Origin of the sequence: Bradyrhizobium sp. Leaf396 (assembly GCF_001424605.1) — a bacterium.
GTDB lineage: Bacteria > Pseudomonadota > Alphaproteobacteria > Rhizobiales > Xanthobacteraceae > Bradyrhizobium > Bradyrhizobium japonicum_C.
This window is the reverse complement of sequence record NZ_LMQJ01000001.1, coordinates 389650-447320: the sequence shown is the minus strand read 5'-3', so window position 1 is coordinate 447320 and position 57671 is coordinate 389650. Positions and strand designations below refer to the sequence as shown.

Here is a 57671-nt window from a genome sequence, read left to right as displayed (position 1 = left end):
TGGTCGTCCATGTCACTTTGACGGCGACCAGGTGAGACAGGATGATCGACAGGACCGTGTCGAACGGGACCTGATACCGTCCCGATGCGACCGACCACAGCAAGACGAGGACCAAGCTCGCAACGAGCCCAACGCAGAGCAGGCCGTAGGATCGTTCACCTGACGATTGGGCCCGTGTCGCCGATCGTGAGACAGCGCTGTCCATCAATGAGCCCGATATGCTTCGTAGCCGGCCGAGCCCGCGTTTTCCTGCAGAAATAGGATGCGGTCCAACTCCTCGTCCGTCGGATCGTAGGCATAGAGAAAGCCAAACCAGTCCCTCACCGACCTACGAATGTCCACCTGCCCACGCTCAGGATGCAGCAGACCCGCCAACCAGAGCCAGCCAAGGGCCGACTCGTGACTTGGCGGATCCCAGCGGTAACCGCCCAGCGGAACGCGATAGACGCGACGAGCCCGAACCGCATCGACGCCCTGCCAGCGCGGGTCGCTGTAGAGATCGGACGGCATCGCTGAATCGAAGTTTCCGAGCAGGATGACCTGCGGATTCCACGCCAGGATCTGTTCGATGGTCACGGTGCTGATTGAAGGCGTGCTACCGATCGCGTTCTGTCCGCCGGCCAATTGGATGGCGAGATCCTGCGCCGTGCCTTGGCCGCTGACGCGCAGCATGTTGGTCGCGCGATTGAAGTAGAGTACGCGTGGCCGCTGGGTCGATGATAGATCGGCAAAGCGCGATGCCAGGGACTGACGTATCTCTTCCTGCTTGCCGAGAAGTTCGGCGGCCCTTTCTTCCCTGCCCGCGATCTTCCCCATCAGCCTCACGTACGCGACGTAATTCTCGAACGAGCCCACACGCATTCCGACGACGGGTATTCCGGTTCGATCCAATGGCCCGATGACTTCGTTGCTGTTGGCCCATTGGAAAATGGCATCCGGTCGCAATGCGAGGATCGCCTCCACATTTGGAGCGAAATTCGAGGCGTCTCCCCCGGTCGTCACGCCCGTTTGAATTTGCTTGAAGCCTGGAAACAGCTTTCCGGAAATGCCCTCCTGCATCGCGCGTGCGGCGTATTCGTTCATGCCGACGATCTTCCTCTCGCTGCCATCGATCGCCATGAAGGTCGAGGGCGCCGGAATCGGGATGATGACCAGACGTTCCGGCAGTCGGCTGAATGAGATACTGCGATTGCGCTGGTCAGTCAGATCAATCGCATGAGCCGAGCTGAATGCGCCGAGCGCAATCACGAAGCTCCCCCCCAAGCCCAGCAATGATCTTCCCCAGCGCAACGACGGCAGCATGAAATTCGAGAACCTCGGGGGGCGCCAGCGAGGATCTGCGCGGCGCCGCGACATGGCTACATAGTGCCATGAGAGGAAAACGCAAAACCAAAATGTTCGTCCCGCGCTGCAAGTGGCGATCTGCAGAACTGGAATTATTCAAAAGAACGAGTAGGCGCCGCTCGACCACGACGATGCGTGATCGAATTGCGTGCATCGACCGCTTGCGCGATGAGCATCGCAGACGCCGCAATTTGAATAACTCGAAACTCGTCTGCGGACCATGGCTCACGCGCCTGCAACACGATAAGGACCCCGAGGCTGAGGGAATGCTGAGGGATATCGCTGATGTTGTTGAGGACCGCGCTTGATTGCAAAAGGAGCTGGATCTTTTCGTCGACCTGCAAACTGAGCTTCGGATTTGCCTGTGTCGTGACCGCGGCATCGAGCGTGATCGCCGAAGCCCAGACCGCGAGCGGCTCATCTCAGCAATCCGTGCTGCCGGCCGTGACAGTCGAGGCTGGAAAGCCGGCGACGCCGCGCCGCACGAGACGGCAGAGCACGGCGCGTGCGACGCGGCAAACTCAATCACCCGCCGTTCAGCCGGCGCAAGGCCGGCAAGCCACGGCAGCGGCTCCCGAAGGCACGAACAGCGATTCCCTGAAGCCGATGGGCGGCAGGCTGCCGCAACCGGGCATTCCTCATCCGCCGACGCAGAGCATTTCGGTTGTCGACCGAGCGCAGATCGAGGCGACGTCGCCAACTGGTCTGCTCGATGTGCTTGCCTCTGTCCCGGGGATATCGATCGCCCGCTCCGGTGGCATCGGCGGCCAGATCTACTTGCGAGGGTTCTCGTCAAACAACTTCCGCTCACCCCTGTTCATCGACGGCGATCGCTTCCGCGGCCGCAATACGCTGCAGCTCAACTATCTTGCCCCTGATGAAGTCGAGCGCGTGGAGGTCATCCGCGGTCCAGGCTCCGTCGTCTACGGCAGCGAGGCGCTGACCGGGCTGGTCAACGTCGTGACCCGATCGTACAGCGGCGACACGTCGGGGCCGTTCCGGTTCACGGGCGGCGGCTGGTCAGCTGGTTACGGCAGCGTCGCCAACTCGTTCAGCACCTATGATTGGGTCAAGGGCGCCGGACAGGGTTTCGATTTCATCGGCGGTTTTGCCGGCCGCTGGGGTAGCGACTATCAGACTGCGCTCGGAACGGTGCCGAACAGCGACTATCAGAGTGTCGGCGGCAACATCAAGCTCGGCTACACGCCCGATATCGGCCAGAGGCTCGAGCTTTCGTTGCGCTCCTACAGCGAGGTGGACGGGCGCGCCGGCGGTGTCGGCGGAGCGCCGGGCGCGCCATACCTGCAGGTCCGACAGGATCCCAATCAGGTGCATTCGGCGCGCATCGCCTATACCGGCGAGCTCGACGGCCTGGTGAAGCACGTCGAGACATCCTTCTACGTCAACTATTTCGATACGAAGCTGTCGACGATCAACAATACGATCAACGCCGCGGGCATCGCCACGAAGACTGTCAGGTCCACCAGCCATGTCATCGGTCCGCTGGTGATCGGCGGGCGCTCACTGGCTGAAATTCCCTGGCTCGGTCCTTGGGGCGCAACAAAGACGACGCTCGGCCTCGATGGCTTCCGGGAAGCACGGCCGGGCAGCGAGTCGACGTCCGAGACCATCACCCGCAACGGAACGACGGGGGTCGTGACAAGCGACGTGATTTCTCCTTACACCAAGCAAGGCCCCGACACGACGCAATCCAACGTCGGCGCGTTCGTCCTGCATGAATGGAAGCCGATTCAGCCGCTGACGCTTTCGGCAGGCGGCCGTTTCGACTGGTTCAACACGACAACTGATACCTCGCCGCTCGCCTCGACCATTCCTGCAAATGTCAGAGCGGTATACGCAAGCAAGACCAACGTGGATCAAACGGCTCCGACCGGCAGCCTCGGATTCGTCTACGCCGTCCTGCCAAACGTCGACCTGCTCGGCAACGTGGCGACCTCGTTCCGCCAGCCGACGAATTCCGAGCTGTTTGCGGTGACGGCCACCCAGCTCCCCAATCCGAACCTGAAGCCGGAGAGCGGCGTGACGTATGAAGGAGGCGCACGCTTTCATACGACCAATGCGGAGCTCAAGGTCACTGCGTTCGATACGCACTACGAGAACTTTCTTCAAACGGTCGCAGTAACGCTCAACGGCGTCGGCGGATACACCCAGTCACAGAACGTCGGCAAGGCCGAGGTGACCGGCGTCGAGGTGGAAGCGCGCTGGCAAGTGACGCCGGCCGTCAACCTGTTCACGAATTTTGCCCAGCTGCGCGGCACCAACACGGTGACGGACAAGCCGCTGCCCTTTCTCGCCCCGTATCGCGGGCGGGTCGGGATACAATACGCGGACCCGAGCGGCGCCTACTCGATCCTTGGCGTGATCGATTGGGCCGCCAGCAAGACCCGGATCGATCCGGCGCAGGAATATACGACCTCGGGCTACGCCATTCCCAAGCTCTATGCGACGCTTCAACTGGGCAAGCTGGTATCCCCTCAACTCGGCGATACCAAGCTGATCCTCGGCGTGGAGAACATCTTCAATACGGCTTATGTCGACGCATCGACGTTCGTGAATCGCTCCTATCCGCGGAGCTTCACAAACCCTTTGGTGGAGACCGGCCGCAACATCTCAGTGAAAGTGCAGCACACCTTCTAGCGGGCATCATCTGCCCGCCACAAACTCCCGCCATCCCTTCGCCCGCAGGCTGCACGCCGGGCACTCCCCGCAGCCATAGCCCCAGTCGTGCTGCGCGCCGCGTTCGCCGAGATAGCAGGTGTGGGAGTGCTCGCGGATGAGATCGACGAGGCCGTCGCCGCCAAGATCCTGCGCGAGCTGCCAAGTCGCGGCCTTGTCGATCCACATTAACGGCGTATGCAGCTCGAAGTTGCGCGCCATGCCGAGCGAGAGCGCGACCTGCATGGCGCGGATGGTCTCATCGCGGCAGTCGGGATAACCGGAATAATCGGTCTCGCACATGCCGCCGACGATGTGCGTGATGCCGCGCCGGTAGGCCAGCGCTGCCGCAAACGTCAGGAACACAAGGTTGCGGCCGGGCACGAAAGTGTTGGGTAGGCCGTCCGCGCCCATTGCGATCGCGACGTCGCGGGTCAGCGCCGTGTCGGACACGGCCGCCAGCGTCGGAATCGACAGCGTGTGGCTCTCGCCCAGCTTTGCGGCCCAATCGGCCCGCAGCCCCTTGATGCCGTCGAACAGCCGGTCACGGCAGGCAAGCTCGATAGCGTGGCGCTGGCCGTACTCGAACCCCAGCGTCTCGACCCCCGCAAAGCGGCTCAAGGCCCAGGCGAGGCAGGTGGTGGAATCCTGGCCGCCGGAGAACAGCACCAGCGCGGTTTCGGAGGAAAATGCGTCACTCATGCCCGCGCTTTAGCATTGCGCGACTTGCCCGCCAATCCGTGGAAATCGGCCCGTTCCGCGCGCCTGCGCTGGGAACGGCGGCCCGCTTTTGGCATAAGGCTCTGGACCCAGGAGACCACCCCGCAATGACCCCTTCCCGCGACATTTCCCGCCTGATCGAGATCATGGCGGCGCTGCGCACGCCGGTGACCGGCTGCCCCTGGGACCTCGAGCAGGATTTTGCGACCATCGCACCCTACACGATCGAGGAAGCCTATGAGGTGGTGGACGCCATCACCCGCGGCGATCTCGACGATCTCAGAGAGGAGCTCGGCGACCTCCTGCTCCAGGTCGTGTTTCACGCCCAGATGGCGTCCGAGCAGAACGCATTTGCTTTTGGAGACGTCGTCGAGGCCATCACACGCAAGATGATCCGGCGTCATCCCCACGTCTTCGCCGACAAGGACGGCAATCTCGCGCCCTCCCACGTCAAGGAAGTCTGGGACCGCATCAAGGCCGAAGAGAAGGCCGAGCGCGCTGCGCGCCGACCGCCGGAAGACGCGGCCGGGCATAAATCGCTGCTGTCGGGCGTGAAGGCCGGCCAGCCGGCACTCACCCGCGCAATGGAGCTGCAGCGCAAAGCCTCCACCGTCGGCTTCGACTGGAACGATCCGCGTGCGGTGCTGCAAAAGATCCGCGAGGAGGCAAACGAGATCGAAGCGGCGCTGGATCGCAACGACAAGCAGGAGCTGGCAGAGGAAACTGGCGACCTCATGTTCGCCCTGGTCAACCTCGCCCGCCATGTCGATGCCGATCCGGAAGCTGCGCTGCGTGCCACTAACGCAAAATTCGAGCGGCGCTTTGCCTATATCGAACGCGCGCTTGAGGCGCAGGGCCGGACGCTCGAGCAGGCGTCGCTTGAGGAGATGGACGCGCTGTGGAATGCGGCGAAGGGTGAGGAGACAGCGTCAGAGGAGCGCAATCGGGCCCGCCGCTAACGGCACGGCGTCTGCGCCAAGCGCGCCTCAGTCGCGCGCAGGACCCGGCAGGACAGCACCGTTCAGCAGCAGTGCGCAGCTCGCGGCGGGACCTATGTCGCGTGCGGCACGGCGTCGAACCGCGACACGACGATGTCCCGCTTGGTCTCATCCACCCGCACCGTCATGTCGAAGCGGCCGTCGTGCAGCTCCTTCGACAGCACCTCGGCATTGCGATGCAGCCAGCTGATGCCGGCGCCGTCGGTGGCATCGATGGACAGATCGAGCGTCGTACGCTTGGCCGCGAGGCGTTGCTCGATCGCGGCGAGCAGCGCGTCGATGCCCTCGCCCGACACGGCCGAAACCAGCATCGCCGGATGATCCTCCGGCCTGCGCGCGGCGATATTGAGCAATTCTTCGCGCTGCTCAGGGGCGAAACGGTCGATCTTGTTCCAGACCTCGATGATGCGGCCGGAATCGTCGGGGTTGATGCCGAGCTGGCGCAGCACGGCATCGACGTCGCTCTGCTGGGCTTCGGCATCTTCATGAGAGATGTCGCGCACATGCAGGATGACGTCGGCTTCGAGCACCTCTTCCAGTGTGGCACGGAAAGCGGCGACGAGCTGGGTCGGCAGGTTGGAGATGAAGCCCACAGTATCCGACAGCATCGCCTTGCCGCCATGCGGCAGGTTGAGCGCACGCAAGGTCGGATCGAGCGTCGCGAACAGCATGTCGGCGGCCTGAACGTCGGCGCGGGTCAGACGGTTGAACAGCGTCGACTTGCCGGCATTGGTGTAGCCAACCAGCGCGACCACGCGATACGGCACGCGTTGGCGGCCGGCGCGATGCAGACGCCGCGTCGCCTGCACCTTCTTCAGTTCGCTCTCGAGCTTGGAGATGCGCTCCTGGATCAGGCGGCGGTCCGCTTCGATCTGCGTCTCGCCGGGGCCGCCCATGAAGCCGAACCCGCCGCGTTGGCGTTCGAGATGGGTCCACGAGCGCACCAGGCGCGAGCGCTGATAGTTGAGGTGCGCAAGCTCCACCTGGAGCGAGCCTTCTCTGGTCTTGGCGCGGCGGCCGAAGATTTCCAGAATGAGCCCGGTACGGTCGAGCACCTTGGCTTGCCATTCCTTCTCGAGGTTGCGCTGCTGGATCGGCGACAGTGCGCAATCCATCACCACGAGCTCGACCTCCAGCGTCTTGATCAGCCCGGCGATTTCCTCGACCTTGCCCTTGCCGATATAGGTCGCGGGCCGGATCTGGCCGACCGGCGCTATGATGGCATCTGCAACGACAAGATCGATCGCGCGGGCGAGGCCCGCAGCCTCGTCAAGCCGCGCCTCCACATCGCGCATCGCATGGCTTTCCGATTGCGCGTCGGCACCACCCCCACGCACTCTCAGGTAGGGGCCGATGACAAGCACCCGTCCCGTATGAGCCCCTGCCGACCGCGGCCGGTCGGCATCCCCGCCGAAATTCCGGGGTTCCAATCAGATCACTCTCAAGCCGGCTGATCCTCACCGCCTTCGAACAACTGGATCGGAGCGCCCGGCATGATGGTCGAGATCGCATGCTTGTAGACGAGCTGCGAGTGACCGTCGCGCCGAAGCAGCAAGCAGAAATTGTCGAACCAGGTCACGATGCCCTGGAGCTTCACTCCGTTGACCAGAAAGATCGTCAGTGGCGTCTTGGTTTTGCGAACGTGATTAAGGAAGGTGTCCTGTAGGTTTTGTGCGCGGTCTGCCGCCATTGTTTTTTTCTCGCTTTGAGTTTCTTTTTATTGCGCCGGTTGCTGCCCTCTTGTGACGTCGGGGCCTCTCCCGGTGCCGCTCCCTCATGAGATCCCCCTCGGAAGGAACAGCGTTTCGATTAGAGGACAGGTCGGGATATTAGGCAAGCTGCTTCACGCGGCAGGCCACCCCTATTGTCCCGGAAAACTACGGAAATCGACGGTTCTCCTCGCTCATCCCTGACGCGCGGCAGCAGGGTCGCGCGCTAGGCCATTGTTTTACCGCGCCTTCTTCGACGGGGACCGGCCTCCACTCCGGCGGGAATAACGCCTAGCCCACACCGAGGGCCTTCAATTTCCGGTGGAGCGCCGACCGTTCCATGCCAACGAACTCAGCCGTACGAGAAATATTTCCTGAGAAACGGCTGATCTGGGCGATCAGATAGTCGCGCTCGAACACTTCGCGGGCCTCGCGCAGCGGCAAGCCCATGATGTGCTCGCCGTTGTTGCTGGTCGGCATTGCCGGCACCATGGAGCCGACATCCTGCGGCAACATGTCGGCCGTGATGATCACCTCAGGTCCGCCAGCCGCCAAAATCATGACTCTCTCGACGTTGTTGCGGAGCTGACGCACGTTGCCGGGCCAGACATGGGATTGCAGCACCGCCATCGCATCCTGCCCAATCTGACGCTTGGGCAGGCCGCTGCCGGCGGAGATCTGCTCCATGAAGTAGTCGATCAGTTCCGGAATGTCCTCGCGTCGCTCCGACAGCGCGGGCACGCGGATCGGCACCACCGAGAGCCGGTGGTAGAGATCTTCGCGGAAACGGCCGGCCGAGATCTCCTCTTCGAGATTGCGCGCGGTCGAGGAGATGATGCGCACATCGACCTGCACCTTGGCGGTGCCGCCGACGCGCTGGAATGATTGCTCGACCAGCACGCGCAGGATCTTGTTCTGGGTCTCGCGCGGCATGTCTGCGATTTCGTCGATGAACAACGTGCCGCCATGGGCTTCCTCGAGCGCGCCCGGCTTGCGCGGCTGCTCGCCGTTGGACTGCTCGATGCCGAACAGCTCGTGCTCCATCCGCTCTGGCGTGATTGCGGCGGCGTTGATGACGACGAAAGGACCGTCGGCGCGACCCGAGGCCGCATGCAGCGTACGCGCCGTCAATTCCTTGCCGGCGCCGGCAGGGCCGACGATCAGGATGCGGCTGTTCGCCTTGGCCGCGCGCTCGATGGTCTGGCGCAGCTGGTTCATGCTCGGCGAACGGCCGACGAGCTGGCTGGCGCTCGGTGCGAGCTGCTTGAGCTCCTTGACCTCGCGCTTGAGCCGGGAGTTTTCCAGCGCTCTGGTCGCGACCAGGATCAGCCGATCGGCCTTGAACGGCTTCTCGATGAAGTCGTAAGCGCCGCGCTTGATCGCGGCAACCGCGGTCTCGATGTTGCCATGCCCGGAGATCATCACGACGGGCAGATCGGCGTTGTCCTTCTTGACCTGCTCCAGGAGCTGCAGGCCGTCGAGCTTGGAGCCCTGCAGCCATATGTCGAGGAACACCAGATGCGGCCGACGATTGGCGATCTCGGCCAGCGCCGTGTCGCTGTCGCGCGCGGTCCTCGTGACGAACCCCTCGTCTTCGAGAATGCCCGCAACGAGATCCCGAATATCGGCCTCATCATCGACAATCAGAATTTCACTTGCCATGGATCGCGCCTGTCTTGTCAGCTGCCTGTTGAGGCTTCGATTTTGGTTGAATCATTGGTCTTTTCAGCCGGCTCTTTGGTTCCGGCGGCCGGCTCTTTTGTTTCCAAATCCCTGTTGGACTCCTTGATGAATTCCGCGGCCGTCTCCTTGCCTTCCGGCTTGGTTGCTTGCCCGGCGGGCGCCGCTGGCTCGGATCCCCCGGATTTTGCCGGTTGCCCGGAGACCGCAAAGCGCATCCGCATCCAGGCGCCGCGCTGCCCTTCGCGGAAGTCGGAGGCGTCCTTCAGTTCGATGCGCCCGCCATGGTCTTCCAGCACGCGACCGACGATCGCAAGGCCAAGGCCGGTGCCTTTGGCGCGCGTCGTGACATACGGCTCGAGCAGGCGCGAACGCGCGACCTTGGGCAGGCCTATGCCATTGTCGATCACGTCGATCAGCACGTCGTCGCCCTCTCGTGACACCACGACGTCGATGCGGCCTTTGCCGAGTTCCTCCGCTGGGACCTGCTCAATCGCCTCGGTGGCGTTCTTGACGATGTTGGTCACCGCCTGGGAGATCAGCCGCCGGTCAAACTGGGCACGGAGCGGATCCTGCTTGAACTCGGCCTCGATATCGATCTCGGGATGAGCGACCTTCATCAGGAATACCGCCTGACGCACGGTGTCGGCGACGTCCTCGCCTTCCATGACGGGTTTCGGCATCCGCGCGAAGCGCGAGAACTCGTCGACCATACGCCTGATGTCATCGACCTGGCGCACGATGGTGTCGGTGCACTGGTCGAAGATCTGCTTGTCCTTGTCCTCGGTGATCGTCTTGCCGAACTTGCGGCGGATGCGTTCGGCCGAGAGCTGGATCGGCGTCAACGGATTCTTGATCTCGTGAGCGATGCGGCGGGCCACGTCACCCCAGGCTGATGTGCGTTGGGCCGAGACCAATTCGGTAATGTCATCGAGGGTGATGATGTAGCTGTCATGCGGCTGATTTTTCTCGGCACTCACGCGGACGGAGAGATTACGTTCCTGCCCGTCGCGGTTGATGGTGATCTGGCCCTGGACCAGCCGCTGGGTCCCTTCCCGCGCCGTCTTCATCATGTCGTCGAGTTCGGGCAGCACGTCGGAGAGCGGGTGGCCCAGCGTCTCCGCTTCGGAGTGCCCGATCAACTTCTCGGCGGAGCGGTTGAGAATGCCGACGCTGCCAGATGCATCGACGCCGATGATGCCTGCGCTCGCCGAGGACAGAACGGCTTCGATGAAGCGGCGGCGACTGTCGATGAGGTCGCTCGCATTGACGAGCTCGTCGCGCTGGCTGCGCAATTCCTGCGTCATCTTGTTGAAAGTCTCACCCAGCTGGGCGAGATCGCCTTCCGATTGGTGCACGGACACCTGGACATGAAGGTCACCGGTCGAAACCGTCTGCGCCGCGTTCATCAGCCGCCGGATCGGCGAGACCAGCGAATTGGCGAAGTTGAGGCCGATCAGCACCGAGGCCATCAGAATGGTCAGCGCGATCACCGCGAACATCAGCGCGAACGCGACCTGAATGCCGAGCCGGCGCGACTCGATCTGAGCGTATTCGGCGACGCTGACCTCCGTCTGCTTGAGCTGATTCACGACGTTCGGATCAAGGGGGCGGGCGACGTAGAGGAACGTGTCGTTGAAAGCGCGCAGGCGGATCACCGCGGCGACGAAGCTCGCATCTGGGAGCACCGCGATTTCGGGCTCGCTCTCGTTGACATTGCTGAGAAAGTCCGGCGCCGGCGGCGAATAGGCGAGCCGCATGCCGGTGTCGGCCGACTCCAGGATGTTGGTGTTCTTGTCGATGATCATCGCGCCCGGCAAATTGCGCGAGCTGGCGCTGGCCGTCAGCATCTCGCGAAAGGAGCGGCGATCCTGGTCATAGAGCGGCCGGGCGTGCGCAATGTCGTTGGCCATGCCGAGAATGTCGCCTCGGATCAGCTGCGCGTGGTCTTGCATATAGGCGCGCGCAATCGTCAGCGAGTTCTGGATCACCTCCTTGGTCGGACCGGAGAACAACCGGTCGAGGCCGCGCGAGATGGTGACGTTGGCGACGATGGCGACGAGCACCGCGGGCAGCACCGCCACGATCGAGAACAGGCTGACGATCTGGACATGCAGGCGCGCCGCCGCCCTGCCCCTTCTTCGCGCCAGGATCAATTGCCAGAGTTCGCGGATGATGATGCCGACCAGCAGCAGGATCGTGGCTGCATTGATGAGGTAGAACGTGCGGACAACCTCCGGCGTCGGCTCGATCCTGGTGAGGCCGGTGAGAACCAGGAAAGTCAGGAAGGCCGACAGCAGCGCCAGCGCCACCGCAACCGGCGCCAGCCAGCGCCGCACCGACCAGCGCCGGGGCTCTTCCGCTGGGGTCGTGTCAAAGTGTGCGGCCGAGGTGTCTGCGCTGGTCATTCCGGCAATGGTGGGTGCTGAAAACGGGTCCGCGATGGGCGGATACTGATGTATTCGTACCACATTGTTGCTGAATTGCGACAATTCCGCGGCGCTGCGCGCGCGGCGGAGCGGCGCAATCCACAGGCACATCTTGCCCGTCAGGGTGGAACGGATTCCGACCATCCCGGCTTGATCCGGCATGGATAGGATCTTTCTCGCAACGATGGTGTCGGCCGTTCTGCTGCTGATCGTGGCCGCCGACCTTATGGTCAATGGCCTCGGCCGTCAGCAGGCGGAGGTGGATGTCGCCAGCATGATGCCGGCGTCAGTGGAAGGCCTGTCAAATCGATGCGACGTCACACGTTGCGGCCAATCGGCCAGCTTGGACGCGCGAGCGGAACATTTCGGTCCGCTCCGGACTTCTGCTCACCGCGTCAGCCACAACGGCCAGCGCGATCCGGACAGGCTCAGCTCTGCCTTTGTAGGGGGAGCTGAGCCACCTTCCGCTCCGAGAGACTAGCCCCCGCTCCGATAGACTTGGATATCGAGGTCCCGGATCTTCTTCCGGAGCGTATTGCGGTTGAGACCGAGCAGGTCCGCCGCGCGGATTTGATTGCCGCGGGTGGCAGCGAGAGCGGCCGTGAGCAGCGGAACCTCGATCTCCTTGAGGATGCGGTGGTAAAGGCCGGGCGGCGGCACGCCATTTGGAAATCCCTGGAAGTGTGAGGACAAATACGCCTCCACCGCACCGCCGAGGTTGTCGACGCCCTGCTGAACCGCGGCGCCGGGGCTGACCGAAGGCGGCGCGAGCTCGCCGTCGATGACAGAGGCCGTGATCACGTCCTGCGGATAGAGCGCGGCGAGGCGCCGGGCGAGATTTTCGAGCTCGCGGACGTTGCCCGGCCAGCGGTGCTGTTTCATCCGCTCCAGCGCCAGCGTGTCGAGCTTCTTCGGCGGCAGGCCGTCCTTCTCGGCCAGCGCGAAGAAGTGCCGCACGAGATCGGGCAGGTCCTCGATGCGCTCGCGCAAGGGCGGCAGCCGCAGCGGGACGACGTTGAGGCGGAAGAATAGATCCTCGCGGAACAGGCCCTGCTGTATCAGCACGCGTAGGTCCTTGTTGGAGGCTGCGACGATGCGCACGTCGGTCTTGATCGGGGTGCGGCCGCCGACAGTGGTGTACTCGCCCTGCTGCAGCACCCGCAGCAGGCGGGTCTGCGCCTCCATCGGCATGTCGCCGATTTCGTCAAGGAACAGCGTGCCCCCCTCGGCCTGCTCGAAGCGGCCGGAGGCGCGGGTGTTGGCACCGGTGAAGGCTCCACGCTCGTGGCCGAACAATTCGGACTCGATGAGGTCGCGCGGGATTGCGGCCATATTGACCGCGACGAACGGACCGTTGCGGCGCTTGCCGTAATCGTGCAGTGCCCGCGCCACCAGCTCCTTGCCGGTACCGGACTCGCCCGTGATCATCACGGTGAGGTCGGTCTGCATCAGCCGCGCGAGCACGCGGTAGATTTCCTGCATGGCCGGCGAGCGGCCGACCAGCGGGATCGCCTCCATCTCGGCGTCCTCGTCCGGCGTCGAGGTCCGCTCCTTCGGCTCGGCGAGCGCGCGGCCGACGATGGCGATCAGCTCCTTCAGGTCGAAGGGTTTCGGCAGATATTCATAGGCCCCGCGCTCGGAGGCGCGGATCGCGGTCATGAACGTGTTCTGCGCGCTCATGACGATGACGGGCAGATTCGGCCGCATCTTCTTGATCCGCGGCAACAGGTCGAAGGCGTTTTCGTCGGGCATCACGACGTCGGTGATGACGAGATCGCCCTCCCCTTGGCTGACCCAGCGCCACAGCGTTGCGGCATTGCCGGTCAGCCGCACTTCGTAACCGGCGCGGGACAGTGCCTGATTGAGAACGGTGCGGATGGCGGTATCGTCATCGGCTACGAGAATGCTACCTGCGGGCATCGTTGATCCTCATTTTGCCCCCTGTGACGCAGGCGACGACGTCCCGGCAGAGTCGGCGCGACTGCTTTGATCGGCATGTTTCACCGATGTGGAATACATCGGCATCAGCACGCGGAAGGTGGTCTTGCGCGGCTGAGATTCGCATTCGATGATGCCCCCGTGATCGCCGACGATCTTGGCGACCAATGCAAGGCCCAGACCGGAGCCGGTCTGCTTGGTGGTCACGAAGGGATCGAACAGGTTGGGCAGAAGATCGTCCGGCACGCCCGGCCCGTTGTCCTTCACGCAGAATTCCAGCGGCAGGGATACCCTGGATTTCTGACCGGGCACCGACAGCCGCACGCCGGGGCGGAACGCTGTTGTGAGCTGGATCTCGGCGTCCGGTACGTCGATCAGGGCTTCGGCGGCGTTCTTCACGAGGTTGAGGAACACCTGGATGAGCTGGTCCTGGTTCGCCAGCACCGGCGGCAGCGAGGGATCGTAGTCCTCGACGAAGCGGATGTTGCGGGCAAAGCCCGACTGCGCCAGCCGCTTCACGTGATCGAGCACCGAATGGATGTTGACGGGGCCGCGCACCACGGGACGCTCGTCTCCGAATACCTCCATGCGGTCGACCAGCGTCACGATGCGATCGGCCTCGTCGCAGATCAGCCGCGTCAGCATGCGGTCCTCGGACGAGGCCTGCTGCTCCAGGAGCTGCGCCGCGCCGCGGATGCCTGAGAGCGGGTTTTTGATCTCGTGTGCCAGCATCGCGGCGAGCGCGATCACCGAGCGCGCGGCGCTGCGATGGGTAAGCTGGCGGTCCATCTTGTCGGCGATGGTGCGCTCCTGCAGCATCACCACGATGTGGCCGGGCCGCTCCGTCAGCGGGGCGACATGCAGATCGACCTGACGGTCGCCGCCCATCCGCGGCGTGCCCAGGTCCACCTTGTATTCGTTGACCGGCGAATTCGACGAACGCACCTGGTCGATCAAAGCCAGCAGCGGGCTGCCGAACGGCACCAGTTCCTTCAGCGACTGCCGTTTCAGGAACTGGGTCGAGATCTCGAAGAAGGCTTCGGTCGCGATATTGGCAGCGACAATCTTGCCGTCCGGCCCGATCATCAGAACGGGATTGGGAAGTGCATCGAGGATCGCGTCGCTGTCGGACGGCCGACGATGTTCAGCGGCTAAGCTCATGCAGCAGCCCTCCATGCGAAATCGTCGAAGGCGTCTTGCAGCGATTGGTGGACGAGGCGCGGATCCTCCGAGACCAGGATCTTCTGGCGCCAGGATTTCAGCTTCTCAGCGGGGGCACGGCTCGCCTGCGCGGCGACATCAAGCGCCCAGCCCAGGTGCTTACGGGCATGCCTGAGACCGATGCGCAAACCGTAGAGCGCGCAAACGCCGTCATAGAGCGTGCGGACGTACTGCAGCTGCGCTTCGAGTGAGGGCATGGCCTCCTCAGGCCCGCCGTTGAGACGGCGACCGATCTGACCGGGCAGCCAGGGCTGGCCCTGCGCGCCGCGGCCGATCATGACGGCGTCGGCGCCGGAGGCCTCCAAGGCTGCGAGCGCCTTCTCGTAGGTGGTGATGTCGCCATTGACGACGAGCGGAATGGAGATGGCCTCGCGCACGGCGCGGATCGCATCCCAATCGGCCTCGCCCTTGTAGAACTGGCAACGGGTGCGGCCATGGACAGTGACGAGCTTGACGCCTGATGCCTCCGCGCGCCGCGCTAGTTCCGGCGCATTGCGCGTGCGGTCGTCCCAGCCAAGCCGCATCTTCAGCGTCACCGGCACCTTCACCGCCGCGATGGTTGCGTCGATCAGGCTGACCGCATGGTCGAGATCGCGCATCAACGCCGAGCCCGACTGCCCGCCGGTGACGTGGCGGGCCGGGCAGCCCATGTTGATGTCGATGATGTCGGCGCCTTCGGATTCGGCTATCCGGGCACCTTCGGCCATCCAATGCCGTTCGCAGCCGGCGAGCTGAACCACGTGCGGACCGATTCCCGTGGCTTCGCAGCGCAACCGCGACATCCGGTGGCCGCTGGCGAGCTCATCGCTCGCGGTCATCTCGGAGACGACGAGACCGGCCCCAAGCTCGGCGGCCAGCCGGCGGACGGGCGAGTCCGTCACACCTGACATCGGCGCCAGGAAGACCGGGGTGGCGACATCAATATCGCCTATTTTCAACGGCTTAGAGCCGAATACTGCCGGGCCGGTCACAGGGGTCTCGTTGACTAGGCAGGGCCTCATCGCGCCTGCCATGATCTATCTTGCGCACAATTCTTGTGCAGTCAAGCGTCATGCCTACAGTTTAGACAGTTCTGCAAATCTTTCAAGTGCAGTGCAGCAAAATGCTGTTTCCCACAATCCGGGGAAACCCCCTTTTTTTGCGGGCCTGCCGTGCTAGAGGCATGCCGGCAATAAATCCTGCCCTTCATCAGCAACTGAGTACTTCAGTCCTATGGCGAAATCACAACGCACCGCGGTCGTCCTGGTGGCTGCCGGACGCGGCCTGCGCGCTGGCGCCGGCGGACCGAAGCAGTATCGGACGATCGGCGGTGTGCCCGTTATCTATCGCGCCATGGAGGCGTTCAGCCGCCATCCGGACGTATCAGCGGTGCAGCCCGTCGTTAATCCCGACGACAGCGCCATGTTCACGGCTGCGGTCGCAGGGCTGATGCACGAGCCGCCGACCATGGGTGGGGCCACGCGGCAGGCCTCGGTGCTCGCCGGCCTGGAGGCGCTCGCCAGGCACGAGCCCGACATCGTCCTGATTCACGACGCTGCGCGTCCTTTCGTTTCGGCAGGCGTGATCTCCCGCGCGATCGAGGCGGCGAGCCGCACCGGCGCCGCGATCCCCGTTGTTCCCGTCACCGACACGATCAAGCTCACCGGCGAGAACGGCGAAGTCGAGGACACACCGGACCGGGCGCGCCTCAGGATCGCGCAGACGCCGCAATCCTTTCGTTTCGACGTCATCCTTGAGGCGCATCGTCGCGCGGCAAAGGACGGGCGCAGCGATTTCACCGACGATGCGGCGATTGCCGAATGGGCGGGATTGACGGTCGCAACCTTTGAAGGCGATGTTGCCAACATGAAGCTCACCACCCCCGAGGATTTCGTGCGCGAGGAAGCGCGCTTGGCCGCCCAGCTCGGCGATATCAGGACCGGCACCGGCTATGACGTGCACGCCTTCGGTGAAGGCGACCATGTCATGATTTGTGGCGTGCGGGTGCCGCACACCAAAGGTTTCCTGGCCCATTCCGACGGCGATGTCGGCCTGCATGCGCTGGTGGATGCGATCCTCGGCGCACTCGCCGACGGCGATATCGGCTCGCATTTCCCGCCGAGCGATGCGAAGTGGAAGGGCGCCTCTTCCGATCAGTTCCTGAAATACGCCATCGAGCGCGTCGCCCAGCGCGGCGGCCGCGTCGCCAACCTCGAGGTGACGCTGATCTGCGAGCGGCCCAAGATCGGCCCCTTGCGCGACGCCATGCGCGCCCGCATCGCCGAGATATCAGGCGTGGACATCTCCCGCATCGCGGTGAAGGCAACGACAAGCGAGCGGCTCGGCTTTACCGGCCGCGAGGAAGGCATCGCGGCCACCGCGAGCGCCACCATCCGCCTTCCCTGGAGCGTGTAAGATCATGGGCGGCAGCGACCCACGCGCCCTCTCCCGCTCGCTGCTCGATCTTTGCCGGATGCGCAAGCTGACGATCGCGACTGCCGAATCCTGCACCGGCGGTCTGGTCGCGGCCGCTCTGACCGACATCCCGGGCTCCTCCGACGTGATCGACCGAGGCTTTGTCACCTATTCCAATGACGCCAAGCGCGTCATGCTCGGGGTCGAGCCAAGCACGCTGACGAATTTCGGCGCAGTCAGCAAGGAGACCGCAACCGCTATGGCGATCGGCGCACTGGAGCGCGCCGATGTCGATCTCGCGGTCGCCATCACCGGCATTGCGGGCCCCGGCGGCGCCACGCCCGGTAAACCGGTCGGTCTCGTGCACTTTGCCGCCGCCGCACGCGACGGCCGTATCATCCACCGCGAGCATCGTTTCGGCGCGATTGGCCGCAGCGCGGTGCGCGCCCGCTCGGTGGTCGAGGCGCTGCGCATGCTGATGGATCTCGCCCGCGGGCCGCAAGTCGCAGCCAAGCCGCAGCGTGCCGCCGCCAGCCGCCTGCGCCCGCGCGTGACACGCTCGCCGCGCCGGCATGCAGTGAAGCGCAGGTCGCCGCGTTCGCCGCGGAGCTGAACGACTGCGCCTTCCAAGCCTCTACGCCGCTGCGAGCAGCGCGCTGGCGTGATCGAGCACGCACTGCCTGACCGCGTTCGCCTCCGAGGGCTTTGCCTTCGCACTCACAGTCAGCTCCAGGATCGGCGACGCCGGATTGGCAACATCGACGACTCTGGAGATGTTGACCGAAGGCGCAGCCTGATCGTCCATTCGGGAATCGCTGCGAAGCTCATTCAGGATGCGATCAGCGAGAGCCGAAGCGGCGCTCGCCGGTACCGGAAACGTCACCTTGATCTCGCCTGTGCCCGGATAGGTGCTGTGGTTGATGATGGCCGCGCCCCAAACCTGTCCGTTGGGCAGCAGGATCTGCGTGTTGTCGGGCGCGACCAGCTCGGTCATGAACAGCGACAGAGATCTCACCTTGCCTGCCTTGCCGGCAACCTCGACATCGTCGCCGATGTGAAAGGGCCGGAACAACAATAGCATCACGCCGGCGGCGATATTGGAGAGCGTGCCCTGCAACGCCAGACCAATGGCGAGCGATGTCGCGCCCAATACGGCGACAAGGCTCGCGGTCTGGATGCCGAAGAGCTGCAGCACGGCAATGCCGACGACGGCGAGGACGCCGTAGCGCGCCAAGCTGCCCACGAACAACGTCACCAGCGGATCGACGCGGTGCGCGACGCTCAGGACGCGAGCAACGAAACGGTGCATCGCGCCGGACAGATACCAGCCGACCGCCAACAGCAGGATCGCATAGATCGCGTTCAAGCCGTACAGGATGAGCGATGCTTTCAGCGTATCGAAATTGATGGTCATGGTGACTCCAACCCGAGACAATCCGGAGAGAACTCGTGGCACCGCGAAATGATCCCGGCGGATGTTGATAGGGAACGTAGGCTCGTAACGTGTCGGAGCGTCGCGCAATCAGGAATCGCTCACGCAGAGTCGGCGGGCCTGATTTGCTTTGCACTGCATCCAGGCTACGCACTCATGTGCGCCGGGGCCCAATAGCGAAGGCGGTGGATTGCATGGGTTTCTCCACCGTCATTTCGAGCACAACAAAGCAATCCGAATCCTTCCGCGGAGAGATCTGGATTGCTTCGTCGCAAGAGATCCTCGCAATGACGGTGGAAAGATCGGTGCCTGCGGCAGCTACGTCGACGCGAGCTTCGGCCGCCCGTAGATCGCGTCCGCCCGTTTCTCGAACGCTGTGGAGAAGCGCGCGAAGGCGGCATCGAACATCGAGCCCATCAGCATCGCGAGCATGCGGCTCCTGAACTCGTAGGACAGGAAGAAACCAACATCGCAGACGCCCTCGCCTTTGGGCTCGAACGTCCAGCGGTTTTCGAGGTTGCTGAAGGGTCCTTGCAGGTATTCGACGAGGATCTTCAGGTTGGCGCGATCTAGCGTCACCCGGCTGGTGAAGGACTCCTTGATCAGCTTGAACGACACCGTCATGTCGGCCACCAGCACCTCGGTGCCATCGGGCTTGGCCATGCGCTGACGAACTTTCAGCGCGCTGCACAGCGGCACGAATTCCGGGTAGCGCTCGACGTCGGCGACCAGATCGAACATCTCGGGTGCGCTGTGATTGACACGGCGCTTGCTCGAAAAACGGGGCATATCGGTTCAGCGGGCGTTAGCGGCCCGCGCGGCCTTCAGTCGGGCAAAGTCCTCGCCGGCATGATGCGAAGAGCGGGTCAGCGGGCTCGCCGACACCATCAGAAAGCCCTTGGTGTAGGCGACCTTCTCATAAGAACTGAATTCGTCCGGCGGCACGTAGCGCATCACGGCGTGATGCTTGCGCGTCGGCTGGAGATATTGCCCAATGGTCAGGAAGTCGACGTCCGCCGACCGCAGGTCGTCCATCACCTGGAGCACCTCGTGGCGCTCCTCGCCGAGGCCGACCATGATGCCGGACTTGGTGAAGATGGTGGGATCGAGCTCCTTGACCCGCTGCAGCAGCCGGATCGAGTGGAAATAGCGCGCGCCTGGCCGCACGGTGAGATAGCGCGACGGCACGGTCTCGAGATTGTGGTTGAACACGTCGGGCTTCGCCGCAACGACAACCTCGAGCGCGCTATCCTTGCGCAGGAAATCCGGCGTGAGGATCTCGATCGTGGTCGAGGGACAGGCGACCCGGATCGCGCGGATGGTCTGCGCGAAATGCTCGGCACCGCCGTCGGCGAGGTCATCGCGATCGACCGAGGTGATGACGACATGGGCGAGGCCCAGCTTGGCGGTCGCCTCGGCAACGTTCTGCGGCTCGGCCGCATCCAACGCATTCGGCAGGCCGGTCTTGACGTTGCAGAAGGCACAGGCGCGGGTGCAGGTGTCACCCATGATCATGAAGGTCGCGTGCTTCTTGTCCCAGCACTCGCCGATGTTCGGACAGCCGGCCTCCTCGCAAACCGTGTGCAGGCCGTTGGACCGCACGATGTTCCGGGTGTCGGCGTAGCCGCGGGTGCTCGGCGCACGCACGCGAATCCAGTCCGGCTTCGGCGGCGAAGCGGAATCGGGCCGGTTCACCTTTTCAGGGTGGCGCGGGCGCAACGGGTTCGAGATGGTATCGACAATAACGACCATGGGGTGTCCGGTCTGTTCAGACCCTACCTAGTCGGTCTGGCCAGGCATCGCAACCCGCCTCGCCCCGCTTCAGGGAACATGGCAGATATGGGCAATATCCTGCTCTGTTCTCAGGCGATTCTCACCTCGAATGGCTCCAATCTCGAAGATCTCATCCCCGCCTCTTGGCAAGCGGCTGAAGCGGGCCTTTTTCAGCCGCAGCGTTCACGAGGTCGCTCCTGACCTGATCGGTGCGACCATGCTGGTCGACGGCGTCGGCGGCATCATCGTCGAGGTCGAGGCGTATCATCACACCGATCCGGCTGCGCACTCCTATCGCGGGCCGACTCCGCGGAACCAGGTCATGTTCGGCCCGCCGGGCTTTGCCTATGTCTATCGCTCCTACGGCATCCACTGGTGCGTGAACTTCGTCTGCGAGGAGGAAGGCTCGGCCAGCGCCGTACTGATCCGCGCGATTGAGCCGACGCATGGCCTGGCTGCGATGCGCCGCCGGCGGCACCTGCAGGACTTGCATGCGCTATGCTCGGGCCCAGGCAAGCTGACCGAGGCGCTCGGCATCACTATCGCGCACAACGCCCTGCCGCTGGACCGCCCGCCGATCGCGCTGCATGCGCGGACGGAGGATGTGGAGGTCGCAACCGGGATTCGGATCGGCATCACCAAGGCGGTCGAACTTCCCTGGCGCTATGGCATCAAGGGCTCGAAGTTCTTGAGCAAGCCATTTCCGAAATAGGCTTACGATGCCTGTTTCAGCCGCTCCAGCGCCTCGAGCAGCTTGGCCTTGCGGGCCAGCGCCGCCTCGCGCTTTTCACGCTCCTCCTCGACGACCTCCTCGGCCGCGTTGGCGACGAATTTCTCATTGGCCAGCTTGGACTCGGCACGCTTGATGTCGGCGTCGGCCTTGCCGATCTCCTTGTCGAGACGCGTGCGCTCGGCGGCGACGTCGATCACGCCCTTCAGCGGCAGCGCAGCGACCTCACCGCGCACCAGAAGCTGAACCGCGCCGTCGGGCGCGCGGTCGGCGAAGGAGATGTCCGACAACCGGGCCATACGCTTGATCACATCGGTCCAGCGAGGGGCGCGCTCCTTGGTCTCCGCAGATGCGCCCGCAAGCACCAGCGCCGTCAGCGTCGCGGGCGGGATATTCATCTCGGCGCGCACCGAGCGGATCTGGGTGATGAGGTCGATCACCCAGCCGATCTCGGCCTCCGCCGCAGGATCAGTGAAGTCGGCATGGTCGAAGATCGGCAGCACCCAGGCCGGCGAGACCAGCGCATCGGTCGGCCCCGTCGTCGCGGCGAGCATCGCGAGTTGCTCCGGCGTCGGCCCGACCGGCTTGAGCGGCCACGGCGCCAGCGCGAGCAGGCCCTCACGCTTGGCCGTCACCTCCCACAGCTCTTCGGTGATGAAGGGCATAAACGGGTGCAGCAGCTTCAGGATCGCATCGCGCGCCCAGGCGACCATGGCGCGGGTCTCGTCCTTGGCTGGGCTGTCCGGACCCAGCAGCATGGGCTTTGCGAGCTCGACATACCAATCGCAATAGACGTTCCAGACGAAGCGGTAGATGCTGCCTGCGGCGTCATTGAAGCGATAGGCCTCGATGGCCTCGGTGACCTCACGCGTGGTGTGCGCGGTCTCATGCGCGATCCAGCGGTTGAGTGTCTCCTTCGCCTTCGCCGGCGCGAAACCTTCTGGCACTGCGCAGTGGTTCATCTCGGCGAACCTGCACGCGTTCCAGAGCTTCGTCGCGAAATTGCGGTAACCCTCGACGCGGCTGGTGGCGAGCTTGATGTCTCGCCCCTGCGCCGCCATCGCGGCCAGGGTGAAGCGCAGCGCGTCCGCCCCGTATTCGTCGATCAGGTTGAGGGGATCGATGACGTTGCCCTTCGACTTCGACATCTTGGCGCCCTTCTCGTCGCGGACGAGGGCGTGGATGTAGACGGTGGAGAACGGCACTTCCTTCATGAAGTGCAGGCCCATCATCATCATGCGGGCGACCCAGAAGAAGATGATGTCGAAGCCGGTCACCAGCGCATTGGTCGGATAATAGCGCTGCACCTCGGGTGTATCGTCGGGCCAGCCAAGCGTGGAGAACGGCCACAGCGCCGAGGAGAACCAGGTGTCGAGCACGTCCTCGTCACGGGTGATGAAGCCTTCGCGCTTGTTACGGTCGAGCGCCATCTCGCGCCCCTGCTCCGGGGTGATGACTTCCTGCTCGACGTAGTAGCCAAGGGCGTGGCTGATCGCCTCCTCCTCGGTCTCGGCGACAAACACCTTCCCGTCAGGGCCATACCAGGCCGGAATCTGGTGGCCCCACCAGAGCTGGCGCGAGATGCACCAGGGCTGGATGTTCTCCATCCAGTCGAAATAGGTCTTCTCCCAGTTCTTCGGCACGAACGTCGTTTCGCCCGAGCGCACCGCCGCGATCGCAGGCCTCGCCAGCGTCTTGGCGTCGACATACCATTGGTCGGTCAGATACGGCTCGATCACGCTGTTGGAGCGGTCTCCATGCGGCACCATGTGGGTGTGCGGCTCGATTCGCTCGACGAAGCCGAACGATTCCAGCCGCTCGACGATGCGCTTGCGGGCGGCGAAGCGGTCGACCTTGTGGAACTCCTCGGCGAATTGCGAAGCCCCTTCGGGCAGGTCCCGCAAATAGTCTTCGTTGTCGAGGAGATCGAGACACCCCTCCCTGTCGAGCACGCTGATCCGACGCAGGCCATGGCGATTGCCGACCTCGAAGTCGTTGAAGTCGTGCGCCGGGGTTATCTTCACCGCGCCCGAGCCCTTCCCCGGATCGGAATACTCGTCCGCGACGATCTGAATCTTGCGGCCGACCAGGGGCAGGATGACGTTCTTGCCGATCAGGTTCTCATAGCGCTCGTCATCGGGATGCACGGCCACGCCCGTGTCGCCGAGCATGGTCTCGGGGCGCGTGGTGGCGACGACGATGAAGCTGGAGGAATCATCTGGGCTGAATGTCTTGCCCTCGATCGGGTAGCGCAGATACCAAAGGTTGCCCTTGACCTCGATCTGCTGCACTTCGAGATCGGAGATTGCAGTCAGCAGCTTGGTGTCCCAATTCACCAGCCGCTTGTCCTTGTAGATCAGACCCTCGCGGTGCAGTTCGACGAAGACCTTGACGACGGCCTTCGAGAGGCCCTCGTCCATGGTGAACCGCTCGCGCGACCAGTCACAGGAGGCGCCGAGCCGCTTGAGCTGGTTGATGATGGTATCGCCGCTCTCGGCCTTCCACTGCCAGACCCGTTCGAGAAACTTCGCGCGCCCCATCTCGCGGCGGCCGGGCTGCTGACGCTCCATCAGCTGGCGCTCGACCACCATCTGCGTGGCGATACCGGCATGATCGGTGCCGGGCTGCCAAAGCACGTCGCGGCCGCGCATGCGCTCGAACCGGCACAGGATGTCCTGCAGCGTATTGTTCAGTGCGTGGCCCATGTGCAGCGAGCCCGTCACGTTCGGTGGCGGGATCACAATGGTAAAGGGCACGGCATCACGGCGATCAGGGCGGCCGGCCTTGAAAGCGAGGCTGTCCTCCCACACGACGGACATGCGGGTTTCGATATCGGCGGGCTGGTAATTTTTCTCGATCATGGGCTGTTAGAAAGCCGCGCGAGGGGGCCAAGTCAACGGACAAGTCAACAAAGGTGAGCGCAGACGGGCGCTCCGGTCCGCTCAAACGCCAGTATGGCGCACAAGCGGGGCCATATCAGGGCCGGGCATATCCTTCCTATCGGCCGCCGCGCGAGACCCGTTCGATTTCCGCCTTCACGATGCGCTCAACGAGGCCCGGCAGGTTGTCGTCGAGCCAGGACTTCAGCATCGGCCGCAGCATCTCCTTGACCAGATCCTCCAGCGTCCGTGCATTGCTGCTGAGCACCGTATGGGCCAGGGAGTTGAACGCGGATTCGACCGCCGAGACCGTCGATTGCGCCAGGATCGGCTGCTGCGGCGGCAGTGGCGGCGCGTCGAAATCCACCGGCGCGTAGGAAGGTGGCGGCGTCGGACGGGGGGGCGACTCGGCGAATTCAAGATCGTCCCGCGGCTCGACCTTGCGGAAGCTCGGCGGCGGTGGAGGCGGTGTCGGATCCATCACCATCTCGTCCGTCAGCTCGAGCACGTCGGGTTCCGGCTCGGGCTCGGGCTCGGGCTCGGGGGCACGGACCTCGGGCGCAGGCGTAGCTGCGTCGAGCCCAGCCAGCAGCGCGTCGATATCGTCCTGGCTGTTGGAGGCATCCGCCGCCGGCGCGGGTGGCGCCGCTGGAGCCGGCTTCGCAGCTGGCGGCGCAGGCTTCTCAGCGGCCGGTTTGGCAGGAGCGACCTTGGATGGTGGAATGTCGTTCATGGCCTGCGGCTTCGGCGGAGCGGCCGGCGCTGCAGCCTTCTCGGGCTTGGTGGCCTCGGCCGGCGGTGGCTTGGCCTCATCGTCGGCAATGATGCGCCGGATCGAGGCCAGAATCTCCTCCATCGAGGGTTCTGTAACCTTTGCAGGCTGCGTCATCTCCGACTCCACATCATCAACGCCCTCGCATGCGTTGTTTTACACCAAGCACGACAGGATTGGCCGGTTCCGCAACGAGAGGCCCGTCATTTTCGTCGCGGCGGCCCGACTTGTCCCCAGATCACGGCTCAACGTGCAGCGGTGCGCCCCTGCCCCCGGGCACTCAAGCCTTACGCACACGACATCAACGCGGGCGAATCGACCCGCATCATCTTGGCAAGGCTATGTCAGGGAATTTGACGATTGCAAGCAAAGCACCGGTCGACCTCAGCTGTTTGCGAGGTCGACCGGATGACTACGGGAATCAGCGCCCGTCGGGCGTGCGTACGCCCGCCCAGCTGTCGCGGACCTGATGGTAGTGAACGCTTGCGTCGTAGGTCGTGGTCCGCAGACCAAGCACCTGCGGCGACAGGCGGCCGACGGCCGCGAGAACATTATAGGACGCAACCACGCGATCATGCTGCGCCGTGACCAGCGCGACGCGTGCGTTAACCAGCGCCTGTTGCGCGTTGAGGACGTCGAGCGTGGTGCGTTGCCCGGCTTTCGCTTCCTCGCGCACGCCGTTCAGCGCGATCTCGGACGCAGCCACCTGAGACTGGGCTGACTGCACCTGCGCCTTGGTGGCCTGCAACGATCCCCACCATTGCACCACGGTCGCACGAGTCTGGTCGCGCGTGGTTTCGAGGTTGAGGCGCTGCTGCGCCAGATTCTCCTTGGACTGGCGGATCAGCGAATATTCGCTACCGCCCTGATAAATCGGCACCGAGACCTGCGCGATCGCGGCAGCGTTGAACGCCCTATACTGGATCAGGGATTGTTCGTATGCCTGCGTGGCGCTGGCCTGCAAAGTGACGGTCGGCAGAAGGGCACCTTCGGCGACTTTCACCTGCAGAAAGTTGACGTCGATGCCGAACATTGCGGCCGTCACATTGGGATGCTCGACCAGACTGAGCTCGATGGCCGAAGCGAGCGTCGGAGGCAGGAACCGATCGACGGGCGAACCTGGCGCCAGATTCGTTGGCTCGTTGCCGATGATGCGCCGGAAGTTCGCGCGCGTCGTGGTGAGATTCGCCTCGGCGGTGAGCGCCTGAGTCCTGCCGGCAGCCAGTTGCGCTTCCGATTGGGCGACGTCGGTGCGGGTCACTTCGCCGACGTTGAAACGGTCACGAGTCTGCTTCAGCGTTTGCTCGAGCACGCGCACGTTGCTGCGCTGGACTTCGAGCGTGGCGGCATCGCGCAGATAGTCCATGTAAACCGTGGCCGCCTGGAGCAGCACATTTTGATCAAGACTGCGCAGGGCTTCGCGGGCTCCGGACACCTGACTCTCAGCGGCGCGTGTCCGATTGGCCGTCTGGTTGCCGTTGTACAATGTCTGGGAAGCAGTCAGTCCCACGCTTCGGGGGATGCCGGTCCCGTTAGCCGGAACGCTGGTGCTGCTGCTCTTGAAGTCCGAGTACTGATAACCAGCGCTCGCGGACAGCGAGACCCTGGGACGATAGCCGGACAGGGCCTGAGGCACGTTTTCGTCAGTCGAGCGCACCTGGGCGCGCTGCGCGTTGAGTTGCGGATTGTCCTGATAGGCACGCACCAGCGCGCCTTCCATGGTCTCCGCCAAGGCAGGCGTCGGCCCGGCAAGCGCGAGCAGCAGGACCGAAACCGCAGCTCCGGTGAAGAGCTTCACCCCATGCATCCCTGAATTCCGTTCATTCTAACGCCCGGCTCGTGCCCGCGAGCTAGGTACCGTCTACCAGTGGAGTCGCTGCCCCGCCGCAACATAGGACGCGGTCAAGCGCGACGGAACTACCCGGGAGGGGTTCTCAGTGGAAACTCTTCACGTGCAGCATCCCGGCCACACTTCTGATTCGGAACGGGATTTTAACGGGCTGTGGGCTCAGAAGACGAAGGCAGGCGCCCGTTCCAGCCCGGGAAGGACCGGGGCTGCGGCGTCGAACAGCGTCCGATGGCCGAATTCACCGTGGGTACGGGTCACGAGCATGGCGCGCGGCGGCTTGGACTCGGCCGAGACCCCCACCAGACGTCCGCCTTCCTTGAGCTGCCCGAGCAGAGCTTCCGGCAACACCTCGGCAGCGCCGTTGAGGATGATCACGTCATAGGGGGCGGCGGAGGGATCTCCCTCGGGGCAGGCCGCCGCCCTGCAGGCGATATTGGCAAGTCCCAGAGAGGTGAAGGCGGCCTTGGCCTTCGCAGCCAAGGCCGAATCGCACTCGGTCGCAGTGATCTGCCGCGCGAGCTTGGCGCTCAGAGCGGCCAGGTAGCCGGTGGCGCAACCGACGACCAGCACGTTGTCAACCTCGCCTATCTCAGCGGCCTGGAGCAGCTTGCCGGTCAGCGCCGGCTTGATGAGGAACCGCTTGGCCGCCCCTTCGCTGACGTCCAGATCGAGATCGAGGTACGATAGCGCCTGCCTGGCGGCCGGCACGAAGGCCTCACGCGGAACCGTGAGCATGGCATCGAGAACACGACGATCGGTGACGTCATTGGTGCGCACCTGGCCATCGACCATTTTTTGGCGCGCGGTCGAAAAACCGGACATTTGCGGACCCTGCAATGCGGACGATGCCGCGGACGAGAATTCGCGGCATCTTTGGAGCATGCTCGGTCAAAACGCAACATGGCCGGTAGACCTGAGACACCAGGCTACGCCACTCCCTCGGAGCCCGGCCGATCAGCCTTATTCGATCGCCACCGCGAGGCGGCCGATCAGAGCGGCGACCTCGCCCAGCCGGGCGGAATCCGGCGTCTCGACCGCGCGCGCCAGGCAGGCGAGGCATTCATCGTCGCTGAGCTCGGGAACGCCCGCCGGCAGAATCGAGGGGGCCATGTGAGAGCGGTCGACCGGGATGTCTGGCATGGGAATCGGCTCCGTAAATGTCCGGCAACTCAATGCTGCATCCGGATTGGGTCGATTTGGCGCCGTCCGCATGGCGTCACCGCGCCCGCGCATCCTTTTGACGTGCGATCCACCCCTTGGGACATGCTCCAGCACTACGCGAGCGAGTTCACTCGCCACGCTAGATCACGAGCCTAAACCACAGAAATACTTGAAGGATTTGGCTCCCCGGGCTGGATTCGAACCAGCGACCATCCGATTAACAGTCGGATGCTCTACCGCTGAGCTACCGAGGAAAAGGCGAACCGTTCGTTCGCGCGCGGCTGCGTATAACAAAGCCGCTTGCGCTTGCAAAGGACGAATTCGTCATCGTCCGCAATGCGTCTTGAGAAAGGGGGCTGGAATGGCTCCTCCTCCAGCCAACCCCGGCCACGCACTATGCCGCGAGGAACGAATTGCTTGGTCCGGCGTCGCAGCGCGGCGACTGGGAGAGGTTGGCGTTCTTCCGCCTCGTCCTCGTCTTGCCAATCAACGCGGATGTTCCAGACGCAGCCTTCGTCGTCGAACCGACAAACGTGCTGGCCGGGGTCTGCAGCACCTTGTCGATTCGCGACGCGAGATGCGCTGCGCATTCTCGGCAGCAATGAACTGACCTTCACAGATCCGCGGCGCTTGCTTTCTCCGGGAGTGGCGTCGGCACGGCCGCGCCGTTGCTCTTCCCAGTAACGGCACCCACCAGCGCCTTGACGGGATCGTCGTCCGGCGCAAAGCCGCCCTGGCGCAGGATCTCGTCGATCATCGGACGCAGCGCATGCACCTTCAGGAGCTCGCCCGCGAGACCCTCGCCGAAGCCGACATTGCCGCCCGCGCCGGTGCCGTTCCCGCCGAACGCGCCGCCGGTGTGCAGGATGCGGACATCCTTCAGATTGGCGATCGGCCTGACCATTTCGGCCAGCGCCGAGGGCATCGTCTCGATCCGCTTCTTGGCGATCTCGAAATCGATGACGTTGCTGCCGAGCTTGTTCTGCGCCTCGTTTTTCATCGTGATGACGGCGGCCTCCGCCTCACCGATGTTCCTGACGCCGACCGCCTTGATCTTGTTGGACTCGGCTTCGGCGGTGGCCAGTGTGGTGATGGCCTCGGCGCGGTCGAGCGCCGCCCTCTTCTCCGCCTCGGCTGCCACGATGACCTCGGTCGACTTGCGCTCGGCCTCGGTGCGCGCAGCGAGCACCTGGGTCAGGCGGGCGCGATCGGCGACTTCGACGGCGCGCGCGGTCACGACCTTTTCTTCCGCCGAGACGGCGAGCGCTTCTGCGGTCTTGGCTTCGGCGACGGCTTCCGAGGTCTCCTTGCTCTTGGCCGCGATCTGGATCTCGTTCTCCTGGGTCGCGATCTGGATCTCGCGCTGGGCGTCGGTCCTGCGCTTGTTGATCGCTAGATCCGATTCAATGACTGCGGTCTCCTTGACCTGCTTGGCACCCGCCTCCTTCTCGGCAACCGCACGGTCGGTATCGATGCGCGCGTTCTCCTCGGTCAGGCGTGCGGTTTGCGTCGCTGTTGCGACCTCGGCGCGGGTGCTGGCGGTCTTGTTGGCGATGTCGCGCTCCTGCGACAGCTCGGCTTCTTTCTTGGTGCGCTCGATGGTCAGCGTCTGCTGCCGCGCCTCGAGGTCCTTCTGCGCGATTGCCACCTCGTTGTCGCGCACGATCGCATTGCGGTCGCGGCGACGGGTCTCGGTGATGGTCTTCAGCTGGGTAAGACCTTCGGCGTCGAAGAAGTTTTCCGGATTGAAGAACTTCACGTCGGTCTGGTCGAGCTTCGTCAGGGACACCGATTCCAGCTCGAGGCCGTTCGACTTCACGTCGGACTCGACCGTCGACTGCACGTGCTTGACGAAATCCGAGCGCTTCTCCTGGAGCTCCAGGATGGTCATGGTCGCCGCCACCGACCGCAAGCCGTCGACGAATTTCGCCTCGACCTGGTTGCGTAGCGCCTCGGCATCGTTGGTCAATGCACCCAGCGTCTGGCTGGCGAGCGCAATGCTCTCCTCGTCGGGGCGGACACGCACGTAGAACTCTGCAACGATATCGACGCGCAGACGGTCCTTGGTGATGAGGGATTCCCGCTCCTTGCGCTCGACGGTGAGGCGCAGCGTCTTCAGGTTGACACAGGCATAGGAGTGGAAGATCGGCAGGATCATGGCGCCCCCGTCGAGCACGACCTTCTTGCCGCCAAGCCCGGTGCGCACGAAGGCTTCGTCGCGGGTGGCGCGCTTGTAGAGGATGGTGAAGACGATCCCCAGAACGACGATCAGCGCGACGCCGATCATGGCCGGGACTGCAATGTCGAACATGGACTCTCTCCGCTGGATGGGGCTTGCTAACTGCTTAGACTGGGCTTGGACGGCTTGAGTTCATCGTCAGCTTTCACCGCGACGAAACGGGTGCCGTCGCGGTCGACCAGAAGGACCATGGTTCCCTGCGGCAAAGGTCCCGATGACGGCGCGGCGACCGCCGAGACAAAGTGGCGATTGCCGTGGACGTCGGCGACGCTGACGCGGCCAGGCGGCCCGTGGTCGAGCGGGCCGATGACGACCTCGCCGATGCGGCCGACGAGATCGCCGAGGCCGACGGCATAGCTTTCATCCTTGGGAATGAGCCGCGCGATGGTCCTGCTTGCGGCGCGGACCAGCGGAACCGACACCACGACCGCACCCACCGAGGCGGCTGTCGCCGGCAAGGGACCCGCAACCATTCGTGCGATGTCCTGGATCAGGAATCCGGTGATGGAGAAGACGCCCAGCAGCAGCAGCAGGAAGATCAAGAGCGGTACGCCGCCGACATTGATCCAGGAGATGGCATTGACGACGCCATTGTCGCTGGGGTGAGCGAAATCGATGTTGGTGCCGAGTATTTCGCTGAGCGAAGCCCCCACCAGAATCGAGACGATCTCGATCGAGCCGACGATGATGATCATGGCCGCCGCGATCGCGAACGGCCTGACCTCCGGCGCCATGACGTGTTCGAGCAGAGCGCTCATGACACGGCACTCAGGAGCCCGACTTCAACCGGGCCAGCCTTGCCGCAATTTCCTTGTCTCGATGCAATGTGCTGAGCTCGTCGATGTCGCTCGAATAGGAAATGCCAGGGGGTACGCCGGTGGCGCGTGCCACTGCCCGTCCTGCCCGCAGCGCCTTCGCGGCCGCCGAGCTGCCGCCCTGCTTCCGCGGCGACGCCGAGGTTTGATGGTTCGCGGCCGCCTCGCTCTTTTCGAGATCGGCGCGGCGCTGCTCGGCGTCCTGGAGCGCCGAGAGCACGGCGCGAAGCGATGTCACGCACTGTTCGATCTTCTCGTTGTTCTCGTCGATGGCCCGCGAGAGCACCTCGAATTGTGCCTCCAGATCCATCTGTCGCGCGATGCCGGCACGCGCGAGATCGTCACGGCTATCAGCGACCGCGGCTTCGATCTTGGGCGCAAGATCGGCCATCTGGCGCTCGATCTCGGTACGGCGCGCGTTGAGGCGATATTCCTCGGCACGCGCGGCCGCGAGCGCATCGCGCGCCTCCGTCTCGGCGCGCTCGATCTCGCGGATGGCCTGTCCGACCACCTTCAGCTTGTTCTTGCCTTCCGCCTGCTCGATCGCGTCATAAGCGATGCCGGCGATCAGGCGCCCGACCCGGGACAGGAAATTTTCGGGAGCGGCAGCGATGGTATCCATGGCATTCTCCTCCTCTGGCAAACTGTTCGGCGTGACGCCGTAGTGGATTTCAAAACCGTCGTCGGTGCGGATGAGGTGCGCGGGCACGCTCTGCCCCCAGCCCTCGACATAGCCGGCATAGTCGAAAGGCACGCTGAAGCGCCCTTGTACGGTCGCGATCGACACAGCGGCCGGTCCCTTGATCTTGACGAGCTTGTCGTCGAGCGGAAGCCGGCGGCCCTGCGCCGCGCGATACTCGGCGCGATCGCGCAGGCCGAGCGTCACCAACCGCGACGGCAGCCCCGTCTGTTTGCGGACGGGCTCGTAGGCATGGGCATGGAGCAGGACGACATTGGAGCCGACATTGTGCGCACGAGCCACCTCGTCGAGGATCTCCATCATCCGGTCATAAGCCTGAAACGTTGCCTCCAGCGCAGCCTTGGCGGCCGCGTCGGGAACGAGCCTGTAACGCAGGGCAGAGGGAGCGTTGCGGGGCGACTGCTTCATGGAAAGCACTAAAGCACCATTTTGGTGCTTTAGGAAGAAGGAAGCTGATCACGTTCCTCTGATCCAATGCACTCTGTTGGTTAGTCGCCGTGGTTCGGGCGCGCGTTCAAGCCGGCCGATCACCCCTAGCGCACCGCCAATCAAGACTTCCTGCACGCAAAAGTTGCAATTTGAAGCGAACTGCAAGCTCTCACCGCCATCTGGCGAGGAGCCCCTCGCGACGGAGAAGTCCAGAGTCTTTCTGCGGACTCTCGATGCTGATCTCAACTCGCAATGAGGGAGCGATGAGCACGCGAGACGTTCCGGGGCGATCGACCTTGCCTTGTGACGCCTAGGGCCGCCGGCACACCAGGTCGATCTCGATCAGCGCCTCATAAGCGAGCCCGGTGACGCCGACGCAGGTGCGTGCGGGCAGCCGGTCCGGCGGAAAGAACGCGCGGTAGGTCTCGTTCATGGCCGTGTAGTCCTCATTGAAGCGCGTCAGATATACACGCGCCATCACGACGTGCTCGAGGCCCAGATCGAGGCCGGCCAGAACGACCTTCAAGTTCTCCATCACCGCACGGGTCTGCGCAACGATGCCGTCGGGCAAGACTCCTGGTGCCTGCGGCGTGTCCGGCATCTGGCCCGTGACGAAGACGAAGCCATCGGTCTCGACCGCGTGGCTGAATGGCGCGACCGGCTTCGGTCCGCCGCTGATCATGTGGAATTTCACTTCGGTATCCTCGTCAAGGTGCGTCTTCAAACAGGCGCTTGCTGAGGATGGCGTGCACGCCCCAATTGCCGTCGACCACCTGCGTGACGCCGAAATCGACCGCGGCCGACATCAGCGCGATGGCCTCGTCCTCGCTCAGGCCTTTGACGTTCATCAGGAAGCGGCGCATCTTGCGGAACGCATCTTTCATGGCGAGGTCGAGCGACGATTTTGCGTAGACCTCGCTCTGCCCCTGGGCGCCGAATTCGGCGAGATAATTAGGATGGCTGAAGCCGGTCAGCACCCAATCGGTGGCGGTCTCGATCAAGGGATAGGAGAGATCGGCGAAGGGACGACCGGCGAGGTCCGCCTTCTTGTGCAGGATCACTTCGAAGGTGCCGGTCATCGAGCATTCGATCGCGGTCCCGCTGAGCTCGCCGTCGCCTTGCGCGGCATGGGGATCGCCGATTGACAGCAGCGCGCCGGGTACCGAAACCGGTAGATACACGGTCGCCCCCTTCCCCAGCCGCCAATTGTCGAGATTCCCGCCGAAATAGGACGGAGGCACGGAATCGATGAAATCGACCTCGCGCGGCGCCAACGCGATCACGCCGAAATGCGGGCGCAGGGGAATCTTGATGCCGTCGAGCACGGCATGGCGACGCTTGATCGTGGCGGGTGCGACGGGAACGCCGGGATAGTCGTAGGTGGTGTGCACAACACCGAAAGGGTCTGTCTGCGGCTCCCAGCGGTAGGAATAGAGGGCGCGGGCGTGCGGCACCTCAGCGTCGTCGAAGATCTCGTAGATGGTGACGGCCTCGCGCGGCTTGGGGCCGCCAAGAAATTCGTTGTAATGATAGCCCCACCAAGCCGCGACCGAGGAGCCGAATACCCGGCCCGCGTGGTTCGGATTGCGGCTCGCCCGCGGGACGATGTCGAGGATGCGCACCTCCAGCACGTCGCCGGGCTGGGCGTCCTTCACCGCGACCGGGCCGGTGCAGATGTGCACGCCAAACCCCTCGCCGGCGCCGCGACCGAACACGCTGGCATCCATGGGTCCTGCGCCGCGGCGGTCCACGTTCTTCCTGTTTCGCGTCCAGCCGAACACGCTTTCAGCGGCGGCATCGCCCGCGATCATCAACTCGGGATCGTCGGAGGCGTGCTGGGTCAGCGTCTCGATGGTGATCGTATCTCCGGAGGCGATCTCGATCTGCGGTGGCAGCGAACGGCTGAAATAGCCCCAATGCACGCGGCTGGCCTCGACCGGGAGATGGTGATGCCTGCGCTCCGAGGTGGCCCGCTTCTCGCCGTCGCCCGGGGCGATGCTGCTGCGCGCCGCTACGCTCTGATGCGCCCGCAATTGAGCCAGCGCCTCCTGTGGCCAGCCGCGCTGGCCCGCGATGCCAAGCTGCGAGGCCGCCCGCTCTGCCTCCTGTTGACGAAACTCTCGCGGCGGCAGGCCGAAGCGATGGCGGAAGGCTCGGCTGAAATGCGCGGAGTCACCAAAGCCGTAGGCATAGGCGATCTCCGAGATCGAGCGATGCGCCGCGGTCGGATTGGACAGATCGGCCCAGGCGCGCTGAAGCCGGCGTTCACGGACGTAGTGGGTGAAATTGTCTCCCACCGTCTCGAACAGCCTTTGCAGGTAGCGCTCGGAAATCCCTTCGGCCTGGGCAACGCGCGCCGGCACCAGATCGGGATCTTCGAGGCGACGCTCGATGGTCTGGCAGATCCGGTGCAGGAGCGCGGCTTGCGCCGCACTCGATCCGGCATCGGAGTTCGAGGCCGCCAACTGATGCGCAAGCGTCAGCAGCAGGTCTGCAAGCGATCGTGCCACCAGATCCCATTCGGCATCGCTCAGGGTGTCGAGCGTGCGCGCGGTTGCATCCAGCAGGCGCGAGAACAATTCGGCAAAGCCGCTCGGCGGAACGACCCGGGGCTCGCCGAGCCGCGGCTTGCCCGAGAGGCGCCCCTGCAACGCCTCCGACGTCACCGACAGCACGATGGCGCGCATGTCGCGCTGGAACACGATGCTCCAGTCGCCGCTGCGCGGCAACAGCACAAGGTGACCGACGGGAACGATGCGGTGATCACCGGCGCTCTTCAGCACCATCCCATCCTCCACCGGCATCAGTGCGATGGGAATGTCTTCGCTGGCTCGCGACAGCGGCCCGACGCTCTGCGCACCCGCGGCCATGCGTGTCAGCGCGATGCCTGCAGCGCGCCGGTGCGATGCACTCGCATGTCCGTCGAAGACGTCGTGACCACCCGCCGGTTGCAGGCCGACAGCGGCCAGCACGTCCCGCCAGGCCTCCGGACGGTCGTCTTGCGCGTAGGATTCGCTCGTGAACGGGCGGAAGCTCATCGGATCGACCCAAGTTGCAGTCGATCGAAGCAACCTCCGTGCCAGAAGCACGCGATCGTCCGTCGTGGCGACGGGCCGCAAATGATCTCCGCTCGTCACACGCTCACCCCGAAGACAGGCCGCGCACTAGTCGCACCGGAAGATGTTCTTACGGATCGTACCGTGGACGCCCCAATTGGCATCGACCACCTGGGTGACACCAAAATCGGCGCCGACGGACATCAGCGAGATCGCCTCGTCCTCGCTGAGTCCATGTACGGTCATCAGAAACCGGCGCAGTTTCCTGAACGCATCGCGCATCGCACGGTCGAGACTGGAATGATTGGCAATCTCGGTTTGCGCCTCGGGGCCGAGCGCAGCGAGGTAGTTTGGATAGGTGAAACCGTAGAACGACCATGCCTGGTCGGTCTCGAGCATGGGATGGTCGAGGCCCTCGAGGCTGGTACCGGCAAGGTCGGCCTTCTTGTGCAGGATGAATTCGAAATCACCCGTCAGCGACGTCTCGATCGCGGTGCCGCCGAGCTCACTGTCGCCCTGCGCCGCATGAGGATCGCCGACCGAAAAATAGGCGCCAGGCACCGCGACCGGATAGAACATCCGCGCGCCCTTGCCGATGCGCCAGTCGTCGATATTGCCGCCGGTATAGCTCGGCGGAATCGAGCTGACGAAATCGGCCTCCGATGGTGCGAGCCCCATTGTGCCGAAATGCAGCCGCGCCGGCACCTTGACGTTGGAGAGAATGTTCTTGCGCTTCTTGATGGTGGCGTGGTCGACGGGGACGCCGGGATAATCGATGGTTGAATGCACGATGCCGTCAGGGTCGGTCTGCGGCGTCCAGACATAGTTGTAGATGGCCTTCGCATAGGGCTCGCCCGAGGTATCGAGCTCGAAGATGGTGATGACCTCGCGCGGCTTCGGCTCCTCGATCAGATCGTGATAGTGAAAGCCCCAGTTCGCGGCGACGTTGGAGCCGAAGCAACGGCCGGCGTGACAGGCGCTGCAGCTCGGACGCGGCCGGACGTCGAGGATGCGCACTTCCAGAATATCGCCGGGCTCGGCGCCCTCGATCGCGACCGGGCCGGTGAGAAGATGCACGCCGATCCCCTCCCCGGCGCCACGAATAAAGGGACCTTCGACCGGACCGGAGCCACGGCGGGCCACCGCCTTGTGCTCGCGCGTCCACTGGAAAACGCTCTCGGCGCCTGGATCGCCCTGAATCATCCGCTCGTAATCGTCGTTGGCGTGATGCGTCAGCGTCTCGATGGTGGCGCGATCCCCGGAGCGCAGCGTCAGGGCCGGCGTGACCTTCTTGGAGAAATAGCCCCAGTGGACGGTCTTCGGCGAAACCGGCAGCGTGAAATGCTTCATCAGGTGGCCTCCTGGAAAATCTTGAACAGTGCGGAGACAGCGCTCATCGCACCGCCTCCGGCCTCTTGTCGGCTTCCATCACGCTGAGGAAACGCGCGGTGAGCGGACTACGCGGGTTGGAGAGCACCTCATGCGCCGGGCCCTCTTCAATGATCGCCCCCCCGCTCAAGAAAGCGACGCGGTCGGCGACCTCGTCGGCGAAGCGGATCTGGTGCGTCGAGATGATCATGGTGAGGCCGTCGTCGATGGCGAGGCGCCGGATGACCTCCAGGACCTCGTTGACGAGCTCGGGATCGAGCGCGGAGGTCGGCTCGTCCAGCAGCAGCACGCTCGGGTTCGGAGCCAGCGCACGGGCGATGGCGACGCGCTGCTGCTGGCCGCCGGAGAGATGCCGCGGCAGCGCGTCGGCGCGATGCGAAAGCCCGACGCGGTCGAGCAACTCGGCCGCGCGGCGATCGGCGTCGATCCGGGTCATGCCGTGAACCCAACGCAAGGGGCCGGCGATATTCTCCTTCGCCGACAGATGGGCGAACAGGTTGAACTGCTGGAACACCATGCCGACGCCGACACTGGCGCGCTCATTGGCAATCGCCCGGGGCGATAGCAGCTTGCCGTGTTCGGAAAAACCGAGGCGCCGGCCGCCGACGCGCACCGTGCCGGAGTCCCAGCTTTCGAGGTGATTGATGCAGCGAAGCAGCGTGCTCTTGCCGGAGCCGCTGGGACCAAGCAGCGCAACGACCTCGCCGACCCGCACCGTGAGATCGAGTCCGTCGAGCACGGTCTGCGAGCCGTAGCTCTTGGTGAGGTCCTTGACCTCGACCGCGATGTTGTTGCGCGCGATCGTCGCAGCACGGCGGGCGCGCTCCTCGCGCGTCAAGGCCAATGGCGGCGTGTCGGTCAGCTCCGCTGGTGCGGGCTCAGGATTCGCGGCGGTCGCAGCGGCAAGCTCGAGCTTGGTGCCGAGATCGACACGGCGCCACGGCAGATAATCGGCGAGCTTGCGCTGGCGGCGCGTGGTCCGGTCGAGATCGAGCAGCCATTCGACAAAGAGCTGGATGACGCTGATGGCCGTGGTCAGCACCAGATAGAGAAGTCCTGAGGCGAAGAAGATCGAGAAGAAGTCGAAAGTTGAGGAAGCGAGCTGCGTCGAGCGCAGCGTCAGTTCCTGCACCGCGACGACGGAGGCGAGAGAGGAATTCTTGAGCGCGCTCACCGCCTCGTTTCCGAAAGCCGGGATCATCGTGCGGATCGCCTGCGGCGCGATCACCCGCCACATCAGGATCCGGGGCGTCATGCCGAGCGCCTGGCCTGCGGTCACCTGCCCGCGATCGACGCCGAGGACGCCGGCGCGCAGCATCTCCGCGATGAACGGCGCCTCGTTGCAGGCGAGCGCGAGACCGGCGGCGAGCACCGCCGGCAGCTTGATGCCGATATGCGGCAGCGCGTCGTAGGCGAACACCATCTGCAGGATCAGCGGCGTGCCGCGAAAGATCACGGTGTAGGCCCTGGCGATCGCCGCCAGCAGCCAGAAGCGGGAGAGCTGCATGCTGGCGAGGATCAATCCGAGGATCAATCCGCCGCCGAGTCCGAGGGCGGTCACCTCCAGGGTGAGCTCGATGCCCGCGAGCAGATACGGCATGCTCAGGTAGTGAAGGAACAGCGACATCAGTCAGCCGTCATCAACGGAATGAAATTGGCAGAATGCGAGTGAGCCTGGCTCGATCCACCTCTCCCATAGGGAGAGGTGGGGTCGCATCGTCAGATGCGAGCCGGGTGAGGGATTACGCTGCACCGCATTTGCCGCGCCGCCCCCTCACCCGGCGCTTCGCGCCGGCCTCTCCCCGTCGGGGAGAGGTAAACCGCGCTCAGTCGGCCGTGAGAATTCCCGGCTCCATGAAGTTGTTCACATCGAGCCCATGCTTCTTAAGGAGCGCCATGTGCGTGCCGGCCTTCTGCACCTCGATCAGCGCGGCGAGCACGGCATCGCGGAATTTCGGCTTGTTCTTGGGCACGGCGATGCCGACGGAATACGGGATCGTCACCGCAATCGCCTTCTCCAGCTTGTCCGGATAGGCCTTTACGGCGCTGTCGACGGTGTTGACGTCGTTGATGTAGGTGTCGGCGCGGCCGGCGAGGATCGCCTGAATGCAGTTGGCGTTGTTGTCGTAGAGCTGGATGGTCGGTTCGGGCTTGCCGGCCTTCTTGCACTCCGGGATCAACGCCTGGATCAGGGGCACCTCGACATAGCCGGTGTTTTCGGCGGCAGCGGCGCCGCACAGCGACAAGTTGATGCCGTTGATGCCCTTCGGATTGCCCTTGGCGACCAGGACGCCGTCGAACACTTTCGAGTAGGTGATGAAGTCGGCGGCCTTGGCGCGCTCCTTGGTGGCGTAGATGTCGGAGATCACGATGTCGGCCTGCCCGGCGGCCAGTGTGGTCAAGAGGGCTGCGAACACCACGGGCTTGTAGGTCAGCTTGAAGCCGAGGCATTCGCCGATGGCTTCGCCGAGATCGATGTCGAAACCGATGTACTTGCTGGGGTCCTTGGGATCGATCGTCTCGTAACCCGGCGTGTGCGGGTTGATGGCGTTGACGAGTGTCTTGCCCTTCCAGTCCGGGTATTTCTCCTGGAGTGCGGCGCAGGCGGCGGGCGGAGCGGCCTGCGCACCGAGCGGTGCGGCGACGACGAGGCCGAACACGACGGCGGCGCCAAGCGTGGCCTTGCGCCATGGCGTTGATGCGCGCGCCATTCCCCGCCGCGCCTGGGGCCAAACCGATTTCTCCATTTCGCCAGTTCCTCCGAATGTCATGGCGCCTGCCATGGTCCAGTGATCGGGGAGGAAGCGTGCGGAACCGGGCCGTGAAAAGCTTGTCCGCGGGCGCACAAAAAATTGGATGGAGTGCGCCCGGCATTTGGGCAAGCGGCTGCACAAAAACTGGGATCTGCAGAATACCGTCCGGTCGTCCACAGCCTGTCCGCAGCATATCCACAGGCTGACCGTGGCGGATTCGCCAGCCCATGCGAGCTACTTGCTGCGCACAAACTCACAAGGCGGCACGCTCAGCCCCCCGCCTGATCGAGCACCGCGCGGCAGGCCTCGCCGGTGGCGTGGACGTTCAAGATCTCGCCCGCGTGGAGCCGGTACACGTCGGGCGTCCAGGCCCGCCGCTGCACCGCTGTGCCCTGTGCATGAGCCGAGGAGGCAAACAGCGTCAGGAACAGCCCGACGGTGGATGCGCCGCGCGCTCGGCTCTTCACGCCCGCAAACCGCAGGAATCTTGCCTTCATGACCAGTCTCCTGCTCTGCCTCTCCCGCCGAAGCCACCGCGGCTGGCGTGGCACGAAGAGATAGGAGAATAAACCGTTGGGAATGTGATCTCTTTCACACCCGCGGCGCGCAGGAGGCACCTAGGCTTCGCCGAGGAATTTTCAGGAATTGCTAACCAATCGGATCCCGATCGCCGGATCGTTAAAATGCGAGCGATCGGGTCAATCCGGAAACAAACCGGCTTTGCGACATTGCGCCATCCGCGTTCTGCGAGGGTGTGATGAGCGAAGCCGAATTCAACTTGATGCTGGATGCTGTCCGGGACGCCATGGTCTTCGAAGATGTCGCGCCCGTGCCTGAGGTGGAATTCGTGCCCCGCTCGTGGAGTCTTGAGACGACGCCCAAAGCCGCCAATGACAACGAAGGCGCCTGGCCCCTCCTGCCCTTCCCCGAGGGGTGGTACGCGGCCAGCTGAGGGGTTTTTTCGCGGCAGTCTGGATGCACGCCCGCCTCACGGGCGCAGTGCGTCTGACCGTGGGCAAAGCCGTCGGTACAGCGGGGGCAAGCCTCGACGCTCTCTCCCGGCCGGAAGTCGAATTACGACGATAGATCAGTGATTTATGAATGGAGGCCACGACCAGAATTGAACTGGTGTACACGGTTTTGCAGACCGTTGCGTAACCACTCCGCCACGTGGCCCCGTAAGGGCGGAGCAATATAGGGGATGAAGGGTTTAGGCAACCGCCTTCGTCCCACTTTCCCGCCGACTTCCAGGCTCTTGAAAGACCCAGAGTGCCATGCCGTCAGGCGCGTTTGCGGCGTCGGAAGTCGCGCCTGCGGCCTTTCGCGGCGGGTCTGGGCGCCAATTCCGGCATCTCTGCCTGGACCTCGCGGTAACGTGCAAGCAGCCTTTCAAAACTCGCGTGCAGCGTCTCGGCGATGTCGGGACGCCGCTCGAGCCCGGCGAGGATCGTCGCCGCGGCCTCGATGGTCGAAAGCCCGTCGCTCCGCGGCTCCCTGCGCAACCGCCCGTATCGCGAGGGGTGCGCCGGGTTGAGGATCACGCGCTGGCACTTGAGCATCCAGGGATTGCGCCACCACAGCGCCTTCGCCTGGCTCCAGGTTCCGTCGAGCAGCACGATGCCTTCGAGCTTGCTGAGGATCGCGCGCTGATTCTCCGCGACCTCGCCCTTGCGGTTGAGCGCGACGATCTCGCCTTCGGCTTCCAGATCGGCCGCGCGCGCCGAGCCGAGGTAGAGCACGGCCCAGTGCGAGGCGTTCTCGATCGGCCGGCCCATTGCTTTGGACAGGCTCGGCCAGGACAGGCCGACCCGCACTGTGGCGTCGGCAAAATGCTTCGCCAGCAGCCGCGCGGTGCCGAGCGCCCTGTCCTGCTCCTGCGGGTGCTGGAGGATCAGCAGCGAAAGACGGTTCTCGATCGGCACGACGCTGTCGCAGATGCAGAGCGGCATCGGCTTCTGACAGTGCGGGCATTCGGGAATCGTCTCGGGCGGCGCGGCGGTGGTCTGGGGCGGGTTGGACATGGGCGCGCTATACGCTTGAAGCTGCACTTCAACAACCTATTCCGCCGGCACTGCCAGCGGACGCGGCTCGGACCGCCGCCGCAGGCGGTCGATCAGGAGGTAGATCACCGGCGTGGTGTAGAGCGTCAGGATCTGGGAGACGAACAGGCCGCCGATGATGGTGATGCCGAGCGGGCGGCGCAGCTCCGTGCCGGGGCCGGTCGCGACCACGAGCGGAATGCCGGCGAACAGCGCCGCCATGGTCGTCATCAGAATGGGGCGGAAGCGCGCCTGGCAGGCTTCAAAGATCGCCTCGGCCGACGATAGACCTCGCTGGCGCTCGGCATCGAGCGCGAAATCCACCATCATGATGCCGTTCTTCTTGACGATGCCGATCAACAGGATGATTCCGACGAAGGCGATCACCGTCAGCGGCGTGTTGGTGAGCTGAAGCGCGAGCAGCGCGCCGAGCCCGGCCGAGGGCAGCGTCGAGATGATCGTGAGCGGATGAGCGAGGCTCTCATAGAGCACACCCAACACGATATACATCGCGACCAGCGCACCGAGGATCAGAAGCGGTTGACGGCCGGCGGTCCTGGCGAAGTCGCCGGCATTGCCATCGAAGCTGCCGCGAATGCCCTCCGGCATGTGCAACTCTTCGACCGCGCGCTGGATGTTCTGCGTCGCCGCCTGCAGCGGTACGTCCGGCAGCAGGTTGAACGACACGGTGGTCGAAGGGAAAGACTGCGAGTGATAGACCGCAAGCGGGGCGAGCCCGCGTGTAGCATGCACCACCGCCGATAGCGGCACCTGGGCGTCGCCCGCACCGGCGACATAGATGCGATCGAGGTTGGAGGGATCGACCTGGAACTTCGGGTCGATCTCCAGCACGATCATGTACTGGTTGCGCTGGGTGTAGATGATCGAGATCTGCCGTTGCGCGAATGCATTGTTGAGCGCGGTGTCGATATCCTGAACCCGGACGCCGAGCGCCGAGGCTTTCTGGCGGTCGATGGAGAGCGTGAGCTGGAGCCCGCCGGGGTCGCGATTGCTGGAGATGTCGGTGATGCCTTCGACGCTCTCCATGCGCTTGGCCACGATCGGAGCCCATTTCTGCAGCAGCCCGAGATCGGTGCTGGTGAGCGTGTACTGGTAATCGGAATCGCTCTGGCGCCCGCCAGCGCGCACGTCCTGGGCTGCGAACATGAAAAGACGGATGCCGGGCACGGGGTACAGCGCGCGCCTGAGGCGATCGATGACAACTTGCGTCGAGACGTGGTCGCGCTCCTCCGGCGGCTTCAGGCTGATGAACATGGTGCCGCGATTCGAGGTCGCCGCTCCCGGCCCGCCTCCGCTGCCGACGGTCGATCCGATACCGGCAACGGCGGGATCCTGCATCACGATGTCGGCGAGCCGCTGCTGGAGGCTGAGCATCGACTGGAACGAGATGTCGGCCGAGGCGCGCGTCGCGCCGATGATGAAACCGGAATCGTCGGTCGGGAAATAGCCCTTGGGCACCTTGATGTAGAGCGTCACGGTGAGGCCGATCGTGGCGAAGAACACCAGCAATGTCGCCAACGGATAATCCAGCACGGCACGCAAGCTTCTGGCGTAGAAAGCCACGATGCGCGACAGCGAACCCTCTATGATGCGATCGAAAAGGGTCGCCGTACCGGACGTGGTCTGGCGGATGTAGTGAGCGCAGATCATCGGCGTGACCGTCAGTGACACCAGCGTCGAGACCAGGATGGCGAAGGTCAGCGTCAGCGAGAATTCGCGCAGCAGACGGCCGACGATGCCGTCCATGAAGATCAGCGGGGTGAAGGCGGCGATCAGCGACAGGCTGATCGAGACGACGGTGAAGCCGATCTGCTTCGCACCCTCCCGCGCGGCCTGGAACGGCCGCATGCCATGCTCGAGATTGCGATACATGTTCTCGATCATGACGATCGCATCGTCGACGACGAAGCCGACGGAGATCGCGAGCGCCATGAGCGACAGATTGTCGATCGAGAAACCTGCGACCCACATCCCGGCGCAGGTGCCGGCCAGCGCCAGCGGCACCGATATCCCGGCCGCGATCGTCGGGGTCAGGCGGCGGAGGAACACGAACACCACGACCATCACCAGGAACGACGTCGCCAGCAGGGTCCATTGCATGTCCAGGACGCTGGCGCGGATCGTGCTGGTACGGTCGACCAGAGTGGATATCTCGACGCCGGCCGGGATCCACTGCTTCAGCGCGGGGATCAGGGCCTTCACCCTGTCGACGGTGTCGATGACGTTGGCATCACCCTGCTTGGTGATCTGGATCAGCACCGCCGGCTGTTTGTTGAACCAGGCGATCGAGCGGGCGTTCCGGACGGAATCCTCGATGTCGGCGACGTCCGAGAGCCGCACGAAATTGCCGTTGGAGCTCTTGATGACGATGTCGCGGAACTCTTTGGCGGTGCGCATCTGCCGATTGAGCGCCAGCGTCTCGGCCTGGCGTTCGCCTTCGAAGATGCCGACCGGACCGAGCGGATTGGCATTGACGATCGCGGTCCTGACGTCGTCGGTGGCGATGCCAGCACTCGAGAGCGCGACGGGGTTGAGCTGCACCCGTACGGCCGGCTGGTCGGCGCCGGATACCGTGACATCGCCGACGCCGGGCACTTGCGAGATGCGCTGCGCGATGACCGTATCCGCAACGTCGTAGATTGCACTGGCCGACAGAGTTTTCGAGGTCAGCGCCAGCACGAAGACGGGCGCGCCGGCCGTATTGGCTTTCCGGAAGCGCGGCAGCGTCGGCAGGTCGGTCGGCAGGTCGACCATCGACGCGTTGATGGCCGCCTGCACGTCGCGTGCGGCCTTGTCGATGTTGCGGCCGATGTCGAACTGAAGCTGGATGCTGGTGGTCCCGAGGGTCGAAGTCGAGGTGATCTGGTTGATGCCGGCAATCTCGCCTAACCGCCGCTCCAGGGGCGAGGCCACCGTGGCCGCCATCACGGACGGGTCCGCGCCGGGGCGGCTGGCCGAGACGAAGATGGCGGGGAAATCGACATTGGGGACTGAGGCGACGGGCAGAAATTGGTAGGCGACGACGCCCAGCAGGAACAACCCGATCGACAGCAGCGTGGTCGCGACCGGCCGGCGGATGAAGGGCTCCGAGATCGAAGCCATCACTGCATACCCTCGGTCGCACCGGCGACCGGCGGCCCGCCGGATTCGGCAGGCGGCAGTGCCTGTTCGAGGCGCCGGTTGATGCGGTCGAGCGCGAGATAGATCACGGGCGTGGTATAGAGGGTCAGGAGCTGGCTCAGCAGCAGGCCGCCAATGATGGAGATGCCGAGCGGAAAGCGCAGCTCGGCGCCCGTGCCGCTTTCGATCGCGAGCGGCAGCGCCCCGAACAGCGCCGCCAGCGTCGTCATCATGATGGGGCGGAAGCGCAAGAGACACGCCTGCACGATCGCCTCGTTCGGCGACATGCCCCGCCCGCGCTCGGCCTCGAGCGCAAAGTCGATCATCATGATCGCGTTCTTCTTGACGATACCCATCAAGAGGATGATGCCGATCAGGCCGATCACCGAAAGATCCTGACCGCATAGCATCAGGGCCAGGATCGCACCGACGCCGGCCGAAGGCAGCGTCGAGAGGATCGTGATCGGATGGATGTAGCTCTCATAGAGCACACCGAGCACGATGTAGATCGTGATAACGGCGGCGAGCAGCAGCCAGGGCTGACCGGCGAGCGCCTTGGCGAATTCGGCGGCGTCGCCGGCGTAGACGCCGACGATGCTGTTGGGCATGCCGATGCGGGTCTCGATGGTCTTGACCGCCTCGACGGCATCGCCGAGTGCCGCGCCCGGCGCGAGGTTGAAGCTGAGCGAGACGGACGGGAACTGCGCCTGGTGCGAGATCGCGAGCGGCGCCGTGGTGCGCTTCAGCGTCGCCACCGCCGACAGAGGCACTTGGGCGGCGGGCGCGCCCGCGGTCACGCTCGCAGCGCCCGGGAGATAGAGCTTTGACAGGATCGAGGGATCGCGCTGGTACATCGGCAGCGCCTCCAGCACGACGCGGTATTGGTTGGCCTGGCCGTAAATGGTCGAGATCTGTCGCTGCGCGAAGGCGTCGTTGAGCGTGTCGGTGATGGCCTGGAGGCTGACGCCGAGCTGGCCTGCGCGCGTCCTGTCGACATCAAGCTGAGCCCGCAGGCCTCCCTCCTGCGCCTCCGAGGAGACGTCCCGGAACAAGGGATCGCGCCGCATCTCGGCAACCAGCTTGCGCGCCCATTCCGAGACCAGCGTCGCATCGGTACCGGTCAGCGTGTACTGATATTGCGAGCGGCTCGACTGCGTCGATATCTGCACGTCCTGCACCGGCTGGAAATAGACGGTCATGCCGGGGATGCCCGACACCCGCTCCTTCAGCCGGGCCACGACGACTGTGATGTCGTCCCGTCGCTCGCCGCGCGGCTTCAAGCCCATGACGAGCCGGCCGACATTGGTGGTCGGATTGACCGAACCCGCACCGATCACCGAGACCACGCCGAGCACATCAGGGTCGGCCCTGATGGCCTCCGCCACCTCGGCCTGCCGTCTCTTCATCTCCGCGAACGATACGTCGGGCCCAGCCTCGGTTACCGCCGTGATCGAGGCGGTGTCCTGCAGCGGGAGGAAACCCTTGGGCGCGACGACATAGAGCACGAGGGTCGCGATCAGCGTAACGAATGTCACGACCAACGTGGCGCGCTGGCGTTCCAGCACCCACAGCAGCGATCTGTGATAGGCCTCGACCGTGCGGTCGATGAAGCGGCTGATCGCGGCCAAGCCCGGCACCGCCAGCTCTTCGTGGGAATGCTTGAGCAGGCGCGAGCACATCATCGGCGTCAGCGTCAGCGAGACCACCGCCGACGTCACGACCGCGATCGTCAGGGTCAGCGCGAATTCGCGGAACATGCGCCCGACGAGACCCGACATGAACAAGAGCGGAATGAACACCGCGATCAGCGACACCGTCAGCGAGATCACGGTGAAGCCGATCTCGCTGGCGCCCTTCAGCGAGGCCTCCATCGGACCGTCGCCGTTCTCCATGTGCCGCACGATGTTCTCGATCATGACGATGGCATCGTCGACCACGAATCCCGTGCCGATCGTGAGCGCCATCAGCGAGAGATTATCGAGACTGAAGCCGGCAAAATACATGATGCCAAAGCTCGTGATCAGCGACAGCGGCAGCGCGACGCCGGCGATCACCGTTGCGCGCAGCGAGCGCAGGAACAGCAGCACGACCAGCGTTACCAGCACGACGGCGAGGACCAGCGTGAACTGCACATCGCGCACCGAAGCGCGGATGGTGACGGTGCGGTCGGACACGATAGTGAGGTTCACGCCGGCCGGGATCGCGCGCTGCACCTTGGGGATTTCCGCGCGGATCTGGCTGACGACGTCGATGACGTTGGCGCCGGGCTGGCGCTGGATGTCGATGATGACGGCCGGCGCGCCCTGGTACCAGCCGCCGGTGCGATCGTTCTCGAGACCATCGATAATCTGTGCGACATCGCCGATGGTGACGGGCGAGCCGTTGCGATACGTGATGATGATGGGTTTGTAGGCGTCGGCGGCCGCGATCTGGTCGTTGGCAGCGATGATGTAGGATTGTTGCGCGCCGTCGAGCGAGCCCTTCGGCCCCGAGACATTGGCGCTGGCGATCGCGGTGCGCAGATCCTCCATGGCGATGCCGTAGGCGGCGAGGCGCGCCAGATCGGCCTGGATGCGCACGGCCGGCTTCAGCCCGCCCAGCACCGAGACGCGCCCGACGCCAGAGATCTGGCTCAAACGCTGCGCCAAAATGGTATCAGCGATGTCGCTCATCGCTCGCAGCGAGATCGTGTCCGAGCGCAGCGCCAGCGTCATCACCGGCGCATCCGCCGGGTTCACCTTGGCGTAGGTCGGCGGATAGGGCAGCGTCTTGGGCAGCACGCCGGCCGCCGCGTTGATCGCGGCCTGCACGTCCTGGGTGGCGCCGTCGATGTCGCGGTTGAGGTCGAACTGGAGCGAGATCTGGCTGACGCCGAACGAGCTGGTCGAGTTCATCGACGTCAGCGACGGGATCTGGCCGAGCTGCCGCTCCAGCGGCGCGGTGATCAGCGAGGCGACCACGTCGGGGCTGGCGCCAGGAAGCTGCGTCGTCACCTGAACCGTCGGGAAATCGACCTGGGGCAGCGCCGAGACCGGGAGCGCGAAATAGCCCAGCAGCCCGCCGATCATGAGAGCGATGCCGAGCAGCGAGGTCGCGATGGGTCGACGGATGAAGGGTTCGGAGACGCCCATGGGATCTGCCTGCCGCTCAGGCGGCTGTTGTCGGGATCATGGCTGCTTGGCTCCTGGTCCCGATGCCCCCGGCCCCGGTGCCGGCCCGGTCTGCCCCTTCTGGTCGCCTTCGCTGCTCTTGCGCTTGGCGCGGAACTCGCCCTCCTTGACTTGGCCGTTCTTCTGGCCGTCTCTCGCACCATCCTTCTTCTGGGCGTCCGGCCCGCGCGAGCGCTTGCGCGGCGCAAGATCCGCTGACGGGGTCTGGTCATCGCGGCCGATGATCACCTTGGAGCCGTCGGCCAGATTGGCAAAGCCCGTGGTGACGACCTTGTCGCTCGCGGACAAGCCGCCGGCTATCACGGCATCATGCTCGTTCTGCTGCGTCACGGTAACGGGCTTGGCCGAGACGATGTTGTCCTCACCGATGACATAGCTGAACGTCCCGACCGGCCCTCGTTGCACTGCCGAGGTCGGCACCACCAGCGCCTGCGTCAAGGTCTCTACCTTGAGGCGGACATTGACGAACTGGCCCGGCCAGAGCTGGTAATTGGCATTGGGGAATTCGGCCTTGAGCTTGAGCGTGCCCGTTGTCTGGTCGACCAGGTTGTCGATGCCGGTCAGCTTGCCGGTGTCGATCACGGTCACGCCGTCATTGCCGAACACGTCGACCGCGAGGGGCCCTCTTGCCGCGGCCGCGTTGACGCGCATGATCTGCTGCTGAGGCAGGCTGAACCACACCGCGATCGGCTGCAATTGCGTGATCACCACGAGGCCCGTGGTATCGGACGCGCGGATGATGTTGCCCTGGTCGACCTGGCGCAGGCCGGCCCGCCCCGAGATCGGCGCCACGATCTTGGTGTAGCTGAGCGTTGCCGCCGCATTGTCGATTGCGGCCTGATCGGCTTTCACCAGCGCCTCGGTCTGCGCCACCAGCGCGCGCTGCGTGTCGGCCTGCTGCTTGGAGCCGGCATTGGAGGCGGCGAGCTGCTCGTAGCGCGCAAGGTCGATGCGCTGGTTGGCGAGCTGCGCCTGGTCCTGCGCCTTCTTGGCGACGGCCTGGTCGTACTGGGCCTGGTAGATCGCCGGATCAATCTCGCCGAGCACGTCGCCTTTCTTGACGTCCTGGCCTTCCGTGAAATTGACCGAGATCAGCTTGCCATCGACCTGCGAGCGCACGGTCACGGTGTTGAGCGCGCGGACCGCGCCGACGCCGTCGAGAAAGACCGGCACGTCCTGAATGCGCGGGGTCGCCGCCAGCACCGGCACCGGCAGATCGGGGCGCTGGTTGCGATTGTTGGCCTGCTGCTGGTGCATCGCAATCCAGCCGAGGTAACCAAGGCCACCGAGGATCGCGAGCGTGATAAGAGTCACGACGAAGCCGCGTGCACGCGATCTTTTCGCCCTCCCCTCTCCCGCGCCTTGCTTCGCATCCGGCTTAAAGAGCATTGACCGGTTTCTCCATTCGCGGCTCCCAGCCGCCGCCGAGCGCCTGATACAGGCTGACGATGGCGAGCAGGCGGGCCAGTTGCGCCTGCAACAGCGCATCTTCCGCCTGGAACAGGGTCAGCTGGGTGTTGAGCACGGTCACGATATCGGCAGTGCCGGCGCGCAGCTGCTGCTCGGACAAGTCGAATGCTCGGCGCGAGGCGGCAACGACGTCGCGCTGCAATTGCAGCCTGATCGTGGTTTGCTTGATCGAGAACAGTGCGTTGTCGACGTCGGCAAAGGCCTGGATGATGGTCTTGCGGTAGATCTGAAGCAGCTCGTCCTGCCGTGCCTTGGCAAGCTCGAAATTGCCGAGGATCCTGCCCCCGTCGAAGATCGGCTGCGTCGCGCTGCCGACGAGCTGGAAGAAGGCCGCATGCGGCTGGAACAGCGAGACCAGCGCCGAACTCTGATAGCCTCCATTGCCGGTGAGCTGGATGGTCGGAAAGAACTGCGCGCGGGCATTGCCGATGTTTGCGGTGGCGGAGGCGAGCTGCGCCTCCTGTCGGCGAATGTCGGGCCGCTGCGTCAGCAGTTCCGACGGCAGGCCGGGTGTCACGCGCGGGATCGCGATCCGGTCCAGGGAGCCGCCGTGCACGCGCACGCTTTCCGGCGGGCGGGAAACCAGCACCGCGAGGGCATTGACATTCTGGTCGAGCGTCTGGCGCAGTGGTGGCACAAGCGCCTTCTGGTTTGCGAGCACGCTCTCCTGCTGGGCGACGTCGAGATCGGTGCCGGTGCCGGCGTTGCGCCGTTCCCTGACGGCGTCGAGAATGCGCTGCGCGCTCGCGATGTTACGCTGCGAGGTCCTGATGCGGTCCTGCGAGGCCAGCACCTGGAAATAGGCGTTGGCGACGGCTGCCAGCGTCGTCAGTGCCACCGTGTCGCGATCGAAGCGGTTGGCGTTGGCCGTCTCCTCTGCGGTCTGCAGCGCGGCGCGGTTCTGGCCCCAGAAGTCGAGCTGGTAGCTCGCGCTGAGCGAGGCCGAATAATTGACGACCTCGCGCCCGCCGATGGACAGGCCCGAAGCGCTCGAGCCCGAGGTGCGCGAATAGGTTTCCGAGCCGCCAGAGGAGACGCTGGGCAGCAGCGCGGCGCCCGCCTGCCGCGCCTGGGCATCGGCCTGGACGATGCGCGCAACGGCGGCTGCGATGTCGAGATTGACGGTCTGCGCCTCCTGCATCAGCTGCGTCAGCTCCGCAGAGCGGAAGCCGCGCCACCAATCCAGTGACGGCGGCGCATCGCCTTTGCCCGCATATTTGTACTGCGCGGGAACGTCGAGGGCGGGATCTGGAAGATCCTGGGTCAGCACACACGCACCGGAACCGGCACCGAGGCACAGCACCGCAATCCAGCGCGCCGCGCGCAGCGTCCATGACGGAGAACCGAGAAACCGCCGCGCGGCGATCGCAGGAACTTCCAGTGTCACATCCAGCCCCCGCCGGGCAGAACGAGCCGCTGCCGCACAGCCGGATTAACCGATTCGCGGCGGGGCAGTCGGGAGGCTTTGAACGACGCGTTCACAGGCGTGATGCTTTCTGCGGAACCTCGAACCATACTAGCCGGGCGCGGAATGGCGGGACAGTGCCGCAGTTGCGAGATGCCCATGTCAATGCGCCGGCAGGGAGCGCGCAAGAATGCCGAATGTGCCTGTCTCGCAGCGGCTTCTTGGATTGCGGTACATTGGAAGCGCGATCAAGCTTACCAAGATTTCATGTGATATTGCTGCAACACGGGCTGCTGAGCCCTTCAATACGACCACACCCTGCGGCTTCAGCTCAATCACGCCCTCCGGCAACTCACAAGACCGTCAACTGCCGACCCCCGTGGCTCTTTCGTGCCGATGTCGCTCCGGCCTTCCCACGCCTCTCGAACTCGACCGGTGTCGCCCGTAGCAAGAATTGGTCGCAAGACTGCTCATGAAGCGCGTATCATTTCGCTCCCTGACCAAGCTCGATGATTTCCTCCTACCGATATCCCCGCCTCGCGGCCACGCGCATCTTCCGCCGGTTTCGTCCCTCGAGAATATCAGTGTTTGAGCGGACGTTTCGCTCCGGTTCGCCGCACCGCAAAGGCCTTCCCCTTTGGCCTGCCAAGCACTACGTTCTCGCCAGACCTGATCAACCCCCTGGTAGCGATTTTCCCCGACATGCCCATTCGAAACGACGTTGTCGAAGCCATCGGCAACACCCCGCTGATCAAGCTGAAGCGCGCCTCGGAATTGACCGGATGCACCATCCTCGGCAAGGCCGAGTTCATGAATCCGGGCCAGTCGGTCAAGGACCGCGCCGGCAAATGGATGATCCTGGAGGCGGAGAAGCGCGGCGAGCTCAAGCCTGGCGGTCTCGTGGTGGAAGCGACCGCCGGCAATACCGGCATCGGACTGGCGGTCGTGGCGAGCGCGCGCGGCTACCGCACCTTGATCGTGATCCCGGAAACGCAAAGCCAGGAGAAGAAGGACTTTCTGAAGCTGTGCGGTGCCGAGCTGATCGAAGTGCCCGCCCTTCCTTACGCCAACCCCAACAACTACCAGCATGTCGGCCGGCGACTCGCCGACGAGTTGCGCAAGACCGAGCCGAATGGCGTGCTATTCGCCGATCAGTGGAACAATCTCGATAATGCCAAGGCGCATTACGAATCCACGGGGCCGGAGATCTGGGAACAGACCGCAGGCAAGGTCGACGGCTTCGTCTGCTCGGTCGGCAGCGGCGGCACGCTGGCCGGCGTCAGCCGTTATCTGAAAGAGAAGAGCAAGACCATTCGCATCGCCTGCGCCGATCCGCACGGCGCCGGCATGTACGAATATTTCAGGACCGGCGAAGCCAAGGCGACGCCCGGGAGCTCGATCACCGAAGGCATTGGCCTCAACCGCGCCACGGCGATCGTCGAAACAGCCAAAGTCGATGACGCCTATCTCATACCCGATGCTGAGGCCGTGAGCGCCATCTACGAGCTGCTGCAGCACGAGGGCCTGTGCCTCGGCGGCTCGACCGGCGTCAACATTGTCGGCGCGATGCGCCTTGCGAAACAGCTCGGGCCTGGCAAGACAGTCGTGACCATGCTCTGCGATTCCGGCAGCCGCTACCAATCCAAGCTGTTCAACGCCGACTTCATGCGCGCCAAGAACCTGCCGGTGCCGGAGTGGCTGGAGAAGCGCAGCAACATCAAGCCGCCGTTCGTGTGATCGCGGAGGGAAGGCTCACGTCGGAGACACCGCCCGAGCTCGCGCACGGCAGGATGCCCTATACCATCGCGCCGTGTTCCGACCCCGCCGCACAATAGTCACGCCAGAACTGGCGATATCCCGCCTCGACCTTGCGCGTGTAGATCTCGACATTGCCGGCGGGGGATGCGGCGATCCGAGCCGGCAATTCGTTGCGCAACTTCGCCAGACAAGCCGGCTGCGTCGCGTATTTGTACGCGATCGCGGCATAGCCCTCATCATCTTCGGCGACCCAGTCCTCGAGACCGACTGCCGCCACAATCGACCCGCCGGCGCGCGAGGAAGCGCCGTTGCCCAGCTTGGCGACGACGGGAACGCCGGCATAGAGCGATTCCCAGGTGCTGATGCCGCCGTTCTGCGGGAACGTATCGAGCGAAATGTCGACATTCGCAAACGCCCGCAGATGCTCATCGCGCGGGGTCGAGCCCATGCAGATGACATTGTCTTCGCCGATACCCTGCCCCACGAACCGCGCGACCAGGCTGTCGCGCAGCAAGGGATCGTCAAGCAAAGTATGCTTGATGATGATCTTCGACCCTGTCACCGCGCGCATCACCTTCGACCACACCCGGATGGCCTCGTCCGATATCTTGAAGATGCGGTTGAACACGCCGAACGTCACATAGCCGTTGCGAAGCATGGGAAGCTCCGACGACGGCACGTCCAGGATGGGATCGATCGTGATCAGGCATGGCAGATCGTAGACTTTTTCTGCCAGCAGATGGCGCGCCGACTTGGGAATGAAAATCGGATCTGCGAGCACATAATCCATGGTCTGAAGGCCGGTGCCGGTGGCGTGCCCGAAGCCTGTGACCTGGATGGGCGCCGGCTTCCGTGCGAAGACTGGAAGCCTGTTGCCCGAGGAGTGACCCGACACATCGATCAGGATATCCACCTTGTCGGCCTGGATACGATCGGCCAGTTCGTCGTCCGAAAGCTGCCAGGCATCGACCCAGACGTCCGCATAGGAGTTGAATTCGGCCGTCATCTCATCGCGTCGCGGCGAGCACGAATAGCAGACGATCTTGAACCTGGCGTGATCATGGTGGCGTAGCACCGGCAACAGGGCGAACGCAGCCGAGTGGTACCAGAACTCGGCCGCGACATATCCGATCACGATCCGCCTGTCCGGATCGCGCTCCCGCGGCGCCAACGTCCGTTGCGGCAATCTGGACCCGATCGCCTCCCACCAGTATTTCCGCGCAGCCTGCTGGAGCGCGAAATCGGCGTCGGAGAGAAAGTCCAGAAAGAAGATCTTGCGTGCAATCAGGTCGGCATCGTCAGGCGCGAGCGCCAGCGCGGCGTCGAGATGCGCGATGGTGGATGCGATCTCTCCCTGGTTGGCGAAACAGGCGCTCAGCAGCGTCACCGCAATCGCGGAGCGCGGATTTTCCACGAGCAGGATCCTGACGGCCTCAATCGCCTCGGCCGTATTCCCAAGCTGGATGCTGACTTGCGCCTTCCCCTGCAAGGCGACCTCGAGCTTGGGCGAAAGCGCAAGTGCTGCATCAAAATCCACGGCCGCCTGGTCCAGTCGCGACAGCTCGAAATGCAGCCGTCCGCGGTGCGCCAGGGCCTTGGCCCAATGAGGCCTGATCGCGAGCGCGGCTTCGAGCGCGGCTTTCGCTTCATCGTAGTGCTTGAGCTCAATACAGACCACGCCTTTGCCGACGAGCGCTTCCGTGTGCCGCGGCTGAAACACGAGAGCGCGATCGAAACTCTGCTTGGCGCGGTCAAACTGGCGCAGCGCCAGCTCCGCCAGGCCGCGATTGCAGAGCGCATCGGCATGGTCCGGCTTCAGCTTAATCGCGCGTTCGTACATTTCGATCGCCTGCTCCGCGAAGTTGAGCTGGAGCAGTGTATTGCCGAGATTGGCCAGACCCTGCGGAAAATTCGGCTTCAGTGCGATCGCCTTCTCCTGGCAGCGGCGCGCTTCATCGAAGTTCCTGAGATCGAAATGCACTGCCCCAAGATGGCTGTGGGCCTCGTGCGAACGAGGATCGATCGCGGTCGCACGCTCCAGCAGCCGTTGCGCCTCGTCCAGGCGTCGGCCGTTCTGCGCACACAGGCCGAGCAGGTGCGTGGCGTCGAAATGATCCGGAAGCGCTTGCAGGATCTGACGGCAGAGCGCCTCGGTCTCCGCATATCGGCCCTGGCCATAGGCGCTTGCCGCGGCGGCGACGACCGCGTCTGCCTGTTTCTTCAGTTTCTTCTGCAATCGCGCGTTCTGGAATGCGCGCGCGCCGGCGCCGCTGCTCTGCAAAGTATTCTCTCCGGAGGATCGCCCGGAGAAAGTCTAACTGATTCGCAGGCCCCGCCGGCCGCCCGCGGGACCGGCCTCGCCTCCGGAATGTCCCGGTGCTCAGCGCCTACGCCGGGCCGCGTTCCGAGGCCGAGGCGCAATAATCGCGCCAGAACTGGCGATATCCCGCCTCGACCCTGCGCGTGTAGATCTCGACATTGCCGGCAGGGGATGCGGCGATCCGAGCCGGCAACTCGCTGCGCAACTTCGCCAGATGAACAGGCTCCGATGCATGTTTGATCGCGATCGCGGCATAGCCTTCATCGTCCTCGGCCACCCAGTCCTCGAGACCGACGGCAGCGACGATCGACCCGCCGGCGCGCGAGGAAGCGCCGTTGCCGAGCTTGGCGACGACGGGAACGCCGGCGTAAAGCGATTCCCAGGTGCTGATGCCGCCGTTCTGCGGGAATGTATCGAGCGAAATGTCGACCTTCGCGAAGGCGAGCAAATGCTCGTGGCGCGACGTCGACCCCATGCAGGTGATGTTCTCCGCCGCGATACCTTGCGCCACGAACCGCGCCACCAGGCTGTCCCGCAGCAAGGGATCGTCGAGCAGTCCGTGCTTGATGATGATCTTCGACCCGGTCACCCCGCGCATCACCTTCGACCACACGCGGATCGCCTCGTCCGATATCTTGTAGATGCGGTTGAACACGCCGAACGTCACATGGCCGTTGCGGAGCATGGGAAGCTCCGACGGTGGCACGTCGAGGATGGGCTCGATCGTGATCAGACACGGCAAATCATAGACTTTCTCGGCCAGCAAGTGGCGCGCCGATTGCGGGATGAAAGTCGGGTCCGCGAGCACATAGTCCATGGTCTGAAGGCCCGTGCCTGTGGCGTGTCCGAACCCCGTCGCCTGGATTGGCGCGGGCTTGCGAGCGAACACATGGAGCCTGTTGCCGGTTGTATGCCCGGATACGTCGATCAGGACATCGACCTTGTCGGCCTGGATACGGTCGGCCAACTCGTCGTCCGAAAGCTGCCCGGCGTCGACCCAGACGTCCGCCAAGGGCTTGAATCGTTCGGTCATCTCATCCGGCAACGGACAGCAGGAATAGCAGATGATCTCGAACCTGGCGTGATCATGATGGCGCAGAACCGGCAACAAAGTGAGCGCCGCCGAGTGGTTCCTGAACTCGGACGCGACATAGCCGATCACGATCCGCTTGTCCGGATCGAGCTCCCGCGGCGCCAACGTCCTTCGCGGCAGCTTGACGCCGACTGCATCCCACCACGATTTTCGCGCCGCTTGTTGAATGGCGAAACCGGCTTCGGACAGATAGTCCAGCAAGAAGATCTTGCGCTCGATGGCGTCCGCGTAGTCCGGCCTGAGCTCCAACGCCGCGTCGAGATGCGCGAGTGCCGTCGTGATGTCGCCCTGACTCGCGTAACACGACGCCAGCAGTGCCATGCCGATCTCGGATCGCGGATTTTCCTCGAGCAGAGTCTTGACCGCCGCAATCGCCTGCGCCGTGTTCCCCAGGAGAATGTTGACTTGTGCCTTCCCGCGCAATGCCAGCTCGAGGGTCGGCGCTTGCGCCAGCGCGGCCTCGAAATCCGCAGCCGCCTGCGGCAGCCGCGACAGATCAAAATTGAGCCGTCCGCGCTGCGCCAGCAGCCTCGGCGAATTGGGCTTGATGGCAAGCCCGGCCGCGAGCGCGGCTTCGGCCTCGTCAAAGTGCCGGAGTTCGACGCTCACCATTCCCTTGCCGGCGATCGCTTCGGCGTGACGCGGCTGAAATACCAGGGCGCGATCGAAACTCTCCCTGGCACGCTCGATCTGGCCCATCATGAGTTCCGCCATGCCGCGGTTGCAGAATGCATCGGCATAGTCAGGCTTCAGCCTGATAGCGCGTTCGTGCAGCTCGATTGCCTGCTCGGCCTGCTTCATGTGCAGCAGCGTGTTCCCGAGGTTGGTCAGCGCAAGCGGAAAGTTCGGCTTCAGCGCGATAGCCTTCTCCTGACACCTGCGCGCATCCTCGAACTTCTTCAGGTCGAAATAGACCGTCGCGAGATTGCTGTAGGCCTCATGCGAGCGTGGATCGAGCGCAATCGCCCGTTCAAGCAACTGCCGGGCCTCCTCCAGGCGCCGGCCTTCATGTGCACACAAGCCGAGCAGATGCGTCGCGTCGAAATGCTCCGGAAGCGCCTTCAGGATCTCCCGGCAGAGCGCCTCGGCTTCTCCATACCTGCCCTGGCCATAGGCGGCCCCGGCAGCGGAGATGACGGCGTCCGCCTGCTTCATCAGTTTCTTCTGCAATCGCGCGTTCTGGAATGCGCGCGCGCCGGCGCCGCTGCTTTGCAATGTGTCTCTCCGGAGAATGGCCGTACGGAGAGTCTAGCTGATTCGCCGTCGGGGCCGCCGATCAGCCGAGCCTCCGGGATTTCCCGGGGGCTCAAGGCAACATCCGGCCGGGCCCAAGCTACCTCCCGCCCTTTGAGGCCACGGCACAATAGTCTCGCCAGAACTGGCGATATCCCGCCTCGACCCTGCGCGTATAGATCTCGACATTGCCGGCGGGGGATGCGGCGATCCGAGCCGGCAACTCGTTGCGCAACTTCGCCAGATGAACAGGCTCCGATGCATGTTTGATCGCGATCGCGGCGTAGCCGCCATCATCTTCGGCGACCCAGTCCTGGAGACCCACGGCGGCCACGATGGAGCCGCCAGCGCGCGACGAGGCGCCGTTGCCGAGCTTGGCGACGACGGGAACGCCGGCATAGAGCGATTCCCAGGTGCTGATGCCGCCGTTCTGCGGGAACGTATCAAGCGAAATATCGACGTGCGCAAACACCCGCAGATGCTCCTCACGCGGGGTCGAGCCCATGCAGACGACGTTCTCCGCGGCGATGCCCTGGGCCACGAACCTCGCGATCAGGCGATCGCGCAGCATTGGGTCGTCGAGCAGCCCGTTCTTGACGATGATCTTCGACCCTGTCACCGCCCGCATCACCTTCGACCACACCCGGATGGCCTCGTCCGATATCTTGAAGATGCGGTTGAACACGCCGAATGTCACATAGCCGTTGCGGAGCATGGGAAGCTCGGACGGCGGCACGTCCAGGATCGGATCGATCGTGATCAGGCACGGCAGATCGTGGACCTTTTCAGCCAGCAGATGGCGCGCCGATTGCGGAATGAAGATCGGGTCCGCAAGCACGTAGTCCATGGTCTGAAGGCCGGTCCCCGTGGCATGCCCGAAGCCGGTGACCTGGATAGGCGCCGGCTTCCGTGCGAACACATGGAGCCTGCTGCCGGTCGTATGCCCGGATACGTCG

The 57671-nt window shown here is 64.3% G+C and carries 43 protein-coding genes and 2 tRNA genes (2 of these 45 only partly in view); 7 read left to right on the top strand and 38 right to left on the bottom strand.

The genetic code is table 11. The features are described from left to right. From ASG57_RS02170 to ASG57_RS38335, 3 genes are all read right to left on the bottom strand, one after another. Positions 1-205, bottom strand: the 5' portion of a protein-coding gene (locus tag ASG57_RS02170; protein WP_029674379.1) for a FecCD family ABC transporter permease. It extends 854 nt beyond the left edge of the window; 205 of the gene's 1059 nt are visible here — the first part of the coding sequence; it begins with the start codon at positions 203-205; its stop codon lies off the left edge, out of view. After that, the gene (locus ASG57_RS02165) at positions 205-1302 is read right to left on the bottom strand and encodes an ABC transporter substrate-binding protein (RefSeq protein WP_028145814.1); all 1098 of its coding nucleotides are present in this window, start codon (positions 1300-1302) and stop codon (positions 205-207) included. Before ASG57_RS02165 ends, ASG57_RS02170 begins: the two co-directional genes overlap by 1 nt. A gap of 134 nt (positions 1303-1436) precedes the next feature. After that, positions 1437-1688 (bottom strand): hypothetical protein, encoded by a 252-nt coding sequence (locus ASG57_RS38335; protein ID WP_162250028.1) that lies wholly within the window; start codon positions 1686-1688, stop codon positions 1437-1439. Between the two features lie 25 nt (positions 1689-1713). Between ASG57_RS38335 and ASG57_RS02160 the strand changes: the two genes are divergently transcribed. After that, positions 1714-4002, top strand: a complete 2289-nt coding sequence (locus ASG57_RS02160) for a TonB-dependent receptor (protein ID WP_230646519.1) — start codon at positions 1714-1716, stop codon at positions 4000-4002. Positions 4003-4008: 6 nt separating this feature from the next. Here ASG57_RS02160 and queC read toward each other — a convergent pair whose 3' ends face one another. After that, positions 4009-4722: a 7-cyano-7-deazaguanine synthase QueC gene (gene queC / locus ASG57_RS02155; protein WP_024341780.1), complete on the bottom strand. Its 714-nt coding sequence runs from the start codon at positions 4720-4722 to the stop codon at positions 4009-4011. Between the two features lie 125 nt (positions 4723-4847). Here queC and mazG point away from each other — a divergent pair, with 125 nt between their 5' ends. After that, positions 4848-5699: a nucleoside triphosphate pyrophosphohydrolase gene (gene mazG, locus ASG57_RS02150; protein WP_024341779.1), complete on the top strand. Its 852-nt coding sequence runs from the start codon at positions 4848-4850 to the stop codon at positions 5697-5699. 92 nt (positions 5700-5791) lie between these two features. On the opposite strand, the gene hflX is transcribed toward mazG, so the two are convergent. The 7 genes from hflX to dusB all read right to left on the bottom strand — a co-directional run bounded on the left by hflX (position 5792) and on the right by dusB (position 15653). Further along, positions 5792-7168 (bottom strand): GTPase HflX, encoded by a 1377-nt coding sequence (hflX, locus tag ASG57_RS02145; protein ID WP_024341778.1) that lies wholly within the window; start codon positions 7166-7168, stop codon positions 5792-5794. A gap of 11 nt (positions 7169-7179) precedes the next feature. Then, positions 7180-7428, bottom strand: coding sequence for an RNA chaperone Hfq (hfq, locus tag ASG57_RS02140; RefSeq protein WP_007591126.1), 249 nt, complete (start codon positions 7426-7428; stop codon positions 7180-7182). A gap of 310 nt (positions 7429-7738) precedes the next feature. Next, entirely contained in the window at positions 7739-9109 is a 1371-nt protein-coding gene (gene ntrX, locus ASG57_RS02135) for a nitrogen assimilation response regulator NtrX (RefSeq protein WP_024341777.1), read from the bottom strand. Positions 9110-9126: 17 nt separating this feature from the next. After that, entirely contained in the window at positions 9127-11535 is a 2409-nt protein-coding gene (locus tag ASG57_RS02130) for a sensor histidine kinase NtrY-like (RefSeq protein WP_024341776.1), read from the bottom strand. A gap of 498 nt (positions 11536-12033) precedes the next feature. Continuing rightward, the gene (gene ntrC / locus ASG57_RS02120; RefSeq protein ID WP_024341775.1) at positions 12034-13476 is read right to left on the bottom strand and encodes a nitrogen regulation protein NR(I); all 1443 of its coding nucleotides are present in this window, start codon (positions 13474-13476) and stop codon (positions 12034-12036) included. A gap of 9 nt (positions 13477-13485) precedes the next feature. Then, the gene (locus tag ASG57_RS02115) at positions 13486-14655 is read right to left on the bottom strand and encodes a two-component system sensor histidine kinase NtrB (protein ID WP_024341774.1); all 1170 of its coding nucleotides are present in this window, start codon (positions 14653-14655) and stop codon (positions 13486-13488) included. Further along, positions 14652-15653 (bottom strand): tRNA dihydrouridine synthase DusB, encoded by a 1002-nt coding sequence (gene dusB / locus ASG57_RS02110; protein WP_196232363.1) that lies wholly within the window; start codon positions 15651-15653, stop codon positions 14652-14654. The genes ASG57_RS02115 and dusB overlap by 4 nt, the downstream gene beginning before the upstream one ends. Positions 15654-15927: 274 nt before the next feature. Here dusB and ASG57_RS02105 point away from each other — a divergent pair, with 274 nt between their 5' ends. Then, positions 15928-17109 carry a bifunctional 2-C-methyl-D-erythritol 4-phosphate cytidylyltransferase/2-C-methyl-D-erythritol 2,4-cyclodiphosphate synthase gene (locus ASG57_RS02105; protein WP_024341772.1) on the top strand — a complete coding sequence of 394 codons (1182 nt, stop codon included), beginning with the start codon at positions 15928-15930 and terminating at the stop codon, positions 17107-17109. 4 nt (positions 17110-17113) lie between these two features. Then, positions 17114-17722 carry a CinA family protein gene (locus ASG57_RS02100; protein ID WP_024341771.1) on the top strand — a complete coding sequence of 203 codons (609 nt, stop codon included), beginning with the start codon at positions 17114-17116 and terminating at the stop codon, positions 17720-17722. A gap of 21 nt (positions 17723-17743) precedes the next feature. Here the strand turns inward: ASG57_RS02100 and ASG57_RS02095 are convergent, their stop codons facing one another. The 3 genes from ASG57_RS02095 to lipA all read right to left on the bottom strand — a co-directional run bounded on the left by ASG57_RS02095 (position 17744) and on the right by lipA (position 20293). Then, positions 17744-18523 (bottom strand): mechanosensitive ion channel family protein, encoded by a 780-nt coding sequence (locus tag ASG57_RS02095; RefSeq protein ID WP_024341770.1) that lies wholly within the window; start codon positions 18521-18523, stop codon positions 17744-17746. Between the two features lie 336 nt (positions 18524-18859). Continuing rightward, positions 18860-19330 (bottom strand): type II toxin-antitoxin system RatA family toxin, encoded by a 471-nt coding sequence (locus ASG57_RS02090; protein ID WP_024341769.1) that lies wholly within the window; start codon positions 19328-19330, stop codon positions 18860-18862. A gap of 6 nt (positions 19331-19336) precedes the next feature. After that, positions 19337-20293: a lipoyl synthase gene (lipA, locus tag ASG57_RS02085; RefSeq protein WP_024341768.1), complete on the bottom strand. Its 957-nt coding sequence runs from the start codon at positions 20291-20293 to the stop codon at positions 19337-19339. Positions 20294-20423: 130 nt separating this feature from the next. Between lipA and ASG57_RS02080 the strand changes: the two genes are divergently transcribed. Beyond that, positions 20424-21026: a DNA-3-methyladenine glycosylase gene (locus tag ASG57_RS02080; RefSeq protein WP_024341767.1), complete on the top strand. Its 603-nt coding sequence runs from the start codon at positions 20424-20426 to the stop codon at positions 21024-21026. A 2-nt stretch (positions 21027-21028) separates the two neighbouring features. Here the strand turns inward: ASG57_RS02080 and ASG57_RS02075 are convergent, their stop codons facing one another. The 15 genes from ASG57_RS02075 to ASG57_RS02005 all read right to left on the bottom strand — a co-directional run bounded on the left by ASG57_RS02075 (position 21029) and on the right by ASG57_RS02005 (position 39583). Further along, entirely contained in the window at positions 21029-23905 is a 2877-nt protein-coding gene (locus ASG57_RS02075; protein ID WP_024341766.1) for a valine--tRNA ligase, read from the bottom strand. Between the two features lie 136 nt (positions 23906-24041). Continuing rightward, the gene (locus ASG57_RS02070; protein WP_024341765.1) at positions 24042-24812 is read right to left on the bottom strand and encodes a PopZ family protein; all 771 of its coding nucleotides are present in this window, start codon (positions 24810-24812) and stop codon (positions 24042-24044) included. A gap of 304 nt (positions 24813-25116) precedes the next feature. Continuing rightward, a complete protein-coding gene (locus tag ASG57_RS02065) occupies positions 25117-26502 on the bottom strand; it encodes a TolC family outer membrane protein (protein ID WP_024341764.1) in 1386 nt (461 codons plus the stop codon). A 201-nt stretch (positions 26503-26703) separates the two neighbouring features. After that, a complete protein-coding gene (locus ASG57_RS02060; RefSeq protein ID WP_024341763.1) occupies positions 26704-27366 on the bottom strand; it encodes a protein-L-isoaspartate O-methyltransferase family protein in 663 nt (220 codons plus the stop codon). A gap of 138 nt (positions 27367-27504) precedes the next feature. Further along, entirely contained in the window at positions 27505-27684 is a 180-nt protein-coding gene (locus tag ASG57_RS02055) for a hypothetical protein (protein WP_057195579.1), read from the bottom strand. A 200-nt stretch (positions 27685-27884) separates the two neighbouring features. Beyond that, positions 27885-27959, bottom strand: a tRNA-Asn gene (locus tag ASG57_RS02050). Positions 27960-28318: 359 nt separating this feature from the next. Then, the gene (locus tag ASG57_RS02045; protein ID WP_024341761.1) at positions 28319-30016 is read right to left on the bottom strand and encodes a flotillin family protein; all 1698 of its coding nucleotides are present in this window, start codon (positions 30014-30016) and stop codon (positions 28319-28321) included. A 26-nt stretch (positions 30017-30042) separates the two neighbouring features. Then, positions 30043-30702 carry an OB-fold-containig protein gene (locus ASG57_RS02040; RefSeq protein WP_024341760.1) on the bottom strand — a complete coding sequence of 220 codons (660 nt, stop codon included), beginning with the start codon at positions 30700-30702 and terminating at the stop codon, positions 30043-30045. A 10-nt stretch (positions 30703-30712) separates the two neighbouring features. After that, positions 30713-31876, bottom strand: a complete 1164-nt coding sequence (locus ASG57_RS02035) for a PspA/IM30 family protein (protein WP_024341759.1) — start codon at positions 31874-31876, stop codon at positions 30713-30715. 322 nt (positions 31877-32198) lie between these two features. Beyond that, positions 32199-32582 (bottom strand): RidA family protein, encoded by a 384-nt coding sequence (locus ASG57_RS02030; protein WP_024341758.1) that lies wholly within the window; start codon positions 32580-32582, stop codon positions 32199-32201. Positions 32583-32595: 13 nt separating this feature from the next. Beyond that, positions 32596-34926: an acetamidase/formamidase family protein gene (locus tag ASG57_RS02025; protein ID WP_024341757.1), complete on the bottom strand. Its 2331-nt coding sequence runs from the start codon at positions 34924-34926 to the stop codon at positions 32596-32598. A 126-nt stretch (positions 34927-35052) separates the two neighbouring features. After that, positions 35053-36294, bottom strand: coding sequence for an acetamidase/formamidase family protein (locus ASG57_RS02020; protein WP_024341756.1), 1242 nt, complete (start codon positions 36292-36294; stop codon positions 35053-35055). Between the two features lie 43 nt (positions 36295-36337). Beyond that, on the bottom strand, positions 36338-37960 hold the full coding sequence (locus tag ASG57_RS02015) for an amino acid ABC transporter permease/ATP-binding protein (RefSeq protein WP_024341755.1): 1623 nt from the start codon (positions 37958-37960) through the stop codon (positions 36338-36340). Positions 37961-38159: 199 nt separating this feature from the next. Continuing rightward, positions 38160-39080 carry an ABC transporter substrate-binding protein gene (locus ASG57_RS02010; RefSeq protein ID WP_024341754.1) on the bottom strand — a complete coding sequence of 307 codons (921 nt, stop codon included), beginning with the start codon at positions 39078-39080 and terminating at the stop codon, positions 38160-38162. Between the two features lie 275 nt (positions 39081-39355). Continuing rightward, the gene (locus ASG57_RS02005; protein ID WP_024341753.1) at positions 39356-39583 is read right to left on the bottom strand and encodes a hypothetical protein; all 228 of its coding nucleotides are present in this window, start codon (positions 39581-39583) and stop codon (positions 39356-39358) included. A gap of 260 nt (positions 39584-39843) precedes the next feature. Between ASG57_RS02005 and ASG57_RS02000 the strand changes: the two genes are divergently transcribed. Next, entirely contained in the window at positions 39844-40038 is a 195-nt protein-coding gene (locus ASG57_RS02000) for a hypothetical protein (RefSeq protein ID WP_024341752.1), read from the top strand. Between the two features lie 150 nt (positions 40039-40188). Here the strand turns inward: ASG57_RS02000 and ASG57_RS01995 are convergent. From ASG57_RS01995 to ASG57_RS01970, 6 genes are all read right to left on the bottom strand, one after another. Further along, positions 40189-40262 (bottom strand) — tRNA-Cys (locus ASG57_RS01995). Positions 40263-40366: 104 nt separating this feature from the next. Further along, complete coding sequence (locus tag ASG57_RS01990) at positions 40367-41107, bottom strand: tRNA-uridine aminocarboxypropyltransferase (protein ID WP_024341751.1); 741 nt, start codon at positions 41105-41107, stop codon at positions 40367-40369. Positions 41108-41143: 36 nt separating this feature from the next. Beyond that, entirely contained in the window at positions 41144-44248 is a 3105-nt protein-coding gene (locus ASG57_RS01985) for an efflux RND transporter permease subunit (RefSeq protein WP_024337760.1), read from the bottom strand. Continuing rightward, a complete protein-coding gene (locus ASG57_RS01980) occupies positions 44248-47397 on the bottom strand; it encodes an efflux RND transporter permease subunit (RefSeq protein ID WP_024337761.1) in 3150 nt (1049 codons plus the stop codon). Before ASG57_RS01980 ends, ASG57_RS01985 begins: the two co-directional genes overlap by 1 nt. A gap of 36 nt (positions 47398-47433) precedes the next feature. Further along, positions 47434-48825 (bottom strand): efflux RND transporter periplasmic adaptor subunit, encoded by a 1392-nt coding sequence (locus tag ASG57_RS01975; protein ID WP_024337762.1) that lies wholly within the window; start codon positions 48823-48825, stop codon positions 47434-47436. Continuing rightward, positions 48815-50299, bottom strand: coding sequence for an efflux transporter outer membrane subunit (locus ASG57_RS01970; RefSeq protein WP_024337763.1), 1485 nt, complete (start codon positions 50297-50299; stop codon positions 48815-48817). The genes ASG57_RS01975 and ASG57_RS01970 overlap by 11 nt, the downstream gene beginning before the upstream one ends. A 714-nt stretch (positions 50300-51013) precedes the next feature. Here ASG57_RS01970 and ASG57_RS01965 point away from each other — a divergent pair. Next, positions 51014-52048 carry a cysteine synthase A gene (locus tag ASG57_RS01965; RefSeq protein ID WP_024337764.1) on the top strand — a complete coding sequence of 345 codons (1035 nt, stop codon included), beginning with the start codon at positions 51014-51016 and terminating at the stop codon, positions 52046-52048. Positions 52049-52106: 58 nt separating this feature from the next. Here ASG57_RS01965 and ASG57_RS01960 read toward each other — a convergent pair whose 3' ends face one another. From ASG57_RS01960 to ASG57_RS01950, 3 genes are all read right to left on the bottom strand, one after another. Then, on the bottom strand, positions 52107-54350 hold the full coding sequence (locus tag ASG57_RS01960) for an O-linked N-acetylglucosamine transferase, SPINDLY family protein (protein ID WP_024337765.1): 2244 nt from the start codon (positions 54348-54350) through the stop codon (positions 52107-52109). Between the two features lie 106 nt (positions 54351-54456). Beyond that, positions 54457-56697: an O-linked N-acetylglucosamine transferase, SPINDLY family protein gene (locus ASG57_RS01955; RefSeq protein WP_024337766.1), complete on the bottom strand. Its 2241-nt coding sequence runs from the start codon at positions 56695-56697 to the stop codon at positions 54457-54459. Between the two features lie 118 nt (positions 56698-56815). Then, positions 56816-57671 carry the 3' portion of an O-linked N-acetylglucosamine transferase family protein gene (locus tag ASG57_RS01950; protein WP_024337767.1) on the bottom strand. The gene runs 1379 nt beyond the window's last position, so the window shows 856 of its 2235 coding nt (coding positions 1380-2235); the start codon falls outside the window, past its right edge; it ends in the stop codon at positions 56816-56818.

Coding starts and splice junctions, on each gene's coding strand:
- ASG57_RS02075 (WP_024341766.1), bottom strand. CDS start 23,905: ATGATCGAGAAAAATTACCAGCCCGCCGATATCGAAACCCGCATGTCC.
- ASG57_RS02090 (WP_024341769.1), bottom strand. CDS start 19,330: ATGCCCCGTTTTTCGAGCAAGCGCCGTGTCAATCACAGCGCACCCGAG.
- ntrX (WP_024341777.1), bottom strand. CDS start 9,109: ATGGCAAGTGAAATTCTGATTGTCGATGATGAGGCCGATATTCGGGAT.
- ASG57_RS02005 (WP_024341753.1), bottom strand. CDS start 39,583: ATGAAGGCAAGATTCCTGCGGTTTGCGGGCGTGAAGAGCCGAGCGCGC.
- ASG57_RS02025 (WP_024341757.1), bottom strand. CDS start 34,926: ATGAGCTTCCGCCCGTTCACGAGCGAATCCTACGCGCAAGACGACCGT.
- ASG57_RS01985 (WP_024337760.1), bottom strand. CDS start 44,248: ATGGCTTCGATCTCGGAGCCCTTCATCCGCCGGCCGGTCGCGACCACG.
- hfq (WP_007591126.1), bottom strand. CDS start 7,428: ATGGCGGCAGACCGCGCACAAAACCTACAGGACACCTTCCTTAATCAC.
- ASG57_RS01975 (WP_024337762.1), bottom strand. CDS start 48,825: ATGCTCTTTAAGCCGGATGCGAAGCAAGGCGCGGGAGAGGGGAGGGCG.
- queC (WP_024341780.1), bottom strand. CDS start 4,722: ATGAGTGACGCATTTTCCTCCGAAACCGCGCTGGTGCTGTTCTCCGGC.
- ASG57_RS02070 (WP_024341765.1), bottom strand. CDS start 24,812: ATGACGCAGCCTGCAAAGGTTACAGAACCCTCGATGGAGGAGATTCTG.
- ASG57_RS02045 (WP_024341761.1), bottom strand. CDS start 30,016: ATGTTCGACATTGCAGTCCCGGCCATGATCGGCGTCGCGCTGATCGTC.
- ASG57_RS01990 (WP_024341751.1), bottom strand. CDS start 41,107: ATGTCCAACCCGCCCCAGACCACCGCCGCGCCGCCCGAGACGATTCCC.
- ASG57_RS02065 (WP_024341764.1), bottom strand. CDS start 26,502: ATGCATGGGGTGAAGCTCTTCACCGGAGCTGCGGTTTCGGTCCTGCTG.
- ASG57_RS02040 (WP_024341760.1), bottom strand. CDS start 30,702: ATGAGCGCTCTGCTCGAACACGTCATGGCGCCGGAGGTCAGGCCGTTC.
- ASG57_RS02060 (WP_024341763.1), bottom strand. CDS start 27,366: ATGTCCGGTTTTTCGACCGCGCGCCAAAAAATGGTCGATGGCCAGGTG.
- ASG57_RS02055 (WP_057195579.1), bottom strand. CDS start 27,684: ATGCCAGACATCCCGGTCGACCGCTCTCACATGGCCCCCTCGATTCTG.
- ASG57_RS02115 (WP_024341774.1), bottom strand. CDS start 14,655: ATGAGCTTAGCCGCTGAACATCGTCGGCCGTCCGACAGCGACGCGATC.
- ASG57_RS02165 (WP_028145814.1), bottom strand. CDS start 1,302: ATGCTGCCGTCGTTGCGCTGGGGAAGATCATTGCTGGGCTTGGGGGGG.
- ASG57_RS01980 (WP_024337761.1), bottom strand. CDS start 47,397: ATGGGCGTCTCCGAACCCTTCATCCGTCGACCCATCGCGACCTCGCTG.
- ntrC (WP_024341775.1), bottom strand. CDS start 13,476: ATGCCCGCAGGTAGCATTCTCGTAGCCGATGACGATACCGCCATCCGC.
- ASG57_RS02080 (WP_024341767.1), top strand. CDS start 20,424: ATGGCTCCAATCTCGAAGATCTCATCCCCGCCTCTTGGCAAGCGGCTG.
- ASG57_RS02105 (WP_024341772.1), top strand. CDS start 15,928: ATGGCGAAATCACAACGCACCGCGGTCGTCCTGGTGGCTGCCGGACGC.
- ASG57_RS02130 (WP_024341776.1), bottom strand. CDS start 11,535: ATGACCAGCGCAGACACCTCGGCCGCACACTTTGACACGACCCCAGCG.
- ASG57_RS02095 (WP_024341770.1), bottom strand. CDS start 18,523: ATGACCATCAATTTCGATACGCTGAAAGCATCGCTCATCCTGTACGGC.
- ASG57_RS02010 (WP_024341754.1), bottom strand. CDS start 39,080: ATGGAGAAATCGGTTTGGCCCCAGGCGCGGCGGGGAATGGCGCGCGCA.
- ASG57_RS01965 (WP_024337764.1), top strand. CDS start 51,014: ATGCCCATTCGAAACGACGTTGTCGAAGCCATCGGCAACACCCCGCTG.
- ASG57_RS02000 (WP_024341752.1), top strand. CDS start 39,844: ATGAGCGAAGCCGAATTCAACTTGATGCTGGATGCTGTCCGGGACGCC.
- lipA (WP_024341768.1), bottom strand. CDS start 20,293: ATGGTCGTTATTGTCGATACCATCTCGAACCCGTTGCGCCCGCGCCAC.
- mazG (WP_024341779.1), top strand. CDS start 4,848: ATGACCCCTTCCCGCGACATTTCCCGCCTGATCGAGATCATGGCGGCG.
- ASG57_RS02015 (WP_024341755.1), bottom strand. CDS start 37,960: ATGTCGCTGTTCCTTCACTACCTGAGCATGCCGTATCTGCTCGCGGGC.
- ASG57_RS02020 (WP_024341756.1), bottom strand. CDS start 36,294: ATGAAGCATTTCACGCTGCCGGTTTCGCCGAAGACCGTCCACTGGGGC.
- ASG57_RS02100 (WP_024341771.1), top strand. CDS start 17,114: ATGGGCGGCAGCGACCCACGCGCCCTCTCCCGCTCGCTGCTCGATCTT.